We start from the raw sequence: 51804 nt of genomic DNA on the forward strand, positions 1-51804 counted from the left end.
TGATTAGTGATTTTAGCTTTTATCTTAATTTATCAGCAAGTTGCTGATTCTATCTGTTGTTATTGGTGTTGCCTAGAACGATTCTAAGCACATGTTTAATTTTAAAGTGGGCAATTATCTTTAAAATGTCCTACAATGATTCAATAAAAGCATGGCTGCTAGTGAAACTTGCGACCATGCTTTTATAAATACTTAATTAGATTCTCTTTTTAAAAATGAATGCTGATGCTGATCCTAATACCATTAATGACCCTAGGACAGACAATGCAATATTTTCTGTTTCTCCTGTTTTTGGTAAAACTTTCATTTTTCCGTCTGAACCTTTAACCGTTACTGTTCCGTCTTTCTGAACGTTTGCGCCAATTTCTTTAGCTTCAATTTTCTTTGTTGTTCCGTCTGCTAATTGAATGATTGGTTTACTATCTTCAACTGCAACAATCACAACGCCTGTATCTGTATTAACTGGGTTTTCGATTGGGTTTGTGTCTACTGGTTTACTTGGTTCTGTTGGCTCTGTCGGCTTGCTTGGTTCTGTTGGCTCTGTCGGCTTGCTTGGTTCCGTTGGCTCTGTCGGCTCCGTTGGCTCTGTTGGTTCCGTTGGCTCTGTTGGTTCCGTTGGCTCTGTTGGATCGACTGGATCGACTGGATCGACTGGATCGACTGGATCAACTGGAGTAGTCGGGTCTGTCGGTTCTGTCGGTTCTGTCGGGTCTACTGGATTGACTGGATCATCATCGGCTAAGATAGTAACATCACTGCTACTTGCGGTTTCGTCTGCAAAACTGACAATCGGTGCTGATACCAATAGCGCTGTACTAAAAAGTATTAAAAGGGCAATTTTTTTCATTTTCTTCTCTCCTTAAATACTAATATTTGTCTATATAAATAGTATACCACAAATATGCTTTATCTGACATTAAATATAGGGTTTTTATATATAATTACAGATATAGTCTTAAACAAACATAAGCCCTCAGAATGAGTGCTACTATTCAACAATATGATACAATTAAATTATAAGGAGAACGAGTGTAAAATTTTAATAAAGACATTCATTGAAGCTCCTATACAGAAGTCAAATAAAAAGATACTTCAGCAAAAGCTTTAACACAATTGAAAGGAGCATAACTTAGTAATGGAAAAAATTATTCAAGCCAATGAGCTAACTAAAGTATACGGAAAAGCTAACGAAAAACAAACTGAAGCATTGAAAGGTATCAGTTTTGATATTGATAAAGGGGAATTTATCGGAATCATGGGAGCTTCTGGCTCTGGAAAATCTACCTTGTTGAACATTCTCTCAACATTGGATCATTCGACACAAGGTACGATTCACATCAACAACAACGACATTAGAAAACTTAAAGGCGATGCCTTAGCAGATTTTCGCAGCCGTGAGATAGGGTTCATCTTCCAGGATTTTAATCTTTTAGAGAACTTAACAGCGTCAGAAAACATAGCTGTTCCCCTATCTTTACAAGGAGTCAAACCAAAAGTAATCAAACAACGGATCAAACAAGTAGCAGAACGTTTGTCCATTACACATATTCTTGACAAATATCCGGCAGAAATCTCCGGCGGTCAAAAACAACGAGTAGCAGCTGCTCGAGCGCTAATCACTGAACCAACGATTCTTTTTGCTGACGAACCGACAGGTGCCTTAGATTCAAAAAGTGCAAAAGACTTACTGAATATGATGGACGATTTGAACATCAATGACCAAGTATCAATTTTATTGGTGACACATGATCCCCTTTCTGCTAGTTATTGCCAACGTATTTTATTTATTAAAGATGGAAAAATCCATCAAGAAGTCAAACGGGAGGATCAAAGTCGCGAAGAATTTTATCGCAAGATCCTTATCATTCTAGGAAACTTAGAACAATAAGGAGGAAGAATACATGCTTTGGAAATTATCACTTACCGGAATCAAAAGCCGGTTAAAGGATTATATCGTTCTATTTTCAGGTTTAGTCATGGCTTCAGCCATTTTCTATATGTTTGAATCAATGGCTAGTAATGAAGCCTTTTTAAAAAGCAACACGACCATTAATGTTGTAGTATTTATCTTTCGATTTGGTTCTGTGCTATTAGGAATCATTACTTTTGCTTATATTTTGTACGCCAACTCATTTTTGATGACGATGAGACAAAAAGACTATGCTATGTTTATGATGTTAGGTGCCAAAGGACGTAAAATCGCCCAGATGATTTTTATTGAAACCTTTTTAGTTGGTATCGGCGCTACTGCTGTTGGTTCTTTATTAGGTATTGGTTTGGCAAGTGGCGTAAATACCTTACTTGTGAATCAATTGAACCTACAAGTAAACAATTATGCAGCACTTAGCCCCCAAGCACTATTAGTTACTATCATTTTCTTCTCAGTTCTTTTTTTGATTGCTGCTATTTTCAATGCAAAAGCCATTTCAAAAAAATCCATTTTAACACTAATTCGTGAAACAAACACACCGACCCAATCCAAACAGCGTCCTATTTTATTATTTTTACAAACAGCGTTAGGTATCTGCTCATTGGCGATTGGTTACTATATGATGAGCGATTTGTCGAAATTTCAATTGCTCGGTATCGGAATTGCTCTAATAACAATTGTTTTGGGAACGTATCTTGTTTTTCGATCAGTAATAACCACAATCTTAAGTTTCTTGAAAAAATCAGATAGGATTGCATTGAAAAAATTAAACAATTTTACCCTCTCTCAATTAAGTTTCCGAGTTCATGATTATACCCAAATGCTCTCAATGGTGGCAATGCTGTTTGCTTTAGCTTTAGGTGCTTTAACAGTAGGTCTTGGCTTTAAAAATCAAATCCCAATAATGGCAAAAACAGCAGCACCTTATGACTTATATCTGAATAATGCTCAGACAGTTTCTAATGAAAAAATCACAGCTTTAAACCCAACCACAGATGTCAACTACATAATGAAGGAAAATAATGACAACATTTACTTTGTAAAAGAAGAATTTAATGAATCAAACTTATTAATCTATGTTTACAACGATCCTACTGTTAATATTCAATATACCAAGGTTTCTGGTGAACAATTAGCAACAGATCCTATTCAACAAAACCAGTTACGTCGATATTTACTTCCTGATCAACGTAACAAAGAAATCAGAATTGTTGATCAAGCAGATTTTAATAGCTTGAATGATCCTGAATCCAGTTTACGAATGATAAAAGTCAAAGATTTTCAGTCTAACTATGATGAATTGCATGAATTAGCACAAGAAAATCAAATATCAAACTCTTCTGAAACCCCGGATATGAATTTCACTCAACGAGTATTTGCATATGATAATTACAACAGTATCTTTTCGGGCTTTGAATTCATGGGATTCTTTTTGGGAATCGCCTTCTTGACAATGTTAGCTAGCTGCTTGATGTTCAAAATTCTTTCCGGTGCGAACAGTGATATTCAACGTTACACTATGTTGAAAAAAATTGGTACACGAACTAGTTTACTGAAAAAATCTATTCGCAAAGAAATCGGTGTGTTATTCCTAGTTCCTGGTATTTTAGGTATGATCCATGTCTTATTCGGTCTGCAAATGTTCACAACATTAATGATTGATCCATATCATAATCTCTGGTTACCTTTTGGAATATTTATCGCTCTCTATGCCATTTATTACATGGTGACCATTTGGTTGTATACCAATATCGTGTTAGAATCAAATAAAAAATAACCATTATATAATTTATGATTTGCCCAACGCAGATAGTTAGAATAAACAAAAAAAGAAATGCTGATTTAACAGCATTTCTTTTTTTGTTGTTCCTATGTTCAAAAATCATTTGACGATTAATTATTTTTTAGGTAGCGTATGTTTCAATAAACCAATTGAGTCTATCGTTAATAAGCTAAATAATCAGCCTATAGAATAACAAGAATGGAAAAACTAACATGAAAAATTTTACGAAGAGTCAATTTTTTTGACTCATCTAAAATAATTTACATATTATCTCCACCAAAAAACATAGCTATTACCGGCATAACGATAAGGAAGATTGGAATTAAGCAAATTCCTGTAAGCCAAAACTTCTTTGATTTTTTATAAATTCCATAAATAATTATGGCTAAGGGTATAAACCAAACTGCAAAAAAATAAATTGTGTATGAGAGCATAAGTCTCTTCCTCCTTTTAAACAAAGGTATCATGACAAAAAATTTAACTCTATAAGAATTTCAATTCTTTAAACCTTTTTAATAAAAAATAGTGTTTAAAAAAATACTTATTAGATACTTTATCTCATTTTTATAATTTTTACAAACACTCTTAATATTGAACTTAATTAGACAATTCTAGTAGAAAAGTATCTTTCATGCAGCACTATTCAAACAATTTTCGCAACTTCTTTTTTTATCTTCAATAGTTACATAGTCTTAGGACAATATAAGTCTTTAGAATGAGTAAATCTGTTTGACAATATGATATAATTATCTTATAAAATAAACTGCGAGGTGGATGATATAAAAAAATTTGTTATTTCTATAGGGACTTTAATTGCTGTGATTGTAATTGGTTTTTTTGGTAGTAAAATTTATAATGAAAATAACCCCGGAGAACTTGGTGCTGTTGTTGACCAATTGAATCCGTTCATTAGTGAAAGCGAAGTATATGTTAAAACTAAATCGTATGATGATATCAATAAAGATGATATGTATAGCTATACTCAAACTGCAGCGGATGAAACTGGTAAAACTAGAAAAATTATATTTACTTCCAGTAAAGAATTAAAAAAAGGACACTATTTAAAACTATCTAACAAAGGTACTCATATTAATTCCTACGAAGAAGTTCAAAAAGAACAAGTGCCTGAGAAAGCATTAAAAGCTATAGACAATAAATAAAATAACGCCATACTCACTGTTTACGAATGAGTATGGCGTTATTTATTTACTTAATCTTAATACTTAGAATTTATTTTTTTCTTTTTTATTACGCCGATTGTAAAATTAAGTTAGACAAATAAAAAAGTCATCTGTGCTACACTCAAGATAGTTCCGCCTAAAGAATTATAAGGAGTGAGTACAAATGACCTACACCCATCTTACACCAGATGAACTTGTTATGATAGAGGCTTATGCGAAAGCCCATCAATCTGTTACGAAAACAGCTCAGATGTTGAAACGTTCAAGACAAACAATCTATACTGTTTACGCTTATTTGAAGGATGGACATACTGCATTGGAATACTACCAAAATTACAAGAAAAACAAGGCAAAATGTGGGAGGCGTTCCATCGTTTTACCAGCAGAACAGGTAGGATACATTCGAAAAAAAGTTGTTCAAGGGTGGACTCCGGATGTGATTATTGGTCGAGGGGAGTTTCCTATTGGGTGTTCTGTCCGTACCCTTTATAGAATGTTTAAAATGGGTATATTTGATTTTTCTGATTTACCGATGAAAGGGAAGCGAAAACCCAATGGACATCAAGAAAAGCGCGGTAAACACGCATTTAGACGCTCCATTCATGAACGTTCGAATGACTATACTTCTTTTGAAGAAGAGTTTGGTCACCTTGAAGGGGATACTATTGTGGGTAAAAAGCACAAAAGTGCTGTTATTACCCTCGTTGAGCGATTATCTAAAGTAATCATCACTCTTCAGCCAGAAGGCAGACGAGCTATAGATATTGAAAATCGTTTGAACCAATGGATGCAATCTGTACCTAAGTATCTATTCAAATGAATGACTTTTGATTGTGGAAAGGAATTTTCAAATTGGAAATCAATCAGTAATATCAATGATATTGATATCTATTTTGCAGATCCTGGTACACCATCACAAAGAGGGTTAAATGAAAACTCTAATGGTTTATTACGTAAAGATGGTTTACCAAAGCAAATGGATTTCAACGAAGTTGATGAATCTTTTATTCAATCTATTGCATCGAAAAGAAATAATATCCCTCGAAAATCATTAAACTATAAAACACCAATAGAAGTATTCTTGAGTCACATATGCAAAGAGGAATTGTCTAACTTAATTTGACAATTAATATGGTTTCTGACTTCGTTAAAAATAGTGATAAATCAAGTTTTCATCAATTCTTTCAAGCGTTATCGTTTGCATGATTTTTTCATTTCTAGTAGTCTGGATTTGTACGAAAAAAAGAAAAGGATGTGTTTGATTTGGATAAGCAAAGTGAAGAAAAATTAGAAAATCTCGGCGCTTTTGAGATCAGTAACCAAATGTTGAAGCTGGCGCAAAAGAATCAGAAAAGTAATATCTTCTTGAACGCTGGTCGCGGAAATCCTAACTGGATCAATAAAAAAGCGCGCTTAGCTTTTGGACGGATCGTGGAATTCGGGATCCAAGAATCAGAGCGGACGATGGATCAAGGTGACCTGGCGGGTTATACCGAACTGGCAGGGATCCGGGAACGTTTTGAAGCTTTCTTAGAGCCAGAGAAAAACGCGACGGATCAATTTTTGATGGATACCTTGGCTTATGTGAAAGATGATCTACAGTTGGATCAGGATGAAGTCGTCAAGGAATGGGTGGACGGCGTGATCGGGAATAATTATCCGGTCCCAAGTCGGGTCTTGAAAAATGCAGAAGTCATTATCAATCAATATCTCCAATCCGCTTTATACAACGGTGTCACTCTAGCCGACCAAACGCAATTGTTCCCAACAGAAGGTGGAACAGCAGCGATCGTTTATATTTTTAATTCCCTAAAAGAAAACAAATTGATCAAGGCCGGTGACAAGATCGCTATCAATACACCGATCTTTACGCCTTATCTACAAATCCCTGAGTTGAACGACTACGAAATGGTGGAGATCGATCTACGTTCAACGGAAGAAAATAATTGGCAGATCTCACCGGAAGCCATCGATAAATTGCAAGATGAATCCATCAAAGCTTTCTTCATCGTCAATCCTAGTAACCCTGGCTCAAAAGCCTTTGACGACAAAGCTTTGAAAGAGATCCAAAAAGCCGTGGAAAAAAATCCGAATTTGATGATCATTACCGATGATGTTTACGGGACCTTCGTGGATAATTTCCAAACCGTCTATAGTATGGTACCTCACAATACCTTGCTGGTTTATTCCTTCTCGAAACTCTTTGGCGCGACGGGTTGGCGTTTAGGCGTGATCGGGGTCCATCAAGATAATGTCTTTGATAAACTGATCGCCGGACTTTCTGATGACAACAAAAAAGCGTTACACAAACGCTACAGCTTAGTCACATTGGAACCGGAAAAAATGAAATTCATCGATCGGATGGTAGCTGACAGCCGCTCGATCGGTCTGTATCATACGTCTGGTTTATCCACGCCGCAACAAATGATGGAAGTCTTGTTCTCCTTGACCCACTTAGTCAATCGCGACCAAACGGATCCATATATCGAAAGCTCGAAAAAATTAGTCGACACTCGTTATACCGATCTTTTTGAATCACTGGGTGTGCCAAAAGATGACAGTCCGGAAAACGCGAAATATTATTCCTTGATCGATGTTTACAGCCTAGCGGAAAAACACTATGGCAAAGACTTCCGAGAATATTTGCAAAACAACTTCGAACAAGTCGATTTCTTATTGAATTTGGCGCAAAAGAATGGCGTTGTGTTGATGGATGGTGTCGGATTTGGCGCCGCTGCTGGGGACTTGCGGGTCTCTGAAGCCAACTTGCCAACGGAAGACTATCGCTTGATTGGGAAACAAGTCCTGGAACTTTTAACGGAATACCACGAAGCCTACAAGAAAGCTTAAGGGGGTATGAGAGATGAAAGCAGTCACAGATTTTTTGCTTAATACACCCGCCTTAACGATCTTCCTTTGTTTGGCGGTAGGTTATCTAGTTGGTAAATTCCGGATCAAGAGTTTCTCTCTCGGTTCGACCGTTGGGGTTTTGCTCGTGGGACTTTTGATCGGCCAAATCGGCGTCTTCAAAATCGATCCGGTAGTTAAGGATATCTTTTTTGACCTCTTTATCTTCACGATCGGTTATGAAGTTGGTCCAGCCTTCGTTCGTAGCTTGAAGAAAACCGGACTGAAGATCGTGATCCAAAGTGTCTTCTTTGCCGCCGTTGGTTTAGGGGTCGCGCTGGCCTTGTTTAAAGTATTCAAAGTCGGTGTCGGGGAAGCTGCCGGAATCATTTCCGGTGCCTTAACCCAGTCCGCTACCATCGGGACCGCGACTTCAGCGATCAATGGGCTGGATATTTCATCAGCTTTGAAGAATACCTATACCTCGGAGATCGCCATCGCCTATGCTTTGACCTATGTCTTTGGGACGGTAGGGGTTTTGATCTTCTTGAAAAATATCGCCCCCATGATCTTAGGCATCAACCTTAAAGAAGAAACCAAAAAAATGATGGAAAAATTGGACTTCACTGGCCAAGGCAGTTCTGTTTTAGCCAGCAGTATCAATTTGCGGGTCTTTGATGTCGGTCCAAACGCGCCGATCATCGGCAAAACGGTGGCAGAATTTGAAAAAATGTACCAAGGCCGTTTTATCGTAGAAGAGATCGTCCGTGACCAACAGTTGTTTGACGCGACCCCTGATGTCGTAATCCAAGAACATGATTACTTGGTGATCGTCGGCAATGTTGATGAATTCTTGAAATTCATGGCGAAAAATCCCACGATCAAAGAATTACCAAGCAAACCTTACCGCAAAATCCAATTGAAAAGTCCAACGGTGATGCTGACCAAAGTCTTCAATTATCATGCGGTGGAAGAATTGATCGACGCCGGTGTGATGATCACTAAAGCCGAACGCAATGGCGCACCAATCACTGATCTGACGACGCTAAGAGCCGATGATCGGATCACCATCATGGGTACGCAGCGGGCGATCCAAAAAGTCCTGCCAAGTCTCGGTTATGAAGTGATCGATGGTGCCGAAACCGATGTTAGTTACCTTTCTATCGGGATCGTCTTGGGAATCTTACTGGGTACGATCGTGATTACCCTTGGAACGATCCCATTGACCCTTGGGACCGGTGGCGGGGCATTATTCCTTGGTTTGTTCTTCGGTTGGTACCAAGACAAACATGCCAACCATGGTAATATTCCCGCCTCCACCCGCTGGTTCTTAAAGAGCGTCGGTTTGAATCTATTCATCGCCGTCGTCGGTTTGCAAGCCGGCCGGGAATTTGTTCCCGCTTTGGAAAAAATGGGTTGGAGCGTCCTCTTGATCGGGGCGATCATCTCCATCGTGCCCCATCTGGTGACACTCCTGTTTGGGAATTATGTCTTGAAACTCAATCCGATCGATAATATCGGGTCCTTGACCGGGGCCGGCACTATCACCGCCGCCTTGAACGCCATCAATGAAGAGACCGGCAGCAGTATCTTCGCGCTGAGCTTCACTCCAGCCTATGCAGTCGGCAACATCCTCTTGACCGTCTTAGGGCCATTGGTAGTCGTGTTAATGAGTTAAAAAAAAATAAAAAATCTTGGCTTATCTCTCTTTTTACAGAGAACAAGCCAAGTTTTTTTTGCGCCACTATTATTATTCGCCGATTGTAAAATTAAGCTAGACAAATAAAAAAGTCATTTGTGCTACACTCAAGATAGTTCCCGCAAAAGAATTATAAGGAGTGAAGACAAATGACCTATACCCATCTTACATCAAATGAACTTGCAATGATAGAGGCGTATGATAATAATCATCAATCTGTAGCCAAAACCGCAGTACTATTGAATAGATCTAGACAAACGATTCATAAAGTTTACCATCTTATCAGATGAACAAACAGAATATATTCAAAAGAGGGTTGTTCAAGGTTGGACACCTGATGTGATTGTTGGCCGTGCAGATTTTTCTATTTCTTGTTCTATGCGTACACTTTATCGTATGTTTAAACAAGGCGTATTTGAAGTGACTCACCTACCTATGAAAGGAAAACGTAAAGCCAACGGACACAAAGAAACTCGGGGAAAACAATCTTTTCGTCGATCACTTCGTGACAGAGGAAATGATTATTCTAAATTCAATCAAGAATTTGGCCACCTTGAAGGGGATACTATTGTAGGTAAAAAGCACAAAAGTGCTGTTATTACCCTCGTTGAGCGATTATCTAAAGTAATCATCACTCTTCAGCCAGAAGGCAGACGAGCTATAGATATTGAAAATCGTTTGAACCAATGGATGCAATCTGTACCTAAGCATCTATTCAAATCAATGACTTTTGATTGTGGAAAGGAATTTTCAAATTGGAAATCAATCAGTAATATCAATGATATTGATATCTATTTTGCAGATCCTGGTACACCATCACAAAGAGGGTTAAATGAAAACTCTAATGGTTTATTACGTAAAGATGGTTTACCAAAGCAAATGGATTTCAACGAAGTTGATGAATCTTTTATTCAATCTATTGCATCGAAAAGAAATAATATCCCTCGAAAATCATTAAACTATAAAACCCCAATAGAAGTATTCTTGAGTCACATATGCAAAGAGGACTTGTCTAACTTAATTTGACAATTAATATATCATAAATATGCTTTACCTGACATTGTTTTATTAATCTTTCTAATTTTTTCTACAATATTATAATTATTGTAAAAAAGAAAGCGGTATCATATAATAGTTAAAAAGGTATAATTCGTTTTTCAAATACTTTGAAAATAAATAATTCATATTGTGGGTGGTGATATTTTTGAATAAAAAATATATACTCCTTTTTATCTTAGGTATTATTGTAGGTATTATTATTAGCTGGTTATTATTTAAGTTAACTCCCAGCTAAATCTAACAAAGAAATGCATGGTGGGATACCTACCGTGCATTTCTTTGTTCATTTTCTAGCTTGAAATATTTCTAGCGATTCTTTCGTTAAGAATAATGTTTTACCTGTATAAATGTGATCGATTCCCTCTAGTCTATGAGGAAACCGTTTATAAATGTGGGCAAAGTATTCATCATTCTTTCCTAACAACTGGCTTGCTTCTTTTGCTGTAATCAATTGCGATAAATCATTATTGGGATTATCAGAGAAAATAATTGTTCCACCAATTTTTCGATAATTAAAATTTTTAAGTATTTCATGTTTGTTGTTACGGTAAGCTTGGGATAGGTAATTTCTATTCTTACCTATCCTTTCACTCATTTCTTTTGCTGTGTAAATTTGATTTAAATTAATTTTTCCCATTGTTTAAGCACTCTCTTTTTAGCGTATTTCAGTTAAAAGAGAAGTCTGTAAGTTTTGGTTGAGTTGTCACAAGAAAGCCGTTTTTAGTTGGTTCAACCTCAAAAGTGATTTTTTGCATTTTACTACGATTGTCTACTGAAACATTTAGAAGGTATTCAACGTTATACCCTTTTTTTGTTTGTTCACTACCATAGTAATTGACACTCTTAAGCGTTTTCCCTAACGCTTTCCAATCGGATATATCTACCTTTTCGGATACATATGTTCTTAAACTTGACTGATAATTTTCTTGATTTTTTTCCTGTGAAAAATAGTAAGTCAAAAAGTATCTTCCAAAAGTATCTATTTTCGATTGAGAAATATCCGTTTCTTTGACACGTTCAATTTGTTCTTCCAATAATTCGCTCTCTTTTTTGACTGATTGAAGTTGTACTTGTTGAAAAACACTTATTCCTATCAATAATACAATAAAAAGAGTCAAAATAGATATGAACAAATGAATTCTGGGAACATTTTTCTTGGTTATGGATTCTGATAGTGATTCTTTTCTACTATTCGTTTGTTTTGCTTGGTTCTTTTTCGATATTTCCTTAATAACACTAGGTTCATTTACTGTTTCAGTTGGAATTTCTGTCTGCGGTATTTCTTGGCGTTCATTACTCGTTTTTAACTCCTGACGATTTAATTCTTGCGTATTAAGCGTTGGTTCTGTTGGTTCATTCAAGTAAACTAAAACGTGTTGATCTGTTACTCGATTTAATAACAAGTTAATTACGTCCGTTTCTTTGGTATTTTTTGTATTCAGCGTAACAGACATAATTTTTGTTTGATCTTCTACTCTAAAAATACCTACACGAAATTTAACTGGAATTCCTCGACTTGTCTTTTGTTGTAAATAGTGTGTGACTTCGGATAATTCGCTTTTACTTAATTTTCGATTCAAAAATTGTTTTTCTTCTTCGGGAAGAATAATTCGTATTTCAAAATAATAAGACAATCGTTATCCCCCTCTCTTATTTTCTAAACATAGCCATCATTGCTAAGTTTCCAAGTCCGCCACCTTTTGACACTTTGGTTGAATACCACATATTTTGTAGGGCAGACGGTGTTTTGATAATCAACAAGCCACAACCAACCATTAACATAAAGTTTGGTAACGTGTATTTTTCAGCAATCATGAGTGTAATCATGAGTAAGTACAAAATAAGCTTAATAAGCATTGTGAGTGCTTCGGATAACAGTTCTTTGATCCATATTTGAAAGTAATTTTGTTCGTCTGTTAAAAGCGATAAGGCAACTAATGGTGTTAACATAGTCAGTACCAAGAAATCAGCATAAAAAACACAAATCGCCACAAAATACTTGGCAATGGAAAAGGCAAAGAATACCGTTGTGTGCTTTATTTCTCGATCAGCTTTTAAAACAAGAGGAAATGTTTTTATAAAAAGGCTATGTTAAATTATATTGTTGATTTTTTACGAGAATTAAGGGAACTTCCATTTTTAGAAGTTCCCTTTTGTTTACTCTATTAAAGTCCTCGTTCGTTTAAGTAGACGTTTTTACAAAATTTTTATTTTCTATTTCTTTTAAAGCCTTTGCGATAACTTCACATTTTTTCACAGCCCAAATGTAATGATTAGATGTGTTCGCTGTAAAATAACTGAACAAATTACTTGTTTTCGTCCACTTATAATATTTTTTTGTCACGATTTCTTCATTCGTATGTATTTTAATTAAGTCTGTTACTCTTTGGTGACTTAACTTCAATTTTTTTATAGCTTGATTTAATGTCACATCTTGATAGTTCTCCCAAATCCGTATATTCAGGAGTTTAATACTACTCCACTTATAACCAGGTGCTGGCATAAAAGGAATATCCCCATCCATACCCTCTCTATACCATCTCTCAAGCATTGCGTGCCATTCATAAAGATGCATTAAAACATCTCTAAAATTTTTATCTCTCTCTGGAGTTTCAATAGAAATTCCTCTTTTACTTTTCGGTACTGATTCAATTATTTCAAGTAGTTCTTTGAAATTTTTCTCGCTATTCAATAATAAAATCTCTTTCTCATTTTTGTCTATCATAGTTAATCTCCTCTCTTTGACTAATGGAAATTTTAAGAAAATATAGCTTTGAATATTTTTTCTCTACTTTTGATATGATTAAAACTTCCTAAATGGTCATAATTTATAGACCAAATCATACAGCCCCTATTCTTGAACAACTTAGATTATCATTTGGAAAATTCTGATAATCTAAGTTTATCATAGGTTTGGTTCTGTTGCAAAGTTTTAAATCTACTATCAAATAAGGTAGAATAATAGAAAAAGATGGCAGGAGGAATGACGATGAATCATTTTAAAGGAAAGCAATTTCAGCAGGATGTGATTATTGTAGCCGTGGGCTACTATCTTCGTTATAACCTTAGCTATCGTGAAGTTCAAGAAATCTTATATGATCGTGGCATTAACGTTTCTCATACGACGATTTATCGTTGGGTGCAAGAATATGGCAAACTACTCTATCAAATTTGGAAAAAGAAAAATAAAAAATCCTTTTATTCATGGAAAATGGATGAAACGTACATCAAAATTAAAGGAAAATGGCATTATTTGTATCGAGCCATCGATGCAGATGGTTTAACCTTGGATATTTGGTTACGTAAAAAACGGGACACACAAGCAGCCTATGCTTTTCTTAAGCGGTTAGTGAAGCAGTTTGATGAACCGAAGGTTGTAGTCACAGATAAAGCCCCCTCTATTACAAGTGCCTTTAAGAAACTAAAAGAATACGGCTTTTATCAAGGGACAGAACATCGTACCATTAAATACCTGAATAATTTGATTGAACAAGACCATCGTCCAGTAAAGAGACGCAATAAATTCTATCGAAGTTTACGCACTGCCTCTACCACGATTAAAGGCATGGAAGCCATCCGAGGATTATATAAGAAAACCCGAAAAGAAGGCACTCTCTTCGGGTTTTCGGTCTGTACTGAAATCAAGGTATTATTGGGAATCCCAGCTTAAATCATAGATACCGTAAGGGATTTTATTCTTTATTTAAAACTTTGCAACAGAACCATCAATTTGATAATCTCTTATATCTCATTTTCAGTATTCAAATGAATGCTAATATCATTTTTGAACTTGAAAGTGTGCGCGAGTACGGGAAGAGCATGCTAGGTAACCGCATAAAAAAAGGAGCTAGTGACGAAGAATTACCCATAGAGCTTAGTTATAAAGGACAGATCATTATGGGGATCACGATTCAATCCGTCTTTTGGTATAAGGAGAAAAGAAATCAAATTAGTCGTGAAGAAATTATTGAACTATATACACAGACTTTAGAAAAATTTAGCTAATCGAAGAATTGAAATGGATTCTATGTCAAGGACATTTAAAAAAAAGAAACCTTATGAAACTAAAATGGATTGAAAAGGACCCTATAAAGGCACTTTTTTTAGTGTCTATTCTATAGGATCCACTTTGATTTATGTTTGCTGCTTTTTTCCATGCATTAACCTATTCAATTGCACAAAAGATTTTTATTTTTTGCAAAAAAAATTCAAAAATATAAATTTTTCTGTTTCTCATGTGACTATGCAGGTAAAAATAACGCTTTCATGATACGATAAAGTTATTAAATTAAAAGGAGGTTATTTTTATGGCAAAAGAAACATTTCATGCAGTAGCTCAGTCAATTGGTGGAATGAAAGTTTCATGTACATCCAGGAATTTTGAATTTATTTTGGATGAACCAAAAAATTTAGGTGGATCAGATGAAGGGATGAATCCGATTGAAGCTTTATTAGCCTCTCTTGGAGCATGTAAAGTTATTGTAGCTCGGTCTTTCGCTAAAGTGCAGGGCATAAATTTAAACGATATCCGTGTAGAGATAGATGGAGTATTAGATCCTGATGGTTTTATAGGAAAAAATAAAGCAGCTAAAATAGGCTATTCTGCAATCGTATCTAAATTTTATATTGAAGCTGATAATACTGATGAAGAGATTTCAGATTTTATCGCATTTATTGATCGTACTTGTCCGGTAGCTGATACCATTAAAAATGCACCTACGACTAAATCAGAAATCCATAAATTATAAACTATGAATTAAAAAAGATTCTTCTCATTTTGCACTAAACAGGTATTTCTATTTTATTTCTTGTCTTTTCGAAGGTATACATATCTATAAAAAAGACGAGAGAAAAAAACTAGTTAAATCAAGATTTTAAATACATTATTTTAAGCAATTTCATGTGTTACAACTTAATAGGAATTTAAATTTTATTATTAAATTTTTTAATCATTTACACGAAAATTAATTTTATAAAGAACATACTCTATACTCTTATTTTTTTTTCAAGAACTCAAAAAAGCGGAAAATCCCAGATTTAAAAATCTGAGTTTCCGCTTTTGTCATTTCAAGGATGGACTATTGTCTCAGCCTCTTCTAATTTATTCTTAAGATATTTTTACTTTCTCTGCAGGTACTGATACTTCTTTTTGTTCTTTCCGACCTTTCAACTTATACTTCATTAATCTCATGCCATTGAAAATTACCACCAAGATACTACCTTCATGAACCAACATTCCGATAGACATATTCATCCATTCGCTGAAGAAGACGCTGGTCAACAAGACCAACACTACTCCAACTGAAATCACGATATTTTGTTTCATATTATTTGCGGTGGCTTTTACTAATCCTAATGCGTGGGGCAAGTTGCTGAAGTTCGAGTTCATTAAAACGACATCGGATGTTTTAATCGCTACGTCCGTTCCGCTTCCCATTGCAATCCCGATATCTGCTAGCGCCAAGGACGGGCTGTCATTGACACCGTCCCCGACAAAGGCGACCGTGTGCCCTTTTTGCTGGAGTTTTTCAATATAAGCCGCTTTGTCTTCCGGCAGCATATGCCCGTGCGCTTCGGTGAGGTTCAGTTCACGCGCAATCCGGTCCACTGTGCCTTGGTTGTCGCCGGAAAGAACCACTAAATCTTTCACGCCTAAATTCTTCAATTCCTGCAAGTCTTGTTTCACTCCTGGACGGATTTGGTCGCGGATTCCCATCAGAATTTTCAATTCCCCGTCGACTGCTGTCAATACTAAGGAGTTCCCATTTTTCTCGAATTGTTTGACGTCTTTCTGCGCTTTTTTACTCAACTGCACATTTTCTTTTTCCATCAACGCCACATTTCCAACCGCGATGCGGTGTCCGTCCACTTGAGCGACAATGCCGCCGCCTTTGACGACGTCTGTGTCTTCTACCGGGAACAGTTCTACCTTGCCGGTATGCTGGAGGACGGCCTTGGCTAGTGGATGGTCTGATTCAGTCTCCACGCTGGCTAAATAACTGTAGGCTTTTTCTACATTGTCTCCGTACACTTCTGTTTCCGCGACTTCAGGATTACCGACAGTCAGCGTTCCTGTTTTGTCGAACACAATCGTATCAACTTTGCTGAAGTCATTGATGACTTCGCTTCCTTTCAAAAGAACTCCATTGCGTGCACCGTTTCCGATTCCGGCTACGTTGGAGACCGGAACCCCAATGACCAATGCACCTGGACAGCCTAGGACTAAGATCGTAATCGCCAATTCAACGTTTTGGGTCATTGCCCAGACAATGAATGCCAGAACCAAAACAGTTGGGGTATACCATTTAGAAAAGCGGTCAATAAAGCGCTCTGCTTCTGATTTAGAATCTTGCGCTTCTTCCACAAGTTCAATGATTTTACCGAATGTGGTGTCTTCTCCGACTTTGTCTGCCCGAATCTGAATGGTGCCATTTTCCAATATCGTACCGGCAAAGACTTCACTGCCTTCTGTTTTTGTGACAGGAACGGATTCTCCTGTGATACTGGCTTCGTTGATATACCCTTCGCCTGTCAGAACGGTTCCATCTACTGGAACTTTCGCACCAGTTTTGACAAGCAGAACATCTCCTTCATCTACATCATCTACATCCACTTCTTCAAATTCTCCGTCTTCTGTTTGGACCAAGGCACTTTCTGGCGCCATGTCGGTTAATTCTTTGATTGCTGAACGTGTCTGGTTCAATGTACGCTGTTCCAAATAATGTCCGAACAAGAACAAGAACGTAACGATAGCCGATTCTTCATAATTTTGAATAAAAAGCGCACCAATCGCTGCAATACTGACTAAGACATCAATACTGATGACTTTGACTTTCATTGCTTGAAACGCTTGAATGGCAATTGGCGTAATCCCAAAGACAGAGGCGATGATCAAAGACCACTCTGAAAGTCCTACGTTTTCTAAAACAAAGTGACTGAAGAAACCGAGTACGATTAACAATCCACTGATGACGGTGATAACATTTTTCTTGCTTAATATATATTGTTGCATGCTTTTTCCCTCCAAATTTAATTTCTCTTTTATTGATAAACACAGTATAAGATAATTGCCTAAGTAATTAATTGACTGACATCAAGTTTAGAAAGTTCTCTTTTATCGTTTCTAAGCACCTCGAATCGGATTGCAACAAAAAAAGCAATCCTGGAAAAATAGCTTTTCTTCCAGAATCGCCTAGTTCATTTAATCTGTTAAGCGGCCTTGACTTTTGCTTTAAGGACCGGATAGCCTACGTTTTCGATAGCTTTTTGAATCTCTTCAATCGAAGTGACAGCTGAATCAAAATTGGCTTTGACTTTGCTGGAGTTGAATAATACTTTAATGCTGTCTTTATCAACACCGTTAACTGATTTTACGGCACCTTCAATTTTTTGCATACAACTTGGACAAGACAACGTTTCTAATTGCAATATAGCTTTTTCCATAATTCCTATCTCCTTTATGTGTTTTTATTTTATCGGCAGCAGATTAATGAACACTGCCTTTTCCTCTTTACAACTGTAATATAGCTCACTTTTAGCAAACGAAAATTGACGCATATCAAGTTTTGCACTTCTTTTTATCTTTTTGCTCAATTCACCATCTTAATAGTCTTTTTCTGCCCCTTATTGCCATCAGAATAATAAGAAATTGGTGGATAATTTTGTCTGCGTATAAACCATACTACAATCGCGCCAATAAACAGGGCCAGAGACAAGGCTTGCGAAACGCGGATCCACTCGCCAATCCATAAACTGTCCGTTCGCATACCTTCAATGAAGAACCGACCCACTGAGTACCACAAAACGTAACTCAAAGCGACTTCTCCTTGACGCAAAAGCTGTTTTCGGTTCCGTATAGTGACGATGAGGACAAAGCCCAACAAACTCCACAATGACTCGTATAAAAAAGTCGGATGGTAGTAGGTACCATTGATATTCATTTGTTCAATGATAAATTCAGGTAAATAAAGATTTTCCAAGAATTGACGAGTAACCGGTCCACCATGAGCTTCCTGATTCATAAAATTGCCCCAACGACCAATGGACTGGGCTAACAATACATTGGGCGCTAAAATATCAAGAACGAGTGCCAAAGAAGTACCTTTTTTCTTTGCATACCAATATAGCGTACCCCCTCCTGCAATCAATCCCCCATAAATCGCAATGCCGCCATTCCAAATCGCAAGGATTTGTCCTGGATTTTGCAGATAATAACCAAGTTCAAATAACACATAATAAAGCCGAGCGCCGAGGAGTCCAATCGGAATTGCCCATAAGGCCATATCGATAATGGTATCCTCTTCCAGTCCTTTTTTCTTTGCTTCCTTGGTGCTCAACTGGAGAGCCGCTAATATGCCCGCTGCAATAATGACTCCATACCAATGAATCACAACAGAACCAATCTCCACCACATGGGGATTCAAAACGCCTAATACTAATCCCATTCTATTTGCTCCATTTCTTCAATTTTTCGCGTCATTCTAGTCATGGTGATGCTGAACAAGATTCCGGCTAAGCTCCATGGAAACCAAACAGTGAATACACTTTTATCTCCCTGGTCACTCGCTTCGTAATACGCCACTTTTCCGTGTACGATTACGCCGGCTCCTTTTACAACTTCCTCTTCTTTTTCCATAGCTAACCTATCTGCCTCAACAACGTTAGACGTTTTTGCTTCGCCGCCAATCGTGTTCTTGGTGAAAGGGACGACAAAGAATGCACCCGCTGCTGACAACGTGATGGCAACTATCACCCAAAAACAATGCACATTCACCCCTACTTATTTTTACGTTTTGTTCGACAACCCTATCTTAAAGAAAAATAAAACAAAAAAACTTGAGGGTTATCATGTTTGTGCTTTTATTTTTCCAATGAATGAAGGTCGTTCTGTCTTAAAAAAGCCAAAAACGGACAGATGGAAGCAAAAGCACTGAGTTCTGTCCCGTTGTTAATGAAGAGCGACAGAACACCAACGTGTAGAAAAAAGTGTGTCCGATTATTCGCTGTAAAGCAATAAATCATCTAAATCCTGAATCTTGATCCTTTTCCCAGACAGCTGTTGAATCAATCCCTCGTCCTCCAATTCTCCAAATTTGCGACTGATGGTCTCAGGTGTCGTTCCTAAATAGGAAGCAATGTCCTTTTTTGCCATCGGCAGGGTGATGGTGGGAGAGTTGCCCATTTCAGGTTCCACATTTTCTGCCAAAAACAAAACTAAACGGGTAATGACACTCTCCACGGCTACTTGTGTCGTTTGACGTTCTGAACTTTCTAACCGTTTAGACATTTCCGCCAATAGTTTTAAAGAAATAGCTGGGTATTGTTCCAGAAAATCTTGGACATCTTTTTGCTGAATCATACAGACAACGGTATCTCGGGTTGCTTCGGCATATTCCTCGTGTACTGCATCCGGGTTGAACAAGGTCCATTCTCCGGTGAAATCACCAGGGTTCAAGATCCGCACTAGCTGCTCTTTGCCAGAGTCTGCCAATCGATAAATACGGATTTTCCCACGATTGATAATATATAAAGTATCCTCTTTTTCTTGTGAACGAAACAGAAACTCTCCTTTTTGATACTGTTTCGTGTGGGCTTTTTCAGCAATGTAATTCATCGCGCTATCCTCTAAGTGATTGAATATTGGAACCAAGCGGATACAGGCTGCGTGGTCGCCAATTTCATGATGGGTATGTTTAGTCAATTCATTCTCCCCCTTTATTTATTTTGTTTATATTCGCTGCTTTTATTATATAAGTCTCTTACTACAAAAAAATTGATGCACATCAAGAAAATGGAAAAAGGACTGGAAAGAATTCCAATCCCTAAATCAGCTTCTACTTTTACCTTAATCTTCATCCTCATCAAGAGCGTCATCATCTTCTAATGCTTCTTTACCAATGAACGCTTGCAGCATCCAAATGTTCTTGTCTAAGTCATTTTTAAAAGCAATCAATGTATCTTCTAAAGCATCGTCACCCTCGTCTTGAGCTAAACGAATCGCGCGAATAGTTAGGTCACGAGTGCTTCTGAAGTCCTCGATAATATTTTCAACCATGTCTTCTGCTTTAGCGTATTTATTAACTGCATCTTCCGAAAGCATCGAATATTTTTCAAATTCAACCGTTGTCGAAGCAGGTTTATGCCCAGAAGTAATTAGACGCTCCGCAAGTTTGTCGAACCATTTTTCATTTTCGTTATACAACTCTTCAAATTTTTCATGCAACGTAAAGAAATTGGCTCCTTTTACATACCAGTGATATTGGTGCAGTTTCACATGTAATGTATGCATGTTGCCTAAAAGATGATCCGCAATGGCCGCTGCATTAATTTTCGTATGATGAACATGTTCCTTGTGTTCTTGTTCTTCTTGCAATCTTTCTTGGGGTGTTCTTTCTTGAGTAGCTTTATTTTCAGTCATGATTTATTCCTCCTATAATTTTGGTTTGTTTAAAATAGCTTTCTTTGATTCCTCCTTTTTCTTTACTGAATTTAGTATAGGATAGATTTCCGTTAAAAAAATTGACGCTCATCAAGAAAAGTATTTCTTAATAGACGACAGGCTTCTCTATTAAATTCAACTGAAATAATCAAAGGAATGAAGTCGTTCCCTCCAAACAAAAATTTCATTAAAGTAGGGCCTAAAAAAAGAATAGCAACTATACTTTGTCAAGAGACCTGACTGCTATTTTTTTGCTTGTTATTCTTCAATTACCAAATGTCTTACCTTGCAGTATATTTAATACTCTTTCTCACTAGTGTTGCATGCAACACTAGTGAGAAAGAGCATTAATAAGATTAACCTAGAAGAATAACTTTACTTTATTTATGTCACACCATAAATAAAAATTGAAAAGAATTTTTTTATTTATTTTTAGTAGATCGATTAATAGGAGTTTTAGCTTGGGAGCGTCAATAATTTTGTGTAAATGGTTCTTCCCTACTGTAGATTGTTTCTAATTCTCCATCGGTTGACTCAGCATTTGTTCGAGCTCGCCTTCGGCCTGTTGGAAACCTTTATGACTGCGACCTAGGAATTTTTGGTTGTAAGTATCAAAAGACGAGACTAAGAAACGTTCCATCGACTCTTCATTTTGGAACTGTTCTTTGCGGTGGCTGTATTTCTTGATTTGTTTATTGAAAGATTCGATTAAATTAGTTGAGTAAATGCTTCGGCGGATACCAGGCGGAAACTCATAAAAAGTCAATAAATCTTGATTTTTTATCAGTGACTGCGTCACTTTAGGATAAGTTTTCTGCCACTTCTCAATCATACTCCCTAAAAAGGTATTTGCCTCTTCCTTTGAGCTAGCTTGATAAACAGCCTTAAAATCATCACAAATTTCTTTTCGATCTTTGACACATACTTTGTGAACAATATTACGGGAAACGTGCACACAGCAATGTTGAAAACGGGCTTTGGGGTAGAACCGACTAATCGCTCCTACCATCCCCTTTAAGCCATCCGTGATGAACAGGAGGACATTTTTCAAACCGCGCTCTTGAAGGTCCAATAAAATTTCCTCCCAAATCGTGATGGATTCAGTCGGTGCAATCGCATAGCTCAATACTTCCTTTGATCCGTCCGGGCGAATGCCAACTGCGATATGAATAGCTTCCTTGGCGACGGTTTTCCGCTTTAACGGAATATACGTTGCGTCCATATAAATAGCAGCATAACGGTCATGAAGCTCCCGCCCTTTAAACGCCGTTACCTCTTCTGTAAATGATTTTGTTATATTGGACATGGTTTGGGGCGTGTAGTGATGCCCATACATTTTCTCAATCAAGTCTGCGATTTCCGACATGGTAATACCTTTTCGGAAGAGGTGAATGACGGTCTCCTCTAACGTGTCATTCGTCCGTCTATAAGCAGGAACAGTCTGTTGCTTGAACTCACCATTGCGGTCGCGCGGAATCTGGAGATGAAGTTCCCCGTACTCGGTCTTGACTGTACGGTCATAGGAGCCGTTACGAGAATTACCCGTGTTAAAACCAATGCGATCGTACTTTTCGTAATCGAGGAAAGCCGTTAACTCCGTTTTGAGAAGCGTATTGACAGCTTTTTCCAAATGGACACGGAATAATTCATTCAAATCGCCTTTGTTCGCTAGAGTCTTTAGAATTTCTGTAGTAAAATCGTTCATATGGAAGTCCTCTTTTCTGTGAATGTGTTGTGGTAACTCTATTCTACACAAGGGACTTCCTTTTTTCTATTTACACAAAATATTTTGTTATCACTGTTGAATCATCATTTATAAGTGAACGTAAAAGATAATAGATACCCAAAAACAGAAAGAAAAATAACGGTAATACATGGAGTAAAACAAACGGAGTTTCAAAAATGAACGCTTTCCAAAACCACATACCCTCCATTTCCCATAAACCTTGGGTAAAATACCATGATTTAAAGTTCAATATCTTATCCAAATTCCAAGAATTACTACTAAAAAAAATAAAGAAATACAATAAAAATAGAGTTCCATAAGTATAACCATATTTTACATATCTTTTCTTTACACTTTCTTGAGAATCAGTGTCAGAAAATATGTCCCTTGTTACATCAGGATATTCTTGCTGAAAATACTGAGCGCCACCAGAACGACTTCCCTTTATTAGTTTCCAACCACTATCAGAAAACAATGTTACATAATCTTCATATTTTATTTTTCCCATACTTTTTTCTCTAAAATCAAGGCGCACATAAGGAATAAACGTTTCTTTACTAGCCAATTTTTCAAAAGTATATATAGGCACCACTGAACTAACCTATAACCTTCTTCTTGTATAGAATTAATCCATTCTTCTTCTTTTTTTAAGGATAAGAAAATTCTAAATTTTTTCATGTTATCTCCTCCTAATATCCAAAATCAGAAGATAGCTTAATCAAACTTCCTAGACGTTCTATTTCTAGTCTTAAAACTTCTTCTCCCAGATCAGTAATTTTGTAAACTCTTCTTCTTTTTTCCCTACTTGGAATTTCTTCTATCCAATTAAGTTTAAGTAAATTTTCAATCGCTCCGTACATAGTTCCAGCAGCTACCTTAACTGATCCCTCGCTTAACTTATCAATTTCTTGAATAATAGCATATCCATGAGCAGGTGTAGTTAAAACTAGCAGAATATAAAAAGTTGTTTCAGTTAAAGGTAAATATGGATTTCTAATCATATAAAGACACTCCTCTTAATATACAGTTCCATTATATAAAGCTTAACTATATACATAGTATATGAATTGACAGACATCGGTACGCCAATCGTCAAACAGCATAATGGTATCAATGAGATCACCTTATATTATGACTTGCCGCTCTTCTTTTATTTCATCATCGGGTTGACCTTCATTGGTTGGCTGATTTTATTCATCATGTTTATTAGAAGTCGGATACATTCATAAAAAAATGAGGTCGAGACAAAAATCGTTTATGAGAAATTAGAGAAAAAACGAACAATACATTTTTTGTATTGCTCGTTTTTTTTAAATTTCCGAAAAACCTGCCTTTCGGACGTCGTTTATTTGAGAGAGGTTAGGACAGAAGTGTTTAACTCTGAGAAATAAGAAGAAATGAACGAAAATTGCTTTTCAAATTTTTGTTCATTTCGGCTTATTTAAGAAGGAGTTGCTTCTGCTCCCGTCGTTTATTCGAGAGTCTGTAGCAAACCTGGTTTTTAGATTTGTCCCATATTCTTATTGTGACAATATTCCTTCGTTTCTCTTCACTCCAACGTGACTGCTACCCCATAATGATCACTGACAATCGGGCCATTTTCCCCGTCAAAAATACGTTGATAACTTGTAACAAAGCAATCTTGTGGTACATAAATATAGTCGATACGTAGCCCCTCTTTATTGTTTTCCCAGCCATCGATTCTCTTTTCGATCGTTGCTTCAGCTTGTTTTTTTTGCGCGATTGGATAAGCATCACGAATAGGCAACTGACTTTTTGCCACTAAATCGTACCCGCTGCCTTCAGCAGGATTGTTGAAATCCCCTAATAGATACAGTGGTGTTGTAAGAGGCGCTAAACTTGCTTCTAATTCTTTCCACTCAAATGCAAATCCGCTTTTTTCATCTACCCACCAAGAAAAATGACAACTTGCTACAGTAATACATTGTGTTTTGACAGAGGTTTGACCTACTAATATTTTTCGAGTATGGTAATCCTCTTTTTCTTTTGTTTCGGAGACTAGGTGCGTTTGACTAGTTAGTGGTTGTTTGGAAAGAAGCGCATTGCCTTCCTCATAGATAGCATAGCCGATATGACTCATTTCCCAACTCCAATAGTAAGTTTCACCTTGTTCTGCTAAGAGCTGGATCAAGCAATAGGCAAAGTTATCCGAGCGGACAGGCGTTTGTTCCTGCACCTGACTAAAATTCTTCAGCTGCTCACTGGTTAGTCCTTTTGCGTCCATCGTTTGATTGACTTCTTGCAATGCGATCACATCATATTGTTCATGACAGATTTTTTGAGCGATCTGTTTTAATTTTTCTTGTGGTTCCTCTTCTAACCAGCTATGCGTATTCAACGTCATTATTTTCATATAATTCTCCTTCTTAATGGGATGGGTCGAAACATTGCTCCCACCTTCTGGATCCATATAGGTAAAGACCCCAAAGTAGTTTATTCAAAAAATAAGCCAATAATCCCTGAAATAGGAAAAGCAATTTCGGGATTATCGGCTTACTTCTAGGAGTTACACACATCGAACACATTCTTTCGATATGAAATACACACATGAACTTCTGTGATTCTTTACAAGTTTATTTTCCCGATCACTGTTCCTCGTTCAGTGTCTCCTAATTTATTGATGGTCAGCCCATTGACTTTGTCATCTGTAAAGACTACTATGATCGTCGTTTCTTTCCCTTCGTTCTTGATTGCATCTAGATTCATCTGAGCAATCGTTGTTCCTGCTACTACTTCTTGGCCTTCAGAAACTAAGATCTCAAACGCTGGCTGGCTCATATGAACAGTATCCAGTCCCATATGGATCAAAACTTCTGCTCCTTCTGCTGTTTGCATGCCAATTGCATGCTTGGTTGGGAAGACACTCACGATTTTACCAGAAAGTGGTGCCGTCACTTCTCCAGTGGCAGGAATGACAGCAAAGCCATCACCCATCATCTTTTGTGAAAAGACTGGATCATTCACATCTGTTAAAGCAATTACCTCACCAGTTGCTACAGTGAATAATTCTTTTTCGATACCTAAAACATGTTTCTCTTCATTCTTCTCATTTTTATTTGTTGCCTCAACTGTTGGCTCTGGAATATCAGCGCCTGATTGTAGTAAATCTTCAATATCCGATTTCAACACATCCGCTTTTGGTCCATACACGGCTTGCACACCTTTGTCCTTAACGATCAAGCCCATCGCTCCAGCACGTTTCCATTCTTCTTCTGAACCGACTTTCCCAGGATCCTCGACGCTGACACGTAAACGAGTCATACAAGCATCTACATCCTTGATGTTTTCTTTTCCACCTAACAAATGGATGATCTTAATGATTTGTTGATCTGCATTAGTTGCAGAACCTGACGGCGTTTCTTCACTGTCGTTATCATAGTTCCCATTACGTCCTGGTGTAGCATAATTGAATTTTTTGATCAAAAAGTTTGCCACAAAATACGTCAATACTCCAAATAATATGACACAGATAACAAAATTGAGCAAGTCGATACCTAATCCTGCTTTGATCGCTAATGGTGTACGTGTCAATAGTTCAATGTTCCCAAATGAATGGACACGTAAAGGTAGAATATCTGCCATTGCAAAAGCTGCCCCTTGGATCACAGAATAAACAATGTAAAGAGGTACAGCTGCAAACATGAACATGAACTCTAATGGTTCGGTTACACCTGTTAAGAAAACTGCAAGTGCTGCTGAAAAATACATTGATTTATATTTAGACTTTTTGTCTGGATCAACATTACGGTACATCGCTAGTGTTAATCCCATCAAGATACCGGAAGAACCAATCATTTGTCCCACTTTAAAACGAGCAGGTGTCCAGTTCGTCAATACGAATTCATATTGCGACATGTCGCCGGCGCCTTTCAAGTTGACCAAATCAGTCGCCCACGCCAACCATAAAGGATCTTGTCCAAATACTTGTGTTCCCGCTTGCGCACCAGATAATATCTCATAGGTACCACCCAGCTGCGTATAATTGATTGGGATCGTCAACATGTGATGTAAGCCAAATGGTAACAATAGACGTTCCAATGTACCATATAGGAATGGTGCTAAAATCGGAGCGCTTTCTTTTGACTCTGCAATCCACAATCCAAAGTTATTGATCCCTGCTTGGACATTCGGCCATACAATAGCAAGAATCAATGCAACAATCGTTGACCACAAAATAACTACAAAAGGAACAAATCTTTTTCCATTAAAGAACGATAATGCGTCAGGTAATTTACGATAATTGTAATATTTATTATAGGCCATCGCCCCAACGAACCCTGCAATAATCCCAACAAATACCCCCATATTTAGTGCTGGTGCTTCTAATACACTGGTAAAGAACCCTTTAACCATGATTTTCGTGCCAAACAAGGTATGCGTAAATGCGTCTTCATTTGCCAACATCTCATTAGTCACACCAAAAATTGCTCCTGTGATCCGATTGATCAATATAAATGAGATCCCCGCAGCGAATGCTCCCCCTGCTCGTTCTTTTGCCCAACTACCACCTATCGCTAGTGCAAATAAAAGATGTAAATTTCCGATAATTGCCCAACCAATATTTTCGATCACGCCACCCGTTGTAACTAAAGGTGCAAGATCAGGATTGATCAACGGAATCGATTTACCGATACTGATCATCAAACCTGCCGCTGGCATAACTGCCACAACGACCATTAAAGCCTTTCCAAATTTTTGCCAAAACTCAAAGCTAAATATTTTTTTCATTTCCTCGTCTCCTTTGTGCAATCGGTTTCGTTGTTAGTTATTATAGCGTGTATTTCTTTTTTTTGTAAATGCTTTATTTCGTATTTTTATGCTTTTTCTGTAAGTACCCAATCGTTCTTTATACATTATTTCTGTTCATATTATAGTAGTAAATATTGATACAATCGCTTTTGTTTTGTTTTTTCATCCACTTCAAAATTTAATTTCACTTTTCTAGTTGACTTACGCAATCGGTTGCGTTTATTATGGACGTATAAACGACAACGTCTAGGAGGAGAACAATGAAACAAATTAAACGGTTATTTCAGATCGACCCTTGGAAAATCAGCACGAATAAATTAGATAAAGAAAATTTACGCTTGCAAGAATCATTGACCAGTATCGGTAACGGATATATGGGTATGCGCGGAAATTTTGAAGAAGCATATTCTGGTGATCATCACCAAGGAACCTATTTAGCAGGTGTTTGGTACCCTGACAAAACACGTGTTGGCTGGTGGAAAAACGGCTATCCTGAATATTTTGGAAAAGTAATCAATGCAGTCGATTTTATCGCTATGGATCTTTTTATCGATGATCAGCTGATTGATCTAGCTACACTTACTACTGAAGATTTTTATTGGGAATTAAACATGAAAAACGGTGTTTTGACACGTAGTTATACAGTCACTACCTCATCAAACAAAGTTCGTCTTTCATTCGAGCGCTTTTTAAGTATTGTCAAAAATGAAGCCGCTTATATTCGCTTAACCATTGAAATGTTGGAAGGAAATGGAACTGTAAAAGTTATTTCTAAGCTAGATGGCAATGTCCAAAACGAAGACAGCAATTACGATGAACACTTTTGGAATGACATCGATCATGGCGTCAAGGAAGAAATAGCGTACTTAACGACTAAAACGATCCCGAATAATTTTGAGATCGAACAATTTACAGTGACCGCTGGGATGCGCCACTACGTTGATGGAAAATTATATACGCCAAGCTACCAAGAGGGCACCTTAGCAATCGAAGGTTCATTCACCTTTGACTTAAATGAAAATGAAACACTTCTTATCGACAAAGAAGTATTGATTTTCACAAGCCGAGATATCCCTGAAGCGCAACAAGCGACACATCTCTTTAAAGAATTCAACGAATTGAACGTTCACTATCCCCAAGCAAAAGAGGAGCAAACAGCCGCTTGGTCTAAACGATGGGAATTGGCAGATGTAGTCATTGAAGGAGACGATGAAGCACAACAAGGAATCCGTTTCAACCTCTTCCAGCTATTTTCTACTTATTATGGCGAAGATGAACGTTTGAATATTGGACCAAAAGGCTTCACTGGCGAAAAATATGGTGGTGCAACTTACTGGGATACTGAAGCCTATGCAGTGCCTCTGTACCTCGCTTTAGCGAAACCTGAAGTCACTAAGAATCTCTTGAAGTACCGCCATAACCAATTGCCACAAGCAATCCATAATGCACAACAGCAAGGGCTAAAGGGCGCGTTATATCCAATGGTCACTTTCACAGGTGTCGAATGCCACAATGAATGGGAAATCACCTTTGAAGAAATCCATCGAAATGGCGCAATTGCCTACGCTATTTATAATTATACTAACTACACTGGCGACATCGACTATTTAAAAAATGAAGGTTTAGAAGTCTTAGCAGAAATCGCTCGCTTTTGGGCAGACCGAGTCCATTTTTCTAAACGAAACAATCAATATATGATCCACGGGGTTACAGGACCGAACGAATATGAGAATAATATCAACAACAATTGGTACACGAATACGATTGCTTGTTGGGTACTACGTTACACACGAGAAAATTATTTGAAGTTCAAAGAAGAGAGCACTGCTAAAATCAGCGACGATGAATTGGCACATTGGCAAGAAATTGCTGAAAATATGTACTTCCCAGTAGATGAAGAATTAGGGATTTTTGTTCAACACGATACTTTCTTAGACAAAGATCTCAAACCAGTAGCGGAACTATCCGCAAGTGAATTGCCATTGAATCAGCATTGGTCATGGGACAAGATCCTTCGTTCTTGCTTCATTAAACAAGCAGACGTTTTACAAGGTATCTACTTCTTCAATGATTCATTTACAAAAGAAGAAAAACAACGCAACTTTGATTTTTACGAGCCAATGACTGTCCATGAGTCTTCCCTATCTCCTAGTATCCATGCTATTTTAGCTGCTGAACTAGGCATGGAAGATAAAGCCGTTGAAATGTATCAACGCACTGCTCGTTTAGATTTAGATAACTATAACAATGATACAGAGGATGGCTTACACATCACTTCAATGACTGGAAGTTGGCTTGCTATCGTACAAGGATTCGCGCAAATGAAGACAGATCATGAACAATTAAGATTTGCACCATTCTTGCCTAAAACATGGTCTGCTTATTCATTCCATATCAATTATCGCGACCGCTTGTTATTTGTCGCCGTTTCAAATGAACAGGTAACATTGAACCTCTTATCTGGCGAAGCATTACCGCTAGAAGTCTACGAAAAAGCGTATGTCCTTACTGATCATTTGACTATTCCATTACGAGAAGGTGAAGCGAATGTTTAAAGGTGTATTATTCGACTTAGATGGGGTCATTACAGATACCGCTGAATTCCATTACCGTGCTTGGAAAAAGCTAGGTGATGAGATCGGTATTCCCTTAGATCGGTCATTCAACGAACAATTGAAGGGTGTAAGCAGAGAAGATTCTCTGACTCTCCTTCTTGCTCACGGAAAAAAAGAAGAGCAATTCTCAAAAACAGAATTTCTCGAATTAGCGAAAAGAAAAAATGATTATTATCTTGAAATGATCCAATCGATCACACCAAAAGATGTTTTTCCAGGGATTTTAGAATTATTAAAAGACTTACGGGCAAACAATATCAAGATTTCACTAGCATCTGCAAGCAAAAATGGCCCTTTCCTACTTGCCAAGATGGGTCTAGAAAGCTACTTTGATGCGATTGCTGATCCGGCAAAAGTCGCTAATGGAAAGCCTGCACCAGATATTTTTCTACTTGCTGCGAAAGAAATCGGTTTGACCCCTCGTGACTGCATCGGAATCGAGGATGCAAAAGCTGGAATCGCTGCGATCATTGCTAGTGGTGCGCAACCTATCGGCGTAGGACGTTCAGAAGATCTTGGGGAGGATATTCCAATCGTACCTGATACAGCTTCATTGACTTTCGATTACTTGAAAAAAACGTGGCAGCCAAATGCCTGAACCTTCTATTTCAGTGACTCCTATCCCCAACACTGAATTAAAAAAAATCACATTGAAGAACGACGAATTGACCGTCGTTCTTCTAAATTATGGCGCTAGACTTCACCAAATCTTTGCTCCAGATAACAAAGGACATTTAGAAAACGTCTTACTTTCTTATGATGAACTTTCAGATGTTTTAACCGATGAAAGTTTCTTTGGAGCCACAGTCGGTCCCGTAGCAGGCAGAATCCGAAATGCTACATGGGGAAATCATCAACTTGAAAAAAACGCTGGCAACCACCATATCCACGGAGGAACAAATGGATGGTCTTTCCAATATTGGGATGTCGAAGTGTTCAAAAATCCACAGTCGATCGGCGTTGTCTTTTATTTACAAGACACTTTTTCCGATTATCCTGGTCCTATCACAGCAACGATCACGTATCAGCTAACTGCGAATAGCCTGGAAATGATCACAAAAACGAACAGTCCCGTCGAGACGATCTGCAATCCAACCAATCATGCCTATTTCAACCTTTCTGGGAATGGTAAACGCGACATTGATACACATGAACTGGCTGTCCAAGCAGAAAGTCTATTGGTATTAGATGAAGATAAACTACCAACAGGCGAACAAATCACTCAAGCGGATTTACCGATCAATTTCAAGAAACCACATACAATCGAAGAAATTCTCAACGCTTATCCAGAAGGACTTGATGACGTTTTTGTTCTTACTACACCGAAACGTTCAAAAAAGGTGCTGTGTCTTTCAGAAAAACAATCTGGACGCCAGTTGTCTATAGCAACAACAAATAGAAGTGTGGTATTATTTTCTACGACTGGTTTTGAAGCTGATTTTATGATCAACGGGAAACATATGCATTCAAACTATGGTTTAGCCATCGAGCCACAAGAATTTCCGGATCTAGTCCATTTACCTGAACTCGGTTCGATCGCTTTGTACCCTGGTCAAGAAAAGGTCAACCATACGACCTATCAGTTTACTATTTTACCGAATGAACAGATAGCAAATACTCAATAGTTGCTTGTTTTGATTACGAATAGCTCAGAAAAGAAGAGATTTTTATTTAGAAGAAAGGTGTTTAAATTATGGCAATTACGGTAAAAGATGTTGCAAAAAAAGCGGGAGTAGCTACCTCTACTGTCTCGCGCGTCATCAATGACCATCCAAGTATTTCCGAAGCAACCAAAAAGAAAGTCCGAAAAATCATGGATGAACTTGGCTATGTACCGAATATCACTGCTAGAAATTTAGGTAAACGGGTTTCTAGTGCCATCGGCGTGATATTGCCGCCACTTGATTCTAAAGAACGAATCGGTAATCCCTTCTACTTAGAGATCATGGATGCAATCAATGAAGAAGCACGTCACCACGACATGACAATAGCCATTGCAACAGCGAAAAATTTTGATGTCTTATTAGAAAATGTCCAAAGAATGCACTTACAAAAACAAGTCGATGGCTTTATCTTAGTGTACTCTGATAGCGAAGACCCAGTCATCGATTATTTGTATCAAAACGAGATTCCCTTCACTCTGATCGGTCAACCTTATCAGCATGAAAATGAGATCATCTACGTTGATAACGACAACCAGCTATTGGGAAAACAGGCAACTGATTTTCTTATCCAAAATGGGCATGAACAGATTCTTTTCGTTACGAACACGACCCACGAAAGCCTCTATTTCGAACGCTATTTCGGGTATCAAAAAGCGATGATGATGGCTGGACTAGATGTTCACCCTAGCGTTGTGATCGAAAAGGCAGAAGACTATCTATCCTTTGACACTATCTTAAAAAACGCCGGTGCTACAGCACTTGTGGTAATCGATGATATTTTTGCACTTCGCACGATGCAATTAGCGCAAATGTACGGTTATCTTATTCCAGAAACCTTATCGATCATCAGTTTCAATAATTCGATTTTTTCTACACTGACTCATCCTTATCTCACAAGTATCGATATCGATATTTCCGAATTAGGGCGAGTAGCCATGCAAAAATTACAAGAATTGATCCATAACGAGATCAGTAGCGGCGTGCGCCTAGTCATCCCTCATCACTTGATCAAGAGAGAAACAGTTGTGCCACTGAACCCCAAGCAATAACTGGTAGGAATTGAAATGAAGAGATAGAATAACCAAAAGATGAGATTGAGACAAAAGTGTTTCTTACTTCTGTCTCAACCTCTTTTTTGAAATTCCCGAAAAGCCTGACTTTTGGACACCGTTTATTTGAGAGAAGCTGGGACAGAAGTGTTTAACTCCGAGAAATAAGAAGAAATGAACGAAAATTGCTTTTCAAATTTTTGTGAATTTCGGCTTATTTCCGAAGGAGTTGCTTCTGCTCTCGCCGTTTATTCGAGCGTCTGTAGAAAGACTGATTTTTAGATTTGTCTCGACCTCATTTTTTTATGAATGTATCCGACTTCTAATAAACATGATGAATAAAATCAGCCAACCAATGAAGGTCAACCCGATGATGAAATAAAAGAAGAGCGGCAAGTCATAATATAAGGTGATCTCATTGATACCATTATGCTGTTTGACGATTGGCGTACCGATGTCTGTCAATCCATATAATTTAGTAATATCAGATGCCATCGTTGTTGGAATGGCTTTACAAGAAGCAGCTTCATAAACAACACGTTCTGGCTCACCATTATCTACCCCAAAGGCCATCGAAGATACTAGTACCTCCGCTTTTTCTTTTTCTAAATTAGAGATCGTTTCAGCCACTCGATCCACATTCAAATGTTTTACTGGTAAAAAAGCATTGACGATTTCGATTTTTTTCTTGTTCCCTAGATCAATATCGTTCAATCGTGTTTATCTTTTGGCTAAAAATCCTTCAAGACCGCCTTTCGACATGCCGATTACTCCAACTTTAGCTACATCTCCTTCAATCAATGCATTCGTTGCTTGCGTTGTCGAGTGAGCCACGAAAACCACATCATCTGGACTGATTTGATTCTCTTGTAAACAGTTTTGAAAAGACTGCACCACTCCTGCTGCCACCCCATTCAAATGATCATGTGTCGTCTTCACTGAAGACTTCCCAATAATTTCATGTGTGGCATTGTCGATCGCTACCGCTTTTGTATGTGTCCCGCCAACGTCGATCCCCATTCGTACAAACCGTTTCATCCGTCATTCCTCCATTTCATTTCTATTGTCACAATCCGTTAGAAGTTACCATACAATAAGAACGTGATCATACAGACAATTGCTCCAATTATCCAACCAGTTGGAATTGATTTTTTCATATACTCTCTTGAAGATACTTTTGTATAGCCTAAGCCCCAAGCTACCCATGATTGCGTAATATCTAAATGCTGCGGCGCAATCGTTGTTGTTGCAAATAGCGGGAATAAGAAGGCAACAGGCATTGTTGGATTCACTGCTAAAACAACTGCCAGAATGGCTGAACCAGAACCAACTAAACTTAAAGGACCACGGAAAAACCCAAGTGGTGTCAATATAGCAAATGCTATAGCCAAAACTAAAGGCGTTTTTGGAATAAAGTCCCCAAAAATTGCTGAGAAATAAGAAGACGCATACGCAGCAGAATTATTGAACATCGCTAAAGTCATTAAAAAGCCAACCATCGGCGCAACATCTGTCGCTCCATCTGTAAATAATTTAGCGAATTGACGGCAGATTTCTTTATATCCTCCACGTAATTTTCCAGTAAATAATAATGCCCAGATTCCAGCAATCATGAATCCTAAAATGATCGGAATATCTAATAACACGACATCTAAAACTGGGATAAGTACTGCTAACCAAGAAATCATCGGTGCATCACCGCTATCACTTTGCACTTCAGCAGCCATTGCGTAATGTTTCTTTTTATTCATTGATATATTAGCTACAACTAAAACAACAACCAAACTTACAACCATACCAATCATTCCGATTTGGAAATAATCGTTATACGTATAGCTTTCTGCTGCCGGATTGAATCCAGCGTAGATCGTTTGATATTGCTTGAAGTTCACAACGTTCGCAAAAATCCCTGCCATGATCGAACCCATGAATGAAAACAATGCAATCGGAGCCGAAATCCCTAATGACATCAAGATAGGTAAAACAATCACTGCGATCGAGATAACTGGTCCGATCCCTGTCATAGACATAAAGATAATAGCAGTTACGATGCAAAGCAAACTCATCGTGATCCGTGGTTTATCTCCACCAAGTTCCACTACTTTTCGAATCAATGTAGCTGCTATACCACTATCCACCAACACTCGACCAAAGAAAGCACCAAAGAATACATTTACTAAAATCGACTTCGCATATTCTGCGGGGCCCATTGCATAGATATGTGTCAATACATCGATCAATCCTTGACCTTCCATTGCTGGATTAGGAGAAAAGTAATTACCTACTAACGCCAAACTCATCCAAACCATTGCCATGATCGCTAAACCAACCATCAAGTTGTAACCCTTCACACAATACCAAACCATAAAGAAAAACGAAATAACTGTATACATGAAAAAAGTCAAGTATTAGAAAAAAGTTCAAAAGATCAAGTGTGCGCTTCGCTCCCACTGCCCATCGACGTTTTAGTTGCCTTTCCCTCACTTCGTTCAGTCGGTTCTGTTGCGAAGTTTGAAAATCAAACGCGCCCTCTCTGAACTCCAAATATCTTAGGCTGTTATTCCCATTAATACCTTGATTTCAGTAGACACCGAAAAGCCGAAGAGCGTTCCATTTCTTCGGTTCTTTTTATATATTCCTCGAATGGTCTCCATGCCCTTAATCGTGGAAGAGGCTGTACGGAGACTTTGATAAAATTTATTTCGTCGTTTAATAGGTCGATGGTCTTGTTCTATTAAATTGTTAAGATACTTCACAGTTCGGTGCTCTGTCTTAGTATATAAACCCACACTCTGTAACTTTCTAAAGGCGGAGCCAAGAGAAGGTGCTTTATCGGTCACAATTGCTTTCGGCTCACCAAACTGTTTATGGAGTCGTTTTAAGAAAGCATAGGCTGCTTGCGTATCCCGTTTCTTTCGTAACCAGATATCTAAGGTTAAGCCGTCCGCATCAATTGCACGATAAAGATAATGCCAACGTCCCTTAATTTTGATATAGGTTTCGTCCATTTTCCATGAATAGAAGGATTGTCTATTTTTCTTCTTCCAAAGATAATAGAGGACTTTGCTGTACTCTTGTACCCAACGATAAATCGTAGTATGACAAACATTTATTCCACGATCATATAACAATTCCTGAACTTCACGATAGCTTAGATTGTAACGCAGGTAGTAACCAACAGTGACAATAATGACGTCTTTTTTGAATTGTTTGCCTTTAAAATGATTCATTACTCTGTCCTCTCTGTCTTTTTTCTCAATTTTACACTAAAATAGATTTTTTGGAAAACTTTGCAACAGAACCCACAAGAGCAATTAGGGAAAATCATCGAAGAAGGTACAAATGGGATACAAGCAAGAGGAAAAGCTGAAGCAGAGGATAAAACAATGCTAGATGTTTGGTTGCCTGTTACGGAAGCATTAAAAAACAATCAGCTAACCGCAGACGTCATCGAAAATGCCAAAGAACATACTAAAAATTTGGTCGAAAAAAAAGGACGTGCTTCTTATTTAGGGGAGCGGGCGATTGGACACATTGATCCAGGAGCAGCTTCTAGTGCAATCTTATTCCAGACATTACTTGATGTGATTCATGGATAGAAAGGGCTATTTATAAACTGTAGAAGCCTAACTTTGAACGACAGCATAAACTGTTGCAAAAGTTAGGCTTTTTATCTGCTTTCGTGTGTCTACCTAGAGCTTTTTCTGACAGAAGTATTTACCAAAAGTTAAACGAAGAAAGTGAAAATCGAGAAGAAAGAATCACTCTTTAGCATGAAAAAAAAGAACTTTATCCTGATTAAAATAACGAAACAATCAAATATGACTTGTGCAAAAAAAGAGATGAGACCACTGCTACTTTTAGCAATGGTCTCACCTCTGTTTTACTGGTTATCGTCAGGTCAAAACGGTTTTTTTACAACCTATCTGCGGTATTCAAGAAGCTGTTTTTCTCTGTTCATTCTTATTGCTTGATGCAGACCAGCCTTTTCACAACCTAACACGCGGTGTTCAAAGAGCTGACCTTCAACAATAAGTCAAAACGCTCTTTTTACAACCTCTATTCACGGTGTTCAAGAAGCAACTCCTCAGCAATAAGCGCTAGATTTCCAAAATATGAGAAACTATTTTAGAAATCTAGTTCTTATTTGCTCGGAGCTGGACGCTTCTTTCACAACCTCTATCCTCGATCTTTTTGGTCATACACTTCTTTGACGTTGATAAATTGATCAAGTATTGGATTTTCTCCTTTTAGGTCAGCTTCGAAACGGATACCGTCAATATTGATTCTGGCGTTACGGTAGTAGTCAGTTCCTAGTTGTCCCCATGCAGGAGTTGAGGCATCGACATTGCAGAAGATATCAAATCCTTGTTGTTTCAAGTAAGCAAATTTTTGATTTGCTTCAGAATAAGGTTGCCAATCGCTGATGTCAGCGCCAAATGGGTAGATCAAAATATTTGTTTTGCCTAAAATAGGTGCAACTTCATTTTGCCAACGTTCATTATCTTGTTGGATATCGGCTAAAGAAGCTTGTGTCATATTCAAGTGTCCCCAAGTATGAGAAGCAAAACTCCAACCATCTTTCTTTAATTGATCAGCAACTTTTTTGGCTGCTTCGATTTCTTTGTTTGTTTTTTCGTTATCACCATATTCTGATTTTGATGTACGGTAACCTAATACACCATTATAGCCTGTTAAAGCTAATGTTCCTTTGGCGCCTTGATAAGAAAAATCGGGATGTTTTTTAATGAATGAATCGATCAATGGAACCATATCATAGTCACCAACAGTTTCCTTCTTATTGTCGATATAAATATTCTTGATTTGGTTCTGTTTATCGACAATCAACTTACTTGGAAATCCTGAATTGTCCATGTATTCATAATAGCTGACATCGTCTTGCGAAAGAATTAACGGTTTCTTTCCTTCTGGAAGAGAAACACCTGTAAAGGTCAGTTTTCCATCTGTTCCTTTTTTGACTAATCCATTTAGATTAACAAGAACATAGTTATTTTTATATAACTGATCAATGGTTTTATTGAATTCGGAAATAGTGACCATATAATCTTTATACCCTTGTGCTTGCTGGGTATGAAAAGCCTTAGCTGGATCAACGATCAGACTATGAAAGAAGACGTATGAGATTTTGGTCGGGTCTTCCCATTTTACCAAGGATTCTTTTTCTTTTTTCAAAGTTGCTAACAATTGTTGCGCTTCTTTGGCGTCGTCTTTTTCAAGTAAGGCGATGGCTTCATCATAATGATAACTTGCAGCAAGCTGTTTTGCTTGATCAAGCTGTTTCGTCGTTTGTTTATCTTCAACAGGTTTTGAGCTGCTGCTTGAGTGTTGAGTTGTTTGACTAGTGTTTTCTAATTTATTGTTTGTTGCTGCTTGTGTAACAAAAAAGATACTTACACCTAGAATAATAACAGTGCATACAGAAGTGACAGCCAATATGATTTTGTGTGTATGTTTCATTTTATCGTCCCCTACTACTTTTTGATTTCAAAAACCCCCGTAAGCTTTTCTTAACCTTTTGAAAAACTTCCCATAACCATTGTAACGAATATAGAAACAAGTGTAAAAGAAACTTTTGTTTTTTTGATTTTTCTCTTATTTTCTTTAACTAGAGCGCTTTTTATGAGAAGTACTATTTTGTAAAAGTTATAAAGTGAGAGAGGTGAAAATGTTCGGATTTTCGCTGTTTTTATTTCCAAGAAAAACTAAAATAAACCCGTGGTGCTAGTTAATTTTTTCCTAGAGGAAAATGTCTAAACATGTTGGTAAATCAACAAAAAAACGCATATAGTAGTCTCAAAACTCCCAAGAAATGAGGACTACATATGCGTTCATCAAAATATACTGAACATTATACAGATACTTTTATAACATTCAAGGAAATTATGAGAACTGTTTCTAACATATACCACAATTGTGTACCAGATAAGATTAAAAACCGAAGAAATACTGATCAACTGAAGCAACGCGATACAGTGATTATTGCTTGTATTATATGGGGCATAATTAATGGCTATACTAGCCAAAGAGCCACGTATAGAGCGGTTTGTTCCGTCTTATTTCCTAATGGTGACTTTCCTAGTAGGAGTCGATTCACTCGCTTAAGTTCAAACTTAGCTTACACTATCAAGATTATTCGATACTTTTTCATCAAGAAGCTCACCAAAGGTGAATTAGTCGGAATTATAGATAGTTTTCCTAGTCCATTATGTAAACCAGTTAGAAATAGACAAGCAAAACTATTGAATCAAATAGCCAAAGTTGGCTATAACTCAACAAAAAAATCTTATTTTTATGGTCTTAAAATTCATATGATCGTTACTAAGACTGGCTTTCCGATTACTTACTCAATCACGAATCCAGGTGTCCATGACGTGAAAGTGTTAGAGACTTTATCGGAAGAAGCGAATCTTCCCAATATCCTAGGGGACAAAGGATATATTAGCCATAAAATCCATGAAAAGCTTGCCCTTAAGGGCATTACTATATCCGTTCCGCCACGTAAAAACATGGATAAATCAGAAAAACTAGACCACAGCTTACTTGGAAAACAAAGAAAAACAGTTGAGACTGTTTGTTCTTCCTTAGAAAAATTAGGTTGTCAAAATTTCAACTCACGTTCTGTTAAAGGGCTAGAGAGTAGATTTGAAAGCATATTACTGGCTTACAGTGTTCTATTAAGTCGAGCACAACGACGTTTTGAAGGAACTTTGAGATATTCTTTAGGATATTAAAATTAACTAGCACCACGGGTTCTGAAATATATTTGTTTTCCCAGTCCATTTAGATAGTTTTTCTTCAATATCATCCATATCTTCCAATAGATTTTTTAAACACTTTTTTTCATCTATCATGTTTTTTCTCCTTGCCATCATTCTAACTAAAATTTTACGTATTTGTTTCTATGTCTACATTATCTTTTTAACAGTATCTATTTTTCTTTTGCAACTTACTTGGCTACCAAAGCAAATAACAAAGTTATTTATAAATTTCTCTCTACCACTACCTATTGCTATTATTTAAAATAGGGATAATTTTTTCTCTTAAAAAATATCATTATTTGTGATACGGAGCTGGGTATCATGAGTGAATGATATTTATAAATCACTGGATATTGAAGTATATTCTGTTTTCTCAACTTATTTAGTCAGATTTTTTAATGAAGATTTTTTGAGTAAAATTTCTATAATTCCTACTTATTGAAAAGTAGTTTGTAGTGCTGCTTCTACCTCTCTCATCTGTTCTACAAATTCCAAATAACTTGACGCAGCTTGCGGAATGAAAAAATGATATGTGAATATTTCTCCTCCTAGCCCGCTTAATATGCCTATTTTTTTATACCCATGATTTGCAGGAAGGGGATCGGAAGTAGGTTGCAGAAAGCCGCCTTTCATTGTATCTGCTTGGTCTAAATTCATTATATGAATATATGTGACTAACTGATTATAGTCATTTCTAGTATCAAGATGTTTTTTGTATTTTGTATCAATTGGTATATTATTAAATGTAAAATCTGGATATCGTGGGGACCGGTTGGGCTCTTGAAATAAATGCATTGTTGCTAACCCTTTATCTCTGCCATAATGTTTCCAACCAGTGACTTTCCCAATGTATTCTTCCCATAGCCAAGACACATCGATAATGATTCCATGTATTTGATTTTTATCACTTCCAAATCCTGATTTTTCTTCCGATAAAATTTGGATACAGATTTGTTGAAGAGCCGAATACTCCTCGTAATAACTATGTTTGACTGGATGAAGGATATTCTCTTGAAGGATATTAAATTGATTTAATCTAGCATAACCAGGTGTTGTTTGTTTGATTAGAACCACGTTTTCTTTCGTATCCTCATCTCCACTAAGTAAGAAATCGTACTCATTTTGGATTTTTTCAATAGTATGACGAATAAGCTGGGTTAGGTGATTATTATAGCTAAACTCTCGTGTTCGATAAGCAACTTTTCCAACGAAAGGAACATTCGAACGGATGTGTTTTGCAACATCAACAGCTCCCTTGATATTGGCATTATTGTATTCTCGTTTGACATATTCTTTGTATATCCCTTTACGCATTGCTTCATTCAGATAATAAGGAAAGAGAAATACCAACAAATCGTAGTATGTCATCTTTTTAGATGCACTAAAATGATCATTAATCACGTTGTAATTCAAAACACGCTGAAGCATATAACGTAAAAAGAAATCTTCATGCTTCATTTGATTAGCGAATCTAGAATGAATTCTTAATTCATCTGTTGAATCGCTAAGGATACCTACGACATTACAAGTCCAAATTTTTCCATTTCTTGATTGAAATATCAAGTTATCTTCACTTAGATCCTTGGATTGATTTAACTGTTGCGGAAAGATAATAAAATTTTCTTTCTCTAAACTACTTAAGTCACGATTAACTAAGTTCGTAATGATTGGATGTTGCACAACTGAGTCATTGATTTCTTGATTATCGTGTAGAGGTTTCAGCTTCATCTAAATCACCGTCATTAGAGTATACCTTTTCTAGTATTTCTAATTTTTCTTTCGCCTTATGTTCACCACGAAAATAGTCTTTCAATAATGGATATAACTTAGTATCCCATAATTGTTCCATTGTCTCCTCACCATTATCGATACTTAAAAAGTAACTAGCACCAATTTGGTAATCAGTTGACAATCCACCTTTTTCTTTGGCAACTATCGCCTCATTTAAACGCGTCATAAGTTCTTTTGTTTTCTCTTGAGTCAGCATATTTTGTGCTGAATCTTCTGCCTTTATTTCTAAGAAAGTAAATCGCCGGCGCATAGCAAAATCAAAAGTGTCAACAGAACGGTCAATGTCGTTCATCGTCCCAATAATATAAACATTATTAGGAATATAGAATTCTTCTTCTGGATTTTCATGGAGGTTTGCATACTGAGTGTAAACACCTTCTTTATGCCCACGATATCCTGGATCAATTGAGAAAAATAATTCGCCAAAAATTTTGGAAATTTCGCCCCGATTAATTTCATCAATGATAAACACATAGTTTTGGTTATTCGTAGAATCTACCGTTGACGCCGTGTAGTTTTTTAAGCCAAATTCTTCTTTTAAATGTTTTACAATCGCTTTTCGATAAGCATCAAATCCACCTTTTGGCGTACCTGGCAATCCACGATAGACATTATAAATTTGGTCATGGTTTAGATAAGTATTGGTTTTAGCAGGATAAACACCTTGAATTTCATTTCTTTCATAGGCTAGAAGATTGCGTACTGGTTTACCTGTCAATGTTTTAAGTTTATTGTAGCCTTCTCCCTCTATACTAGCTTCCGTTACCGCATCGAAAAATTTAGCCCAAGCTTCTTCAAAATTATCTTGTCCATTTACTTTCTTTGTTTTCTTTGCTTTTTCAACAAAGCTCTTAAAGCTTCCATCTTTCAAGGTGAAACTAACAACGCCATCATCGGATGTAGTTGGACGTAAACCTTCGACAAAATCAGTATAATCATAGCTAGGATGAAACTGGACAAATCCAATTCGGCTCTTTTCATCTTCGCTCAATTCATTGATTTGTGTAGTTCTGCCATTTGAAACGACATCAGCTGCCATTTCATTTGCAAGGAATGTTTTCCCTGTTCCAGGAGCGCCACGTAGAATAAGGTTTTTAGATTTGAGTAAATGTGAAACATATGATTTCAGCAAATGATTGGTCATAGTCTGAGTCTCTCCTACTCGTATTTCCTTTTTCTCTTTCCCTTTATAAACAAGAATAAATTCATCCCCAGATGTTCCAAAACGTTTCAAACATTCTTGTACAAATAATAAAGTTGAAAAAATACTCCAACAATAGATGACTATCTGCTTGTCTTCATTATATTTATAAATCAAAAATTCAATGGACTTCCTTTTTTTTTGAAACTGTCAACATCTGGAAAAATCCCTCGTATTATCTCATCTCCTGAGTGATATCGACACACAGGAAATGTTGCTCTTTCGCTTTCTGGTAGAGAAACAATCGATTGTTCAAACATTTGAATAGCTAATCGCGGTAATGTTTGATTTGAAATTTTCCGTTCATTTTTACCGTAGTTTCTTCTAGTTATTTCGCCTTCTGCCGTACGGAAGTAAGCATCTTTTGGTTGATAATTATCCCCTAAGCTTAGATTCTTCATAGTAAATGTTGGGTCTGTTGATTTAATCTCATCAGCAGTTATTCTTAGTTCATATGTTTTTTTTTGTTTCATTGTTGTGCATATTTTCTTCTACTTTGGTTCTGTTGCAAAGTTTCCGATAAGCTCATTTTGAGGTAAAATAATTGAAAAAGATAGCTTGGAGGAATGAAGATGACTCAGTTCAAAGGAAAACAATTTCAAAAAGACGTGATTATCGTAGCCGTCGGCTACTATCTTCGGTACAACCTGAGTTATCGTGAAGTGCAGGAAATTCTGTATGACCGAGGAATTCACGTTTGTCACACCACAATTTACCGTTGGGTGCAAGAATACGGAAAGATTCTTTATCAAATTTGGAAAAAGAAAAACAAACAGTCCTTTTATTCATGGAAAATGGACGAGACTTATATCAAAATTAAAGGAAAGTGGCATTATTTATATCGCGCTATCGATGTAGATGGCTTAACCTTAGATATCTGGTTACGGAAAAAGCGCGACACACAGGCTGCGTATGCTTTTCTAAAACGACTGAAGAACCAGTTTGGAGAACCAAAGGTTCTAGTAACGGATAAAGCACCCTCTATTAAGAGTGCCTTCAGAAAGCTTCAGAAAAATGGACTGTATATAACAACAGAACATCGAACAATCAAGTATCTGAATAATCTGATTGAACAAGATCATCGTCCAATTAAGCGAAGAAACAAATTTTACCAAAGTTTGCGAACAGCCTCAACCACGATTAAAGGCATGGAAGCGATTCGAGGAATTTATAAAAAAAGCCGAAAAGAAGGGTCTCTTTTTGGCTTTTCCGTCTGTACAGAAATCAAAGGACTATTAGGAATCCCTGCTTAAATAAGAATCATCTTGAAAAACTAATGACCTTTTTGAGACTTTGCAACAGAACCCTCAAACTGTTTGTCAGTAAAATTGACTATATTTGCCATATTAAGCCACTTTCTCTTTATTCAAAACTTGTTTTGAGTAACGATTCATTGACCGCCAATACTCATGAACGGCTTGTAATTCTTCTAAAGAATATTCAAAAAGATTTACACGTTTTGCAAGCTTTAATTGGTTTAATAAATTGACTTCCAATAATTGAGAGTCATTTTTATTTAATTCATGGTTCAAAACATAGTTTAATACTCGATTATAAACGCTTGCCGATAATTCGTTAATGATCTCTATTTCAAATGTTTTTTCATACGTAACTGCCATTTCATTTTCACTCCTTTTAAAGTTTATCAGGTAAATATTTCCGTATATATTCTTCTAAGGCTTGATCCATAACTTCTTTTACGTTTCCGCCATTCTTTGCTGTTTCGATTTTTATGATATGGTGCAAGTCAGCACGAACACGAACCGTCTTATCTCCCATTATATCTTTTTTTGCACTGATTGGTGTATCATTTCGTTTTGCTTTTTGTGCGCCTAAATTTCCCACAATCACTCACTTCTTTCTATTTCTTCTTATTCTTATTTTATCATCAACAATCACAAATCACAAGTGATTTGTGATTAATCACTTGTGATTTGTGATTCTATTCTTTTTCGTTTTCTAATTGAATAATTCGTTCAAGCATTTCAAAAAATACGTTCTCATACATGGATAAAACTTTTTTGTCATAGCCTTTGTGTTCTGTAATTCCGTTTTTAGACCAGGTACTTACTTTATTACTTCGCTTGATAATATTTTGGAAAACCAAGTTATCTTCTTTATGTTGCTTGTACAGTTCTTCCAGGTTTGATTTTATCGTTGCGCTGTCCGTATCAACTAAATAAGGAACAAAACCGATCATATCTAGTCCAGGGTTAAATTGTTCTTGTAAATCAATCAAATAGGAAATATAGTTTTGAATGTTGTTTGTACTTTCTTCTTCTGCTTGTAAAGGGATCATAACGTAATCACTCGCCACGATTGCATTATTTGTATAAACGCTTGGCGTTGGTACAGTATCAATAATAATGAGATCATAGTCACTTTTTAAAGGTTCCAACAGAGTAGCTAGTAATTTACTTTCATTTTCAAACGTCCATGAGCTTTAACTTAAACCTATAAGGCTTAGCACCAGAAAGTATATAAAACCCCTTAGAATTGATTTTAGAGCCTTGATATGCTTTTATTTAACATCTTCATTTAATCAAGTTTTAGCTGATCCCTTAGTTTTACAAAAATGTACTAAATTAACTCTTAAGGCAAACTCAAAGAAGAAAAATAAAAAAGGACAGAGCAATAAACCTACTCTATCCTAGTTATATCAATTGTTAGGCTCTATAATTTCTGTAGTGGGTAAATCCACCATGGAAATTATGGAGCCTTTTTGAGTATATACAAAAAGTCCCATATGACCTATAATGAAAAGTGCTCAAACTATCATTTTAGAAAGACTCATATGGAACAACTAAATCTTATCACAAATTTTCTCAGAATTAAAGACAAAAATATCACTATCACTGATGAATATGATATGGGGACTCACTTAGAACTCCACGGTCACTTGGACTACACAGCCCCTAAATGCCCAAAATGCAAGGGACAAATGGCTAAGTACGACTACCAGAAAACTTCTAAAATCCCCTACCTAGAAACTGCTGGCTACCCTTTACTTATCCGTCTTCGAAAGCGTCGTTTCAAGTGTAAAGATTGCGGAAAAATGGCGGTCGCTGAAACTCCTCTTGTCAAGAAGAACCACCAAATCTCTGTCGCTGTTAACCAGAAAATCGCACAATTACTCATCGAAAATCAAGCAATGAAACATATTGCACACAGGCTATCAATTTCAACATCGTCAGTTATGAGAAAGCTCAATGAGTTCAAGTTTGAAACGGATTGGAATACCCTACCTGAGGTGATGAGTTGGGACGAGTATGCCTTCAAGAAGGGGAAAATGAGCTTCATCGCTCAAGATTTCGACTCCCTAAATGTCATCGCCATTCTCGACGGAAGAACTCAAGCAACCATCCGAAACCACTTTCTACGCTATCCTAGAAAGGTTAGAAATCGGGTCAAAGTGATTACCATGGATATGTTTAGTCCCTATTATCAACTTGCTAAACAGCTTTTTCCGAATGCAAAAATTGTACTCGATCGCTTTCATATCGTGCAACACCTTAGTCGTGCTATGAACCGTGTCCGTATTCGAATTATGAATCAATTCGACAGAAAATCGCAGGAATACCGAGCCTTGAAACGTTACTGGAAATTGATACAACAAGATAGCCGTAAACTCAGCGATAAACGATTTTATCGACCTATGTTTCGAATGCATTTGACTAACAAGGAAATCCTAGAAAAACTCCTATCCTACTCTGATGAACTCAGACAGCACTATGAACTCTATCAATTTCTCTTGTTCCATTTCCAAGAGAAAAACTCAGATCATTTCTTCAGTCTCATCGAACAGGAAATAGCCACTGTTAATCCTATTTTCCAGACGGTATTTAAGACATTTCTAAAGGATAAGGACAAGGACAAGGTTTTAAACGCCATGGAATTGCCTTATTCAAACGCCAAACTGGAAGCTACCAATAATCTCATCAAAGTCATTAAGAGAAATGCCTTTGGTTTCAGGAACTTTGAAAACTTTAAAAAACGGATTTTGATTGCATTGAACATAAAGAAAGAGAGGACGAAGTTCGTCCTCTCTAGGTGTTAGCTTTTCATCTACCCACTACAGTTGACAAAGAGCCAATTGTTATAGCTGTTTTTCCCAGTTTGTCATAATTGCTATTAAGACAAACTCATAAATATTTAAGACATATTGTTTTCTAACCACTCAAAATCTGGTTCAGTGGGTTGAACGATTTCTATAATTACATTATCAGGAGCTAAAAGTTGAAATCTTTTTTGCCCCCAAGGTTCGACAGAGATTTCCGTTAGCAATTTGACATTTTTACTTTTAAATTTTTTAAATTCTTCTTCAATATCTTCTACAATAAATGCTAAAAAATTAGTAGATTCATTTATTCCATACTCCAGTGATTTTCCAAGTGCTTGATGTCCATTTTTTAGTACGTCTAAATATACGCCTTTCATGTCAGGATGTTCGTGTGTAAAATACCAATCACCAGCATTTCCTAACAATTTAAAATTAAAATTTTCAACATAAAAGTTCGAAGTCTTTTCAGGGTCAAAAGATGCCAAAACTATCCCTATATTGTTAATCTGCATTATTTATCACTCCTTTCTATTTTCTTACTTTTATCCTTATTTTATCATCAACAATCACAAATCACAAGTGATTTGTGATTAATCACTTGTGATTTGTGATTCTATTCTTTTTCGTTTTCTAATTGAATAATTCGTTCAAGCATTTCAAAAAATACGTTCTCATACATGGATAAAACTTTTTTGTCATAGCCTTTGTGTTCTGTAATTCCGTTTTTAGACCAGGTACTTACTTTATTACTTCGCTTGATAATATTTTGGAAAACCAAGTTATCTTCTTTATGTTGCTTGTACAGTTCTTCCAGGTTTGATTTTATCGTTGCGCTGTCCGTATCAACTAAATAAGGAACAAAACCGATCATATCTAGTCCAGGGTTAAATTGTTCTTGTAAATCAATCAAATAGGAAATATAGTTTTGAATGTTGTTTGTACTTTCTTCTTCTGCTTGTAAAGGGATCATAACGTAATCACTCGCCACGATTGCATTATTTGTATAAACGCTTGGCGTTGGTACAGTATCAATAATAATGAGATCATAGTCACTTTTTAAAGGTTCCAACAGAGTAGCTAGTAATTTACTTTCATTTTCAAACGTCCATGAGCGAGTTAATTTTGGTAATAACATCAAATCAAACGTGCCAGGGATCAAGTCTAAATTATCAGTCAAACGAATAATAGAAGAAGCCAAGTTTCCATTTTTCAAGCCTTCATAAAAATTGACACGTGGCAATTCTACCTCAAAAGTTTTTGCTAAGTCTTTTGTCAATGTTGCTTGTAAGTCCTTATCGATCATTAAAACTTTTAAATTAAATTTGTCTGTCAAATAAGCAAACATAGTAGATAATTTTGACTTTCCAACACCACCTTTAAAATAATTGTTTAAGATAACAATTGCTTCATTTTTACTGTTTAAAATACGTCTTAATTCTTCAAGTATTTTGAGTTCTTCCTTCTCCATAACTACGCCCCATTCTTTTTTTGTATAGTAATATTGTATCATTATTAATCACAAATCACTTGTGATTTGTGATTAATCACTTGTGATTTGTGATAAGTGATTTGTGATTAATATATAAAAGCCCTATTTAAAGGGCTTTTATGTTTATTTTGAGAAAGATATAAAATCAATATATCCCTTTTCCCCAATTTTTACAACGGCATTGTAGGGCTTTTTCTCTTTGTTTTTGATTCCTTTTACCAGGGTTTCTTTTCCCTCCAGTAATTCTTTTACATTCGTTTTGGTTAGTTTTTTCTTTCTAAAATGTTCAGCTAAAGTAAACTTACATTCAGGATAATTTGAACAACCATAAAACGATTTTTTTAATACAATATTGTTGCCACACTTAGGACATTTGCCTACAATACTTTTTTCTGCTTCTTTTTCTTTCTGTTCCTGGTAATCAGAAAAATTTAGTTTTTCTATATCGTTAGGTACAGCTTCCAGTAAATGAACAATGAATTTTTTGATATTCGTAATAAAGTTCTCTTGATTGCCTTCTCTTTTACCGATTTTTTTTAAATACGTTTCCCATTTAGCCGTCATTTCAGCACTCGTTAAGAGGTGCTGACTTTCGACTGCCTGGCACAATAATTTACCTTTTTCAGTCACAACAAGTTTATTTTTAATGACTTGGATATATTCTTTTTGTTTCAAGGCTTCAATAATGCTTGCTCTTGTCGCTTCTGTTCCGATCCCCTCGACTTCTTGTAAAATCTTGATTGCTTCTTCATCATCAACCGTTTTATTAGCGGTTTTCATAGCAGTTAATAATGTACCCTCTGTAAAAACTTTCGGTGGTTGTGTTTCTTTTTCGGCACTCTTAACGTCAACCTCGGCATGTTCTCCAATGATAACCAAGGGTAACGTTTGAACGTCCTCTTTTTCTTCTTTATTTTGTTGTTTGAAAAGAATTTTCCACCCTTCTTGTTTTGGTGTCTTTCCGATCGATTGAAACAGCAAATCAGCTACTTTCGTTTGTATCTTGGTTTCTTCATACAAGTAATCAGGTAAAAACATGGCAACGGTCGTTTTAACGACTAAAGCATAAATTTTTCGTTGTAAATCGTCCATTTTTACTAACGCTGCTTCATTGGGTACTTGTTTTGTTGGGATAATGGCGTGGTGTTCCTGTACCTTGCTACCGTCCACATAACGCTTTCTAGGCTCTGTTTGAACCATTTCAAGATCAAGTCCTAAAAAACCGCTATATTTGCCAAAATTCGCTTTTAAATAAGCAAATTCGTTCTCTGTAATAAATGGTGTATCTGTTCTTGGATAACTCAATAATTTTGCTTCATACAGTCCTTGCATAGCTTTTAAAGTTTGGCTCGCTGTCGCTTTATAAAGCTGATTGACTTTTGACTGCAAACTACTTAAAGAAAACAGACTAGGACTATTCGTTTTTTTCTCTTTGGTTTGCACGTCAGCGATTCTGCCCTCTTGATTGCCTATTTTAGCGTGATTTGAAGAAACAAAGGATAAAAGTTCCTCTTGGGTCTTAAATCGCTGTGTGGGGCTTAGAACGCCCTTAAATGACCCTTGGTTTACTTTTATACTAGCTTCCACCTCAAAAAAAGGTTCTTTTTTAAAATTCTCTATGGCTTCCTGGCGTTGATAAATGAGATATAAAGTCGGTGTTTGTACACGTCCTAAAGAAAATGTACCTTGTACGCCTTTTTGTTGTAAATTCAAGGTATATAAAGGGCTTGCGTTCATGCCGATCAACCAATCGGCAATTTGGCGTGTTTGCGCTTCTTGATAAAAGGGATAGTAATTCATTCCTGGTTGCAAATTTTGAAAACCGCTTCGGATCACATCTTTTTCTAAGCTATTGATCCATAGTCTTTTAAATGTTTTATCTTTTGAAAAGGCATTTGCTTTATGGATAATCGACCAGGCGATATTTTCACCTTCTCTGTCGCTATCTGTTGCAACAATAATTGTATTTGCCTTTTTGAGAAGTTCTGCAACAATTTTAAACTGCTTTCCCTTATCTTTTGCAACTTCAAAATCGTATCGATCAGGAAAAATCGGCAAAGATTCAAGTTTCCAATTTTGCCACTTTTCGTCATAATGACCTGGTTCTGCTAATTCCACTAAATGCCCAAAACCAAAGGTGATAAACGTTTCATCTGTAAATAGTGGGTCTTTGATCTCAAAATAACCGTCTTTTTTGGTGCTTTGTTTTAAAGCACTTGCGTAGGCTAATGCCTGGCTTGGTTTTTCAGCTAAAATAACCGTACTCATTAACTATCCCTCTTTTCATTGTTTTTTCTTTGATCTACTGTCACGTTATATCTTGCTCGATACCTTCTAAACGTTCTGCGATTAATTCCAGTTTGTTCCTCAACTTCTTTATCGGAACAACCGTTCAAAAATAAATCAAAAGCATGTTTTAAACGTGGATCATTTTCTTTAAATTTATGCTGACGACCTTTGAATTTTCCTTTTGACTTAGCTATTTCAATCCCTTGGGCTTGTCGTTCTTTAATACGTTTGCGTTCTGATTCCGCTTGATACTTATATAATTCAATCACTAAATTATTAATCAAACGCCTTAAATTTTCATCTTCAATCCCATTCATAGAGGGCAAATTCAAAACTTCAAGCGTTGCTCCTTTTTGTTGAATGGCATTCATCAATTCTGTTAATTCTTTATTATTCCGTCCTAATCGATCTAATTCAGTAACTACAACAATATCCCCTTCACGAATATAGTTAAGCATAGCTTGTAATTGTGGACGTTCGACCGATTGACCGCTTAATTTGTCTGAAAAGACCTTAGAAACGCCCTGTAACGCTTGTAATTGCCGATCTAAGTTCTGTTCTTTGCTACTGACACGTGCATAACCAATTTTAGCCATTTTCAACCAACCTCTAAAATTCTCTCGGTTGCAATAACCAATCAGCTATATCTACTTTTTCAATTTCAAATTGCTTATCAGAAATTGTCTTTTCGTAAGCGATAAAATCTTGCGCATATTGTTGCTCATTAAAAATAGCCACCACTTCGTCATTTTCTAAAACTCGATAAATAAATTTTTTCATTTTACTCCTCCTATTATGCTCAACTTAAATGACCTATTCACCAAGTCAATTATACCGCTAAAATCATATTAGGACAAATAAGTATACTCTATTGACCTATAAATGATAGCAACTTAAAAAATCAAGTGTTCGCTTCGCTCTCACTGCCCCTCGACGTTTTAGTAGCCTTTCCCTCACTTCGTTCAGTCCAAGCCAACTAAAAGTTTTCGGGCTACTCTCTCCTTCTCCCCCTAATAATTAATTAAAATCTTACTCTGTATATTTCTGCTAATCATTCACTAAACAGCAAAGAAAAAACAAACACGTATCATAGATATAAATGTAATGGCATAGTGCGGGTTTTATTTTCAGCCTGTATCATAGCTAAACAAATCGAGTTGTGTGTCCGTTTTAGGGCGTTCTGCTAGCTTGTTTAAAGTCTCTTGAATGAATGTATGCTCTAAGTCAAAAGAATTTGTCAGCGCCTTTATATAGCTTTCTTTTTCTTCTTTTTTTACTTTAATGATCGATAGCAACAATGATTTAACACTAGCAAGTTGAATGCCACCATTTCTTCCTGGTTTAATCTTAAAGAAAATTTCCTGATTCGCCTTCAGTACCTTCAGCAATTTATCTAATGTCCGTTCAGGAATGCCTAGCACTTCTCTAATCTCT

At 36.7% G+C, this 51804-nt stretch carries 41 protein-coding genes and 10 pseudogenes; 20 read left to right on the forward strand and 31 right to left on the reverse strand.

What is annotated here, in order from left to right:
* Positions 1-196: 196 nt before the first annotated feature.
* Positions 197-847 carry an LPXTG cell wall anchor domain-containing protein gene (locus tag A5849_RS13430; RefSeq protein ID WP_086310158.1) on the reverse strand — a complete coding sequence of 217 codons (651 nt, stop codon included), beginning with the start codon at positions 845-847 and terminating at the stop codon, positions 197-199.
* A 288-nt stretch (positions 848-1135) separates the two neighbouring features.
* Here A5849_RS13430 and A5849_RS13435 point away from each other — a divergent pair, with 288 nt between their 5' ends.
* The 7 genes and pseudogenes from A5849_RS13435 (at position 1136) to A5849_RS13465 (ending at position 10466) form a co-directional block, all read left to right on the forward strand.
* Positions 1136-1888: an ABC transporter ATP-binding protein gene (locus A5849_RS13435; RefSeq protein WP_086310159.1), complete on the forward strand. Its 753-nt coding sequence runs from the start codon at positions 1136-1138 to the stop codon at positions 1886-1888.
* Positions 1889-1901: 13 nt separating this feature from the next.
* Entirely contained in the window at positions 1902-3707 is a 1806-nt protein-coding gene (locus A5849_RS13440) for an FtsX-like permease family protein (RefSeq protein WP_081117292.1), read from the forward strand.
* 776 nt (positions 3708-4483) lie between these two features.
* Positions 4484-4873 (forward strand): YxeA family protein, encoded by a 390-nt coding sequence (locus tag A5849_RS13445; protein ID WP_241508387.1) that lies wholly within the window; start codon positions 4484-4486, stop codon positions 4871-4873.
* A gap of 184 nt (positions 4874-5057) precedes the next feature.
* Positions 5058-6017: pseudogene (locus A5849_RS13450) on the forward strand (IS30 family transposase).
* A gap of 140 nt (positions 6018-6157) precedes the next feature.
* Positions 6158-7744, forward strand: coding sequence for a bifunctional aspartate transaminase/aspartate 4-decarboxylase (locus A5849_RS13455; RefSeq protein ID WP_002326135.1), 1587 nt, complete (start codon positions 6158-6160; stop codon positions 7742-7744).
* 13 nt (positions 7745-7757) lie between these two features.
* Complete coding sequence (gene aspT, locus A5849_RS13460; RefSeq protein ID WP_086310160.1) at positions 7758-9419, forward strand: aspartate-alanine antiporter; 1662 nt, start codon at positions 7758-7760, stop codon at positions 9417-9419.
* Positions 9420-9589: 170 nt separating this feature from the next.
* Positions 9590-10466, forward strand: a pseudogene (locus A5849_RS13465) (IS30 family transposase).
* Between the two features lie 316 nt (positions 10467-10782).
* On the opposite strand, the gene A5849_RS13470 reads toward A5849_RS13465, so the two are convergent.
* From A5849_RS13470 to A5849_RS13485, 4 genes and pseudogenes are all read right to left on the reverse strand, one after another.
* Entirely contained in the window at positions 10783-11136 is a 354-nt protein-coding gene (locus A5849_RS13470; protein WP_002339801.1) for a hypothetical protein, read from the reverse strand.
* 28 nt (positions 11137-11164) lie between these two features.
* A complete protein-coding gene (locus A5849_RS13475) occupies positions 11165-12133 on the reverse strand; it encodes a hypothetical protein (protein WP_000122915.1) in 969 nt (322 codons plus the stop codon).
* Between the two features lie 16 nt (positions 12134-12149).
* Positions 12150-12524 (reverse strand): annotated as a pseudogene (locus tag A5849_RS13480) (conjugal transfer protein TrbL family protein); the annotation flags it as partial.
* A 157-nt stretch (positions 12525-12681) separates the two neighbouring features.
* Positions 12682-13224 carry a ClbS/DfsB family four-helix bundle protein gene (locus A5849_RS13485; protein WP_081119575.1) on the reverse strand — a complete coding sequence of 181 codons (543 nt, stop codon included), beginning with the start codon at positions 13222-13224 and terminating at the stop codon, positions 12682-12684.
* Positions 13225-13488: 264 nt separating this feature from the next.
* Between A5849_RS13485 and A5849_RS13490 the strand changes: the two genes are divergently transcribed.
* The 3 genes from A5849_RS13490 (at position 13489) to A5849_RS13500 (ending at position 15247) form a co-directional block, all read left to right on the forward strand.
* On the forward strand, positions 13489-14169 hold the full coding sequence (locus A5849_RS13490) for an IS6-like element IS1216 family transposase (RefSeq protein WP_001015311.1): 681 nt from the start codon (positions 13489-13491) through the stop codon (positions 14167-14169).
* A gap of 95 nt (positions 14170-14264) precedes the next feature.
* Positions 14265-14504, forward strand: a complete 240-nt coding sequence (locus A5849_RS13495) for a hypothetical protein (RefSeq protein ID WP_256924097.1) — start codon at positions 14265-14267, stop codon at positions 14502-14504.
* 302 nt (positions 14505-14806) lie between these two features.
* Positions 14807-15247, forward strand: coding sequence for an OsmC family protein (locus tag A5849_RS13500; RefSeq protein ID WP_002292163.1), 441 nt, complete (start codon positions 14807-14809; stop codon positions 15245-15247).
* A gap of 359 nt (positions 15248-15606) precedes the next feature.
* Here the strand turns inward: A5849_RS13500 and A5849_RS13505 are convergent, their stop codons facing one another.
* The 9 genes and pseudogenes from A5849_RS13505 to A5849_RS13550 form a co-directional block, all read right to left on the reverse strand.
* The gene (locus A5849_RS13505; protein WP_086310161.1) at positions 15607-17511 is read right to left on the reverse strand and encodes a heavy metal translocating P-type ATPase; all 1905 of its coding nucleotides are present in this window, start codon (positions 17509-17511) and stop codon (positions 15607-15609) included.
* A gap of 197 nt (positions 17512-17708) precedes the next feature.
* Positions 17709-17942 (reverse strand): heavy-metal-associated domain-containing protein, encoded by a 234-nt coding sequence (locus tag A5849_RS13510; RefSeq protein ID WP_002292161.1) that lies wholly within the window; start codon positions 17940-17942, stop codon positions 17709-17711.
* A gap of 146 nt (positions 17943-18088) precedes the next feature.
* On the reverse strand, positions 18089-18943 hold the full coding sequence (gene lgt, locus A5849_RS13515; RefSeq protein ID WP_002316705.1) for a prolipoprotein diacylglyceryl transferase: 855 nt from the start codon (positions 18941-18943) through the stop codon (positions 18089-18091).
* Entirely contained in the window at positions 18934-19266 is a 333-nt protein-coding gene (locus A5849_RS13520) for a hypothetical protein (protein WP_002333410.1), read from the reverse strand. Before A5849_RS13520 ends, lgt begins: the two co-directional genes overlap by 10 nt.
* Before the next feature lie 228 nt (positions 19267-19494).
* Positions 19495-20199 (reverse strand): Crp/Fnr family transcriptional regulator, encoded by a 705-nt coding sequence (locus A5849_RS13530; RefSeq protein WP_002292156.1) that lies wholly within the window; start codon positions 20197-20199, stop codon positions 19495-19497.
* 144 nt (positions 20200-20343) lie between these two features.
* On the reverse strand, positions 20344-20916 hold the full coding sequence (locus tag A5849_RS13535; protein ID WP_002292150.1) for a Dps family protein: 573 nt from the start codon (positions 20914-20916) through the stop codon (positions 20344-20346).
* Positions 20917-21451: 535 nt separating this feature from the next.
* Positions 21452-22666, reverse strand: a complete 1215-nt coding sequence (locus tag A5849_RS13540; RefSeq protein WP_256924104.1) for an IS256 family transposase — start codon at positions 22664-22666, stop codon at positions 21452-21454.
* Between the two features lie 46 nt (positions 22667-22712).
* Positions 22713-23341: pseudogene (locus tag A5849_RS13545) on the reverse strand (DUF2812 domain-containing protein).
* An 11-nt stretch (positions 23342-23352) separates the two neighbouring features.
* Complete coding sequence (locus A5849_RS13550; RefSeq protein WP_002291321.1) at positions 23353-23664, reverse strand: PadR family transcriptional regulator; 312 nt, start codon at positions 23662-23664, stop codon at positions 23353-23355.
* Positions 23665-23730: 66 nt separating this feature from the next.
* Here A5849_RS13550 and A5849_RS15000 point away from each other — a divergent pair, with 66 nt between their 5' ends.
* Positions 23731-23892 (forward strand): hypothetical protein, encoded by a 162-nt coding sequence (locus tag A5849_RS15000; protein WP_002291320.1) that lies wholly within the window; start codon positions 23731-23733, stop codon positions 23890-23892.
* A gap of 320 nt (positions 23893-24212) precedes the next feature.
* On the opposite strand, the gene A5849_RS13555 is transcribed toward A5849_RS15000, so the two are convergent.
* Positions 24213-25037: an endonuclease/exonuclease/phosphatase family protein gene (locus A5849_RS13555; protein WP_002291317.1), complete on the reverse strand. Its 825-nt coding sequence runs from the start codon at positions 25035-25037 to the stop codon at positions 24213-24215.
* 212 nt (positions 25038-25249) lie between these two features.
* The gene (locus A5849_RS13560; RefSeq protein ID WP_002291315.1) at positions 25250-27412 is read right to left on the reverse strand and encodes a PTS transporter subunit IIBC; all 2163 of its coding nucleotides are present in this window, start codon (positions 27410-27412) and stop codon (positions 25250-25252) included.
* 281 nt (positions 27413-27693) lie between these two features.
* Here A5849_RS13560 and A5849_RS13565 point away from each other — a divergent pair, with 281 nt between their 5' ends.
* The 5 genes and pseudogenes from A5849_RS13565 to A5849_RS15370 form a co-directional block, all read left to right on the forward strand.
* On the forward strand, positions 27694-29988 hold the full coding sequence (locus A5849_RS13565) for a glycoside hydrolase family 65 protein (RefSeq protein WP_002329971.1): 2295 nt from the start codon (positions 27694-27696) through the stop codon (positions 29986-29988).
* Entirely contained in the window at positions 29981-30646 is a 666-nt protein-coding gene (gene pgmB / locus A5849_RS13570) for a beta-phosphoglucomutase (RefSeq protein ID WP_002291307.1), read from the forward strand. The genes A5849_RS13565 and pgmB overlap by 8 nt, the downstream gene beginning before the upstream one ends.
* Positions 30639-31673, forward strand: a complete 1035-nt coding sequence (locus A5849_RS13575; protein WP_002316717.1) for an aldose epimerase family protein — start codon at positions 30639-30641, stop codon at positions 31671-31673. The genes pgmB and A5849_RS13575 overlap by 8 nt, the downstream gene beginning before the upstream one ends.
* A 68-nt stretch (positions 31674-31741) precedes the next feature.
* On the forward strand, positions 31742-32761 hold the full coding sequence (locus tag A5849_RS13580; protein ID WP_002316718.1) for a LacI family DNA-binding transcriptional regulator: 1020 nt from the start codon (positions 31742-31744) through the stop codon (positions 32759-32761).
* Positions 32762-32897: 136 nt separating this feature from the next.
* Positions 32898-33017: pseudogene (locus A5849_RS15370) on the forward strand (DUF3788 domain-containing protein); the annotation flags it as partial.
* Positions 33018-33220: 203 nt separating this feature from the next.
* Here A5849_RS15370 and A5849_RS13590 read toward each other — a convergent pair.
* The 3 genes and pseudogenes from A5849_RS13590 to A5849_RS13600 form a co-directional block, all read right to left on the reverse strand.
* A pseudogene (locus tag A5849_RS13590) lies at positions 33221-33799 on the reverse strand (hydantoinase/oxoprolinase N-terminal domain-containing protein); the annotation flags it as partial.
* A gap of 38 nt (positions 33800-33837) precedes the next feature.
* Positions 33838-35154 (reverse strand): hypothetical protein, encoded by a 1317-nt coding sequence (locus A5849_RS13595; protein ID WP_033653686.1) that lies wholly within the window; start codon positions 35152-35154, stop codon positions 33838-33840.
* A gap of 156 nt (positions 35155-35310) precedes the next feature.
* Positions 35311-35991, reverse strand: a complete 681-nt coding sequence (locus A5849_RS13600; protein WP_002333339.1) for an IS6-like element ISS1N family transposase — start codon at positions 35989-35991, stop codon at positions 35311-35313.
* A gap of 75 nt (positions 35992-36066) precedes the next feature.
* Between A5849_RS13600 and A5849_RS13605 the strand changes: the two are divergent.
* Positions 36067-36360, forward strand: a pseudogene (locus A5849_RS13605) (DAK2 domain-containing protein); the annotation flags it as partial.
* Positions 36361-36940: 580 nt separating this feature from the next.
* Here the strand turns inward: A5849_RS13605 and A5849_RS13615 are convergent.
* On the reverse strand, positions 36941-38239 hold the full coding sequence (locus A5849_RS13615) for a polysaccharide deacetylase family protein (protein WP_086310163.1): 1299 nt from the start codon (positions 38237-38239) through the stop codon (positions 36941-36943).
* A 365-nt stretch (positions 38240-38604) separates the two neighbouring features.
* On the opposite strand from A5849_RS13615, the gene A5849_RS13625 reads away from it, so the two are divergent.
* Positions 38605-39513 (forward strand): IS982-like element ISEfm1 family transposase, encoded by a 909-nt coding sequence (locus A5849_RS13625; RefSeq protein ID WP_086310164.1) that lies wholly within the window; start codon positions 38605-38607, stop codon positions 39511-39513.
* A 462-nt stretch (positions 39514-39975) separates the two neighbouring features.
* Here A5849_RS13625 and A5849_RS13630 read toward each other — a convergent pair whose 3' ends face one another.
* A complete protein-coding gene (locus tag A5849_RS13630) occupies positions 39976-41268 on the reverse strand; it encodes a guanosine 5-monophosphate oxidoreductase (RefSeq protein ID WP_002299142.1) in 1293 nt (430 codons plus the stop codon).
* A pseudogene (locus A5849_RS13635) lies at positions 41243-43015 on the reverse strand (McrB family protein). Before A5849_RS13635 ends, A5849_RS13630 begins: the two are co-directional and overlap by 26 nt.
* An 89-nt stretch (positions 43016-43104) precedes the next feature.
* Between A5849_RS13635 and A5849_RS13640 the strand changes: the two are divergent.
* On the forward strand, positions 43105-43785 hold the full coding sequence (locus A5849_RS13640) for an IS6-like element ISEnfa1 family transposase (RefSeq protein WP_000191454.1): 681 nt from the start codon (positions 43105-43107) through the stop codon (positions 43783-43785).
* A gap of 93 nt (positions 43786-43878) precedes the next feature.
* Here the strand turns inward: A5849_RS13640 and A5849_RS13645 are convergent, their stop codons facing one another.
* The 3 genes and pseudogenes from A5849_RS13645 to A5849_RS13655 form a co-directional block, all read right to left on the reverse strand.
* Positions 43879-44151: an antitoxin gene (locus A5849_RS13645; protein WP_005237730.1), complete on the reverse strand. Its 273-nt coding sequence runs from the start codon at positions 44149-44151 to the stop codon at positions 43879-43881.
* Between the two features lie 16 nt (positions 44152-44167).
* Positions 44168-44383: a peptide-binding protein gene (locus tag A5849_RS13650; RefSeq protein ID WP_001835296.1), complete on the reverse strand. Its 216-nt coding sequence runs from the start codon at positions 44381-44383 to the stop codon at positions 44168-44170.
* A 91-nt stretch (positions 44384-44474) separates the two neighbouring features.
* Positions 44475-44972, reverse strand: a pseudogene (locus A5849_RS13655) (ParA family protein); the annotation flags it as partial.
* A 354-nt stretch (positions 44973-45326) separates the two neighbouring features.
* Between A5849_RS13655 and A5849_RS13660 the strand changes: the two are divergent.
* Positions 45327-46589: an ISL3 family transposase gene (locus tag A5849_RS13660; protein WP_179189225.1), complete on the forward strand. Its 1263-nt coding sequence runs from the start codon at positions 45327-45329 to the stop codon at positions 46587-46589.
* A 95-nt stretch (positions 46590-46684) separates the two neighbouring features.
* Here the strand turns inward: A5849_RS13660 and A5849_RS13665 are convergent, their stop codons facing one another.
* The 6 genes and pseudogenes from A5849_RS13665 to A5849_RS13685 form a co-directional block, all read right to left on the reverse strand.
* Positions 46685-47104 (reverse strand): VOC family protein, encoded by a 420-nt coding sequence (locus A5849_RS13665; protein ID WP_029486088.1) that lies wholly within the window; start codon positions 47102-47104, stop codon positions 46685-46687.
* 101 nt (positions 47105-47205) lie between these two features.
* Entirely contained in the window at positions 47206-48102 is an 897-nt protein-coding gene (locus tag A5849_RS13670) for a ParA family protein (protein WP_086310166.1), read from the reverse strand.
* A gap of 102 nt (positions 48103-48204) precedes the next feature.
* On the reverse strand, positions 48205-50349 hold the full coding sequence (locus A5849_RS13675; protein ID WP_086310167.1) for a type IA DNA topoisomerase: 2145 nt from the start codon (positions 50347-50349) through the stop codon (positions 48205-48207).
* Positions 50349-50966 carry a recombinase family protein gene (locus A5849_RS13680; RefSeq protein WP_086310168.1) on the reverse strand — a complete coding sequence of 206 codons (618 nt, stop codon included), beginning with the start codon at positions 50964-50966 and terminating at the stop codon, positions 50349-50351. Before A5849_RS13680 ends, A5849_RS13675 begins: the two co-directional genes overlap by 1 nt.
* 13 nt (positions 50967-50979) lie before the next feature.
* Positions 50980-51150 (reverse strand): hypothetical protein, encoded by a 171-nt coding sequence (locus A5849_RS15005; protein WP_000713595.1) that lies wholly within the window; start codon positions 51148-51150, stop codon positions 50980-50982.
* Between the two features lie 347 nt (positions 51151-51497).
* Positions 51498-51804: pseudogene (locus A5849_RS13685) on the reverse strand (hypothetical protein); the annotation flags it as partial.

Origin of the sequence: Enterococcus sp. 10F3_DIV0382 (genome assembly GCF_002140245.1) — a bacterium.
Lineage (GTDB): Bacteria > Bacillota > Bacilli > Lactobacillales > Enterococcaceae > Enterococcus_B > Enterococcus_B lactis.

Coding starts and splice junctions, on each gene's coding strand:
- A5849_RS13535 (WP_002292150.1), bottom strand. CDS start 20,916: ATGACTGAAAATAAAGCTACTCAAGAAAGAACACCCCAAGAAAGATTG.
- A5849_RS13510 (WP_002292161.1), bottom strand. CDS start 17,942: ATGGAAAAAGCTATATTGCAATTAGAAACGTTGTCTTGTCCAAGTTGT.
- A5849_RS13575 (WP_002316717.1), top strand. CDS start 30,639: ATGCCTGAACCTTCTATTTCAGTGACTCCTATCCCCAACACTGAATTA.
- A5849_RS13485 (WP_081119575.1), bottom strand. CDS start 13,224: ATGATAGACAAAAATGAGAAAGAGATTTTATTATTGAATAGCGAGAAA.
- A5849_RS13505 (WP_086310161.1), bottom strand. CDS start 17,511: ATGCAACAATATATATTAAGCAAGAAAAATGTTATCACCGTCATCAGT.
- A5849_RS13630 (WP_002299142.1), bottom strand. CDS start 41,268: ATGAAGCTGAAACCTCTACACGATAATCAAGAAATCAATGACTCAGTT.
- A5849_RS13615 (WP_086310163.1), bottom strand. CDS start 38,239: ATGAAACATACACACAAAATCATATTGGCTGTCACTTCTGTATGCACT.
- A5849_RS13640 (WP_000191454.1), top strand. CDS start 43,105: ATGACTCAGTTCAAAGGAAAACAATTTCAAAAAGACGTGATTATCGTA.
- A5849_RS13550 (WP_002291321.1), bottom strand. CDS start 23,664: ATGATTAGAAATCCATATTTACCTTTAACTGAAACAACTTTTTATATT.
- A5849_RS13565 (WP_002329971.1), top strand. CDS start 27,694: ATGAAACAAATTAAACGGTTATTTCAGATCGACCCTTGGAAAATCAGC.
- A5849_RS13580 (WP_002316718.1), top strand. CDS start 31,742: ATGGCAATTACGGTAAAAGATGTTGCAAAAAAAGCGGGAGTAGCTACC.
- A5849_RS13595 (WP_033653686.1), bottom strand. CDS start 35,154: ATGTATACAGTTATTTCGTTTTTCTTTATGGTTTGGTATTGTGTGAAG.
- A5849_RS13645 (WP_005237730.1), bottom strand. CDS start 44,151: ATGGCAGTTACGTATGAAAAAACATTTGAAATAGAGATCATTAACGAA.
- A5849_RS13675 (WP_086310167.1), bottom strand. CDS start 50,349: ATGAGTACGGTTATTTTAGCTGAAAAACCAAGCCAGGCATTAGCCTAC.
- A5849_RS13555 (WP_002291317.1), bottom strand. CDS start 25,037: ATGAAAATAATGACGTTGAATACGCATAGCTGGTTAGAAGAGGAACCA.
- A5849_RS13490 (WP_001015311.1), top strand. CDS start 13,489: ATGAATCATTTTAAAGGAAAGCAATTTCAGCAGGATGTGATTATTGTA.
- A5849_RS13500 (WP_002292163.1), top strand. CDS start 14,807: ATGGCAAAAGAAACATTTCATGCAGTAGCTCAGTCAATTGGTGGAATG.
- A5849_RS13440 (WP_081117292.1), top strand. CDS start 1,902: ATGCTTTGGAAATTATCACTTACCGGAATCAAAAGCCGGTTAAAGGAT.
- A5849_RS13435 (WP_086310159.1), top strand. CDS start 1,136: ATGGAAAAAATTATTCAAGCCAATGAGCTAACTAAAGTATACGGAAAA.
- A5849_RS13670 (WP_086310166.1), bottom strand. CDS start 48,102: ATGATACAATATTACTATACAAAAAAAGAATGGGGCGTAGTTATGGAG.
- pgmB (WP_002291307.1), top strand. CDS start 29,981: ATGTTTAAAGGTGTATTATTCGACTTAGATGGGGTCATTACAGATACC.
- A5849_RS13600 (WP_002333339.1), bottom strand. CDS start 35,991: ATGAATCATTTTAAAGGCAAACAATTCAAAAAAGACGTCATTATTGTC.
- lgt (WP_002316705.1), bottom strand. CDS start 18,943: ATGGGATTAGTATTAGGCGTTTTGAATCCCCATGTGGTGGAGATTGGT.
- A5849_RS13495 (WP_256924097.1), top strand. CDS start 14,265: ATGAATGCTAATATCATTTTTGAACTTGAAAGTGTGCGCGAGTACGGG.
- A5849_RS13680 (WP_086310168.1), bottom strand. CDS start 50,966: ATGGCTAAAATTGGTTATGCACGTGTCAGTAGCAAAGAACAGAACTTA.
- A5849_RS15005 (WP_000713595.1), bottom strand. CDS start 51,150: ATGAAAAAATTTATTTATCGAGTTTTAGAAAATGACGAAGTGGTGGCT.
- A5849_RS13470 (WP_002339801.1), bottom strand. CDS start 11,136: ATGGGAAAAATTAATTTAAATCAAATTTACACAGCAAAAGAAATGAGT.
- A5849_RS13660 (WP_179189225.1), top strand. CDS start 45,327: ATGGAACAACTAAATCTTATCACAAATTTTCTCAGAATTAAAGACAAA.
- aspT (WP_086310160.1), top strand. CDS start 7,758: ATGAAAGCAGTCACAGATTTTTTGCTTAATACACCCGCCTTAACGATC.
- A5849_RS13560 (WP_002291315.1), bottom strand. CDS start 27,412: ATGAAAAAAATATTTAGCTTTGAGTTTTGGCAAAAATTTGGAAAGGCT.
- A5849_RS13430 (WP_086310158.1), bottom strand. CDS start 847: ATGAAAAAAATTGCCCTTTTAATACTTTTTAGTACAGCGCTATTGGTA.
- A5849_RS13625 (WP_086310164.1), top strand. CDS start 38,605: ATGCGTTCATCAAAATATACTGAACATTATACAGATACTTTTATAACA.
- A5849_RS13665 (WP_029486088.1), bottom strand. CDS start 47,104: ATGCAGATTAACAATATAGGGATAGTTTTGGCATCTTTTGACCCTGAA.